Below are 45,262 nucleotides of genomic sequence, written 5' to 3'. Positions count from 1 at the left end.
TCTCGCTCAAAGTTCCCGTCTAAAAAGCCATTTCATAGGGGAACTGGAACTCAATGTGAACATCTTAACTTCTCCATTCTCAACACTGCTTAGAGCTTAACCGAGAAGTATTGGATGTGGAGCTAGAGGTTGCAACTGTTAAACCGACTATTAAGCTAAGTAAAGATTTTCTTTTCATAGTTTTGTCTGAGTTTGAATAATTAAATTACCTTAATATTACAAACGCGGGGCAGTAAAATGAACGCCTCCAAATCTCAACCAAATGTGTTGTGGTTACAAGTCTGGAGACTCGCAGCATTACAGGGTGCGATCGCCCTTTCTTGGGCTATTTACAACGCATACTTGCCTATGCACAGTTACCTCTAGCCGCTAGCCTGCTATTGTCGTCGGAGCGATCGCATTCATAGTGGCTGCTCTTGGCATCGCCGCCAGTCTCAGGTTATGCTCGCACAATCAGCCATTAGAGCAGACTAATTGCAATAATTAGCTTGAAACATCCTTAGACTGAACGTGATGAAAAAGCTTATCAGCAAAAACTTTTGTGCTGTTCCAGTGGCGATCGCTGGGATCTGCGCGGCTGGCTACACCCTTCCCGCTACGGCAGCAAATTGGAACGATTATCGTACCTGTGCTGCTAGACTACAGGCTGCTGGTATTTCTCCACAGCAAATAGGCCCCGCTTGTGCAGAAGCCCTCCATCCTAGAGAATTATCCATCTGCGTCCTTGATATCAAAAAGCGGACGACCATACTCGGTCAGGATGCTCTTTCCGCCTGCTCCCGCGTGCGCCGTCCCGCAGATTTAGCTAGCTGCGTAACTAATATCAACCGCCGCACCAAAAACCCCCCGGCGCTAGCTGTTCTTGATTACTGTCGCCGCAGTCTTCTACCTACTCGCTTTTCTGAATGCGTTATCGGTTTGAGCGGGCAAATTGATTTTTCTCCTAGCACGGCAATGGAGAGTTGTATTGCAGCGACAGATTATCCCGGAGATTTATCTCCCAGGTTTCCGTCTCCGCGATCGGGCAATTGATTGGGCAATCTTTAAAGAATGTTGATAGTTGATAAAAGTTAAAAATTAGCAGTTAGGAGTTAGCAGTTGTAGAGACGCTGTTTTCTTCAATTCAATGAATTTTGAATTATGGATTTACAATTTGGCGTTAGAAATTCATAGTTCATAGCTGATAACTCCTAACTTTCTGATGCCACGCTTACCGTAAATTTTATTTGGCTATTAACTAATAATGGTTGCCTTAGAAAAAAATTTTAACTACAAGTTAGCGAACATCCTTGTTCTGACAAATTTTTGGCTAGTAGCGCCAGTAAATGCCCAGACAGCAGCGCTAGGGGGGAATGAACCTGGTGATTTGGCGATCGCGTCGCTAAACCAAGAGCAACAGCTATATAGCTCATTCGACTTGAGCCAGTCAGCCTTAACCTCCGAAACGCTAGATCTTGAGGAGATACAAGACAAAAATCCAGCCACAAAAACTTCTGAATTAATTAAAAATTCTCTTCCTCTGGCTCAAGTTCCTAACCTACCGCCAAACGATCCGGGGATCGTAACGCCGCCTCAACCACCAACGCCGCAACAGCCAGAACTACCCCAGCCACTACCACCACCACAAGAACTACTGGCACCACCTACACCGCCTGGGGGTGAAACGCCAACGCCCCCTACCCCCGAAGTACCTTCAGGTAACGTCCCCGGAGCTACTATCACTGTTGAGCGGTTCGAGTTTACGGGCAATACTGCATTTAGCAATAAAAAATTAGCAGAAATTACCAAACCCTATACTAATCGTCCTTTAACATTCACCGAACTTTTAGAAGCTCGTTCTGCGGTAACAAAGCTGTACGTTGACAACGGTTATCAAACCTCTGGTGCATTGATTCCACCCCAAAAGCTGGAGAGGGGTGTTGTCACAATTCAGGTAATTGAGGGGAGATTGGAGGATATCAAAGTCAATGGCGTGAGGCGACTGAATCGAAATTATGTGCGATCGCGTTTGGCTATCGGCGCACGAAAACCTGTAAATGTCAATCGTTTGTTAGAATCCCTGCGCCTGCTGCAACTCGATCCCCTGATCGGTAACGTATCTGCCGAACTCTCGGCTGGGAGCCAACCGGGAACCAGCTTGCTAACCGTAGATGTACGAGAAGCTCCATCATTTAGAGGCCCGGAAGCTATCCTCAATAATAGTCGTTCCCCCAGCGTAGGTAGCTTGCGGCGCGGCTTTCAGGTAAGAGAAGGCAACTTGCTAGGGCTGGGAGATGCAGTCAACTTCAGTTACACCAACACCGATGGTAGCAATGCCATAGATGTCGGCTATACGATACCCATCAATGCACGCAACGGCACTCTCAGCTTCAACTACGGTAGAACATCGAGCAAGGTTATCGAGACTCCTTTCAACTTAATCGATATCCAAGCGGCTTCCCGTTACTATGACATTACTTATCGCCAGCCCATCGTGCAAACTCCTAGCCAAGAATTTGCGCTTGGCTTAACAGCCTCTAGGCGGGAAAGCGAAACCTCACTTTTAGAGATTCCCTTTCCACTATCAGCAGGCGCAGATGAAAACGGACGCACGCGCATTTCGGCGATCAGATTTTTTCAAGAATGGACGAAGCGGAACACTCAAGAGGTGATTGCAGCGCGATCGCAGTTCAACTTCGGTCTAGGTGCTTTTGATGCCACTATCAACAATAGCGCCCCCGACAGCCGCTTTGTGTCTTGGCGCGGACAGGCGCAGTGGGTGCGGCTCTTAGCGCGGGATACTCTTTTGTTAGTGCGCGGCGACGTGCAACTGGCTGATAGAGCGCTCATGCCTCTAGAACAATATGGTTTAGGTGGCGCGGACACCGTTCGGGGTTATCGTCAAGATGCTCTGCTTGCTGATAACGGCGCTTTGCTTACGGCAGAAGTGCGTTTGCCAATTTTAAGGATTCCAGAATCTAAAGTGCTTTTACAGGTGATACCGTTTGTCGATGTCGGTACTGCCTGGAATAGAGGTGAAGTGAAAGTAGCGCAACCTAGCACGCTGGCTTCAGTGGGTTTGGGATTGCAGATGACTTTGGGAGACAATATCAGCGCCCGTTTAGACTGGGGCATTCCTTTAGTTTCTGTTAAGTCCAACCCCAGAACGTGGCAAGAAAATGGTCTGTATTTTTCGATAATTTTTAATCCTTTTAAATAGTTCATGGTTTATGGAAAATTGGTAATAGGTAATGGGAATATAGCAATTTTTTTGTTTTGGTAAAAGATTTGTTAAATGAACCGCCAAGGACGCCAAGAACGCAAAGGAAGAGGAAAGAAAGGATTTAGAAATAAAAACATGATACTTCGCTTATTAGCCTTATGTAAATAATTGTTTACACATATAATAAAATATTGTCTAGGATAATGAAAATAGTTAATGGCAATCAATTATAAACACAATTAATTCAGTATTTAGCGTATGAAAAAAATGCAAAAACAAAATATTTTTCTTTTTGAAAATTTTGTTTACTTTTTGGCTGTGTTTTTGTGTAGTGGAGTCGCTCCAGTTTTTGCTGCAACTCCAACTCAGGAATTAGTCTTCCAAAATCCTGATTTGGTGCAACAGGGTAGAACGTTGTATGAAACAGGGCAATTTTCCTCGGCGCTAGCTGTTTGGCAGCAGGCACAGGGGGAGTTTGAGGCTAAGGGGGATGTGGTAAATAGGGCTATGGTGCTGAGTAATTTGTCACTAACTTATCAACAGTTGGGACAGTGGAAATCGGCAGAGAAAGCGATCGCATCTAGTTTGGAACTCCTCAAAAATAGCGGGACAAGCACTAAGGAATCAAAACTCGTTTTGGCCCAAGCGCTTAACACCCAAGCAAGTCTGCAACTAGCACTGCATAGCGCCGAAAAAGCTGTAGATACATGGCAGCAGGCAGCGGAGGCATACGAAAAAGCAGGCGAGCGCGTTGGTTCGCTGCGGGCTAAAATCAACCAAGCTCAAGCCTTGCGATCGCTCGGACTTTATCGCCGCTCGTTAGAAACACTGCAACAGGTAAACCAGGGTTTCTCGGCGGAACCAGACTCCCAGACTAAAGCAGCAGCAGGGCATACGCTGGGCAATGCGTTGCGGTTAGTGGGCAACGTAGACGAATCGCGCAAAGTGTTGGAGCAGAGTTTAACGATCGCGCAAAGGTTGCAATCTTCTGGGGATACCGCTAATGCTCTCTTAAGCTTGGGTAACACCAGCCGCGCCCAAAGAGATACTAAAGCAGCATTAGCATATTATCAACAAGCAGCCGCGATCGCGGCTTCTCCAACTACCAAAGCAAACAGTCTTCTAAATCAACTCAGTCTGTTAGTAGAAACCAAGCAGCAGGCAGAAGCAGTGGCATTGTGGCCGCAAATAGAAGCGCTTGTTGCTAACTTACCTGCAAGTCGCCAATCTGTAGATGCGCGGATTAATCTAGCACAAAGTCTGATGAAATTATCAGACGATCCTACATTACCTATAGATAATCTAAAATCCAAAATCCAAAATCCAAAATTGTTAGCGGCGCAATTATTAGCAACCGCTGTTGAACAAGCTAGACAACTCAAAGATCCGAGAGCCGAATCATATGCACTTGGCGGACTGGGTAACGTATACGAACAAAGCAAGCAGTGGTCGGAGGCAATTTCTCTTAGCAGCCAAGCCTTGATTTTAGCCCAGTCAATAGATGCGTCAGACATAGCATATAAATGGCAGTGGCAGATGGGGAGATTGCTGAAACTACAGGGAAAAAATAAACAAGCGATCGCTGCTTACACTCAAGCAGTCAACAGCCTCCAGTTATTACGCACCGACCTAGTTGCCATTAATTCCGACGTGCAATTCTCCTTCCGAGAAAGTGTCGAACCCGTCTACCGTCAATTAGTAAGCTTGCTTTTACAACCAGATGAAGGTTCACAACCCAGCCAGGAAAACTTAATAAAAGCTCGTCAGACTATTGAATCCCTACAATTAGCCGAACTAGACAACTTCTTTCGCGAAAATTGTTTGACCGCTAGCCCCAAACAAATTGACCAAGTGGATCGCAAAGCAGTCGCGATCTATCCAATTATTTTAGAGGATAGGTTGGAAACGATCGTCTCCCAACCTGACGCCCCCTTGCGCCACTACACGACGCCAATCTCGCGAACCGAAATAGAAAAAACCGTCGTTCAGTTGCGCCAGTTGTTAGTAACCCGCACCAATCGCAACTTTTTACCCGTCTCCCAAAAAGTATATAACTGGTTAATTAAACCAATTGAGGCAGACCTAGAAAAGTCGCAAATAAAAACCCTAGTCTTTGTCCTCGATGGGCCATTTTTGAACGTGCCGATGGCGACGCTTCACGATGGAAAACAATATCTGGTGGAAAAATATGGCATTGCCCTCACGCCTGGATTGCAACTTTTAGACCCCAAACCGTTAGCACGCCAGCCCTTAAAAGCTCTAACCGCCGGACTAACCGAAGCACGTCAAAATTTCTCTGCACTGCCCCAAGTGGCTGAGGAATTGCGAACCATTAAATCCGAGGTTCCTAGTAAGGTTTTGTTAGACCAGCAATTTACTAGCATTGCCCTGCAACAAGCAATTCAAAATACTCCCTTTCCCGTCGTTCATATTGCCACTCACGGCGAGTTTAGTTCCAAAGCTGAGGATACGTTTATTCTGACTTGGGATGGTAAAATTAATGTCAATCAGTTAGATAATTTACTGCGAAGTCGAGAAAAAAAAGGCACTGCAATTGAGTTACTCGTGCTGAGTGCTTGTAAAACGGCGAGTGGAGATAAGCGGGCGGCTTTGGGGCTGGCAGGTGTAGCAATAAAGGCAGGGGCACGCAGTACGGTAGCCAGTCTTTGGTATGTAAGTGATGAAGCGACTGCAAACCTTATGACTGGCTTCTACCGCGAATTAGGCAATACTTCTGTAACCAAAGCCGAGGCGCTGCGTCGCGCTCAACAAAGTCTATTGCAAAAGCCTGAGTATAGGCATCCGTATTTTTGGGCACCCTTTGTTATGGTGGGAAATTGGCTATGAAAAAGCAAAAACATTCTCATGATTTGTCTGGAAATGAGGGCAAAAAGAAAATATTTACTTCTTTCTTTAGCCTTTTTACTTTTTACTTTTTACCCCATTCTGGGTGCGCTTTTGCCCAAAGCATCACTTTAGATGGAACTTTGGGAACGGCGAGGCCGTTGACTGGCCCAATATACGAGATTCTCGAATCAGATGGGAAGACAGTTGGAACTAATCTATTCCATAGCTTTGGAAAGTTTAACCTCGATATAGGCGAGAGGGTAAATTTTGATAGCGCTCCGGATATTACAAATATTTTGACTCGCGTTACGGGGGGAACTCCCTCTTTTATTAATGGAAAAATTTACACGAATAGTGGTAATGTAAATCTTTTTTTGGTTAACCCTAGCGGCATTCAGTTTGGTGCAAATGCTTCTTTAGACGTAGGTTTTACAGGAGGAAAAGGCTCGTTTGTAGCTACAACATTAGATGCTTTAGTGTGGCCTGACGGGGGCAAATTTAGCGCTACGAATCCCGGCGATGGCAATAGTTTATTGACATTAGTTGGCGATCCTAGTGGATTTATTTCTACTTTAAGTTCGCCGAAACCGATTGTAACTTCAAATAGCAACTTGCAACTTTATGAGGGGTTGAATTTGCTGTTAGTTGGTGGCGATGTGAACGTAAATGGTGGAAAATTAGACGCATTAAGCGGTCGAATTGAGTTGGGAGGATTGGCTTCTCCAGGAGCGATCGCGCTAAAGGTAGATGGCGATAACTTGAGTTTAAGTTTTCCGGCTGGCGTGCAACGCTCGAATGTATCTATTACAAACGGCGCTATTGTTGATGCAACTACTAATAATGGCGGCAGCATTACTATCAACGCAGCAAATTTAAATATTTTAGGAGGAAGCAAGCTGACTGCTGGAATACTGCCAGGAGGGGGTGATATCGGTAGTAAAGGCGGAGATATTACACTGAATGCAACTGGAGCGATCGCAATACAAAATAGCTCTATTGAAAACGCTGTCGGAAAAAATGCTATTGGCGATAGCGGACAAATTAATATCCAAGCACAGTCTGTTTCCCTAAGCGAAGGTGCATTTTTCGATGCCAGTACTTCTGGACAGGGCGATGCGGGGACAGTAATTATTAATGCTAGCGATAGTGTCTCTATTGCAGGCAAAAACACTGCCATCTTCAGTAATGTGGAATTGGGAGCAACGGGCAAAGGTGGTGACATATACATCACAACGGAAACGCTTTCTTTGACAGATGGCGCACTTCTGACTGCCAGTACTGCTGGAAAGGGGGATACAGGATTCGTCATTATTGATGCGGGCGATCGCGTGTCTATATCAGGCAATAGCACTTCGATCTCCAGCATTGTCTACCCTGGAGCAACGGGAAGCGGTGGCTACATCGGCATCACCACTGGGACGCTTTCTTTGATAGATGGCGCTCAACTTGATACCAGCACTTTTGGAGAAGGGGATGCAGGATACGTCAATATAATTGCAGGCGATCGCGTATCGATATCAGGCAATGGCGCTTCGATCTCCAGCATTGTCTACCCTGGAGCAACGGGAAGCGGTGGCTACATCGGCATCACCACTGGGACGCTTTCTTTGACAGATGGCGCTCTACTTGATACCAGCACTTTTGGAAAGGGGAATGCGGGATTCGTCGATATAACTGCGGGCGATCGCGTGTCTGTAGCAGGCGAGGGCACTTCCATATACAGCAATGTGGAATTGGGAGCAACGGGAAGCGGTGGCTACATCGGCATCACCACTGGGACGCTTTCTTTGACAGATGGCGCTCAAGTCAATGCCCGCACTTATGGACAGGGAGATGCGGGATACGTCAGTATTGATGCAGGCGATCGCGTATCTATATCAGGCAATAGCACTTCGATCTTCAGTAACGTGGAATCGGAAGCAACTGGCAACGGTGGCGCCATTACCATTACCGCTGGGACGCTTTCTTTAACAGATGGCGCTCAACTCAATGCCCGCACTTATGGACAGGGAGATGCGGGGGCCATATTTATTGATACCCGCGATCGCGTGTCTGTAGCAGGCGAGGGCACTTCGATCTTCAGTAATGTGGAATCGGGAGCAACGGGCAGCGGTGGCATTATCACGATAGACACGAGGAATTTAACTATCGGCGATCGCGCTGGCATTGCTGTAGATAGCAAAGGTACAGGCAACGCAGGCAACTTACTAATTAACGCCTCCGAATCTATAAAGCTTGACAACCAAGGATTTCTCAGGGCAGGAACTACGACGGGCGAAGGCGGGAACATGATTTTAGACGCAGACAAATTCGTGCTGCTGCGGAATAACAGTTCTATTTCTGCCACATCAGGCAAGACGGGCAATGGAGGCAACATTATTATTGATTCCCCATTTGTGGTCGCTGTTCCCAAAGAAAATAGCGATATCTTCGCCAATGCAGTTGGAGGCAACGGAGGGTATATAAATCTTACAACTGATGGCGTTTATGGGCTTAAGTTCCGCGATCGCCTTACCCCCTCAAGCGACATTACTGCCCGTTCGGAGTTTGGAGTCAATGGTATTGTCGAGATCTTTACCCTTGGAGTAGATCCCAGTCAGGATTTATCTACCTTGGAAGCAACTCCTGTTGATGTCGAAGGATTGGTAGGACAAGGCTGCCAAGCCAGCAGCGATCGACCAGAAAGCAAATTTGTCGTTACCGGGAAAGGTGGTTTGCCTGCCAACCCCAACGAACCTCTAGGTGATGAAGGGGTGCTGGTGGATTTGGGCACTCCGAGAAACCAAGGGAACAGGGGAACAGGGGAGCAGGGGAGAACTTACCTCGCGCCCTCAATTCAAAATGCCAAATCCCAAATGCCAAATCGGATTGTGGAAGCTCAAGGGTGGGTAGTGAACGAGAAAGGAGAAGTTACCCTTACAGCCGCAGCACCTGCTGTTACCCCGCACCAATCTTGGCAGAAGCCCGCGAAGTGTAATACCTAATAATTCATGCTTGATGATTCATGGCAATCAGCAACGAATTATCAACTATAAATACGATCCGCAATTGCTTATGGCACTCGGCAGTTAGTTCTCGCTAGATTGAGAAAGCGATCGCGGCTGTAAGGAATGGTGACTAAATGCTGCAAGCAGAGCAGATACTGCATGAGCGCTATCAACTTAAAGAACCATTAAACAAAAATGCGGGCAGACAAACTTGGCTGGCAATTGATTTGTCTGCCAATCCGAGAGAACTGGTAATTGTTAAATTGCTGGCTTTTAGTCCCCATCTACAGTGGGACGACTTCAAGCTGTTCGAGCGCGAGGCGCAAGTCCTCAAACATCTCCAGCATCCCAGGATTCCCCGCTATCGCGATTATTTTTCCCTCGACAACGTGAGCGGTAGTGGGTTGTCGTGGTTTGGCTTGGTGCAGGAACATATTCCAGGTGCATCGCTGCAACAGATATTAGCTAGAGGCGATCGCTTCAACGAATCCCAGATACGTCACATAGCAACCTCTGTGCTGGACATTCTCATATATCTGCACGAGTTGAGTCCGCCCGTTCTCCACCGCGACATTAAGCCCAGCAATCTTATCCTCGCAGAAGATAAGCGGGTGTATTTAGTGGATTTTGGCGCAGTTCAGGATAGAGCTGGTGTTGAGGGCGTAACCTTTACGGTTGTTGGTACTTGCGGCTATGCGCCCTTAGAACAATTTTGGGGACGAACCGTACCTGCGTCAGATCTCTATGCCTTGGGTGCAACTCTGATTCACTTGTTAACTGGGAGAACGCCTGCTGACTTACCCCAACAGAATTTGCGGATTTGCTTTGCAAACAACGTGAGCGTTAGTCCTGGGTTGGTGCGTTGGATTGAGCAACTAACAGAACCCGCTCTCGAACAAAGGTTTGCCAGCGCCCGAAGCGCATTGGCGGCGCTAAAATCTGCCCAGAGATACCCGCAACGCGCTGCTGACATTGAGCCATCGTATCTTGCTGAGTTATCCAATAGTTTAGCTAATACTTCAGGGCAGGGTTTTTTGAGTAATGGAAGCGTCCCGGCTGAAATTTTGGGCTGGAATTGGGGGGCTTTTCTTTTGGCTCCGTTTTGGTCGATGTCCCATAGGGTTTGGATTGGCGCTTTATCTTTTGGCGCTTTTTTTATACCGCCGATGGGTTTCTTTGTGGCGATCATGCTGGGAGCAATGGGTAATGAATGGGCTTGGAAAACCAGACGTTGGAATAGTATTGCTGAATTTAAAGCGCTGCAAAGAGCATGGACTCAAATGGCGCTGCTGTTCTTCTTAGCACTCCCGGCGACGCTGCTGGCAGTAGCCCTTTTATTCGCTTTACTTTAAATTAGAGCGTGGGGAATAGCAACCAACGATTTTTTGTAGAAACTAAGTTTTTTTGCCTAAATCTTATTCATATCTTTTTAAGATCGTCGGGTGTGTTGCAATTAAATAATAGAGCGCGATCGCTTAACGGCAATTCCTCGACGGAATTTTGCGCCAACCAACCTTGAAAAGATCTTCCCCCACCATCAATATATTCAGTTAGCACCGCCAAACAACTGCGGCGGTAGAAACCACAAAGCGGTTCCCATCCTTTGGGGTGTCGTGCTAGAAGCGCGATCGCATCTTTTGGTGCGTTTTCCAACTCCGATGACCAATTTTGCAATATATCAACTCGAAGTTGGGGCAAATCGCAGGCGAGTAACAACGCCCACTCTGTTTGCACCTGCGCTAGCCCTTGAGAGAATCCCACGAGTGGCCCGTGAGGAGATTCTTTAACCGTTTCCCCAGGTAGAGGCTGTTCTTGAACAAGAATGCATCTGCTGGGAAGTATCTCTTGATACCTTTGTGGCCAAGGCGTGACTACATAGACTTGAGAAGCACATTGGAGAGCAACATCACAAATCTGCTGGAGTAACGGCACGCCTCGGACAGCTATCAAGGCTTTATCTCGACCCATGCGAGAACTTTGTCCACCTGCGAGGACGATGGTAGAGAGCGATCGCGTTTGGGAAGCATTCATGAACTACTTAGTAGTTAAGATAACTGTCTTGTTTGGATTATCCCATTTAACAGAAACCCCAAACTGCTGCAAATCAACCGCTTTGACATAGGCCACATTGCGGTAGTTTACTTGGCGTAACCCTGTGGCTTTAGCCGGATCGATTCCTAAAGACTTAAAGAAAACAACAGGGACGGAGGCATTACCATTAACCAAAATTCCCTGCTTTCTATAAAACTGGCCGTTAATTTTGATACTAATAACTGGGTAGGCACGCGGAGGGGGTGGAGTCAAGCCTTGCCGCCTAGCTTCCCTCTCACTCCAAGCTTGCAAACCATCAGCAAGGCCATTAGCATAATCTTTGCGCCTGCGTTGCATTAAAGCGCGATCGCTAGGATTTGTGAGAAAGCCCAACTCCATCAAAATAGACGGAATACTTATTTGACGACAGAAGCCCAAACTACCAACGCCTGTAGAAGTATCCGGTTTAACTCCACGACTGGGTAATCCAGAAACTGACTCAAGTAGCGATCGCAGTAATAATTGAGTATCGCTTTCTCGCTGCTCGTTACCCTCAGCATAGTAAGCGCTAGCACCGCGCACGTTGGTGTTACCGTATGCATCTGCGTGGATTTCTAAAGCCACATCACCGCGACGGGCGCGATCGTTGATCCAGCTAATAGTTTCTATCAGACTAAGATAATCAGGAACAGACGTGACATCGCAACCGCGCGATCGCAGTTCAGCGACAGTAGCATCCCGCACCAGCCTCATCTCTCTATCTTCCGTTGTCCCACCAGCTCCCGCACCCGGATCGCCAGCACCATGACCCGCTGAAAGAAAAATTCGTACCATTTAATTTTCTCCTTATGGTTCTACCAGCCCTGGAGGTTTTGGTCATCCACTCTTATTCAAACTATCAAATCGACAATCCGCACGACAGGGTTAATACTTTCTTTAGGACTGCCCCCACATCTCTAGTTGCAGATTTTATGACTGCTGCGATCGCGGGTATGTTGTTATAAGTTTAAAAGCAAGATGAAACTAGGTGATAAATATGCAAAGGTACATTCCACTCATAGCGCGGGTTTTCTTGACCGTTATTTTTTTTAAGTCCGCTTTTGACAAGATTACGGGCTTTGGCGGTACGCAACAGTTTATGGCTTCCAAGGGCATCCCGCAAGCGCTGACGGGTTTGTTGCTTGTCGGTGCAATTGTTGCTGAACTGGTGGGTGGACTCTCAGTGTTGTTGGGTTACAAAGCGCGTTGGGGTGCGATCGCGCTGCTCGTATTTATGATTCCAACTACGCTAATCTTTCACTCCGATTTTGGCGATCGCATGCAGGTAATTCAGTTTCTGAAAAATTTATCCCTTATTGGTGGATTGCTGATGGTGTACGCTTTTGGTGCTGGGCCAATTAGTTTAGACGAGCGAAGTACATCTAAAAATTATGATTGATTAACTTGTTTGTTTGATCAAGGCGGCGATCGCTAGCATTTTGTTGTAACTGATTGAGGAGCGATCGCGCCGTCTTGCTTACTAAAAAATTACAACTACGACGCTGATAAGAAACTTACGGTTAGTCGAATTGACGACAACTGCCAAAAAGCTTTAACGTTTCACCCGTGCGAATCGACTGACGAACCCCTCGCGACTGGTAATTAAACTAAGGTACGCGCCCATCAGCCTGGATTTACCTGTGGAAAACTCGTCAAATTCTGTGGAAAAGTCATATTACCTGTGGAAAACTACCCGCGTTTTGATTCCGATTCATAGCTAATTAGGTCGGAGCGATAAGCGGGTGGTTCGACGTGAATCATAATACGCACCGGGCGGAATTTTGCTTCTAGTTGGCTTTCGACTTCTTCGGTAATGCGGTGAGCGGCTTCTACATCATTTGCGTCTACAATTAGGTGCATTTCAATAAATACCTGACGCCCGACAACGCCTCTGGATGCAATGTCGTGGCAGTTAATTACTCCTGGGACTTGCATGACTATGGCATGAATTGCTTCTGGAGCGATCGCCATCTCATCCACCAGCCAAGGCAAATTTTCTTTTAACACTGACCAGCCACTCCAAAACACCAACAAAGCGACTGGAAAAGATAAAACTATATCGAGCCACTGTATCCCTTGCCAAACGCCAATCAACCCCAGAAGGACTGCGATCGTTACCCAAACATCGCTCATGGTGTGTGTGGCGTCTGCAATCAAAATCGGGCTGCCCACCCGTTGCCCCTCTCGCCGCTCGTAGAAGGCTATGAAAATATTAATGCCCAGCACAAGTAACAGCAACCACAGTTCTGGTGGTGATATCTTAACTGGGTCGCTGCCTTTGAGAATCCTCTCTACTGCCCCTTGCAAAATTTCAAAGCAGGCGATCCCTAAGAAAGCGGCTATTCCCAGCGCCCCCACTGCTTCAAATTTCTGGTGTCCGTAGGGGTGGTCGCGGTCGGGCGCGGGCGAGGAAAACCTGCTGGTAATCAATCCTAGTATGTTGTTGGCGCTATCTGTGACGCTATGCAAGGCATCAGCTAGCAAGCTGAGGGAACCTGTAGACGACCCTACTACTGCTTTTAACGCCATCACGAACAGGTTGAGCAGTAAGGTGATGATTAAAACCTTACGCACTGTAGAGCGGTTATCTAGGGTCATGGAATCCCCCTGGATTTACTATTAAGTTCTATGACATCTAGTCTAGAGCTTAAATAAGGATGGAAAATGTCTAAAAAGCTTTTTAAATAACGGTTTTATGTGTTTTTAATCTGAATTTATTGACAATATTTTTAATTAATAGCAGCCCGTGCAGCTTAATTTTCTAGGCGCTACCTTTCGCGAACAGACTATATCTTTTAGCATTAGTAGGATGATCTTAAGATTAATTGCTCATGTCTTCAAAACTAATGCTCAACCTGGTTGAAGGTTCTGTTGCCTGCAACTTTACTCTAGAGGCAGCCCAGAATTTACAAGAAGCGATCGCGCAATTAATGGCAAGCCTCAAGGTTGCCGCTACTAAGGGAGGCAAAACCACTCCCCAAAAACCTATGGAATATCAATACACCGGGGAAGTGTTTCTAGAGATTTTTTGCAATCCTAATATCTGGCCGAGTCCCTTTGCTGCCAAAGTTTTGATTACTCTGCGAGACGACCGCATCCGCTTGACTACAGAAGCTGAACTTACTCGCTTGATTGAAGATGTCAGTCAGTTCGTTGAACAGGCCAGCTAAACCAACCCCCTCCTTAAGGAGGATGCCATCAGCTTGATCGTTAAGCATAATACCTTCTTGGGTATTCTGACTTGCGGTAGAGTCCAGACGCAGGTCGGTTCGCTGTAATAGCTTACCTACCCCGCGTTTGTATCTGCCCGCAAATTCGGCATATTAATTCTCAAGGGCTGTCTTACCTTGATTTACCCCTGCTAGAATGAACCCTGACAATTTGATTCAGTTAGTGCAAAAAGGCTTTCGCGTTACATTAGGCGCGACGGCTTCGGCGATTGAGAGCGTGCAAGATGCTCAAAAGCGCGATCGCAATCTTGAGTTGCTCAGAACGGATTTAAATCAACTGGTTGAAGAGTTTGCAGACAAAGGAGCGGTAACGGAAGTAGAAGCCAGAACTTTCGTTGACAATATGCTCGCGCAACGCAATAACCCCCCTGCTTCCCAGACAACGGCGGATACCCCAGGGGCGACGGAAACAGTCGCACCGCCCAGCGTGCAGCTAGACCTACAGGAATTGACTGCACAAATAGCTGCAATCCGCATTGAGCTGGAAAACCTGCGGAACCCAGACTCAAATATATAGATAAGGGATTGATTAGGGTATCCTTGGAGGCGGCGCGGACGGCGCTAGCCTTCGACCCTTAGCAAGCAGTTATATTTTGTAATGCCGTCCGAGTGCCTTACAGTTGGGCGATCGCGGGTTTTAATTATATCAATCTCAACCGGATGATACATCCGTAAAATCGATTATTAAGCAAGGATCGGCAACCTAGCAGGTTATACCAGTCTTCCTTATTAATATTCAAGGTGATATAAAATGCTTTGTTTCCGCAAACAGTCTTTTTCTCAACAAGATTGATTAATCATTTTGCCATGCTTCTTGCCCGACCAAATCGCCAATGCGATCGCGGAGCAAAAAGTCACATCTTTCTAACTCGCATTCAACACATACCCACTCGCGGGCGGGAATGTATTGGCATAGCACATAGATGGGTTGCTGACGACTAACAATCCCTTGCTCTATGAGCTGGCGTGCTTCCTCTTGAAGTACGTCGATGGAGTATTGCACAGATGAGACGCTTGCCAATGTTTCAAGATTCATTGTCTCAGCCTCTAAATTAAGTACCTAGAACTTATAAACTAATATAAAACAAAATCCTGTATCGCGAACACAAAATTATTTCAGTATAGGCAGTTACAAACTATTTAATCGTATATATAGATAATGCAAAAGTCAGGGAACTTTGACATAAAAGAAATCTGTCAATATGCGGATGACAAACAAATAGCCTGAGAAGCATCACACTCAAGCGTAACCCTGTTAATTAAATATGGGTGTAGATTAATGGTTAAGAAAAATTAAAAATAGTCGCTCTTTAAGGGCTAATTGTTGAGGAACCAAACAAAACTTTAAGCGCGATCGCCTGAGCCTGTGGGGTCTGACCGTAGGAAAAGACGCAAGGTATCTCCGGCGGTAATTGCGCTACAAACTGCCCTCGAATGTAAGGACTACCATAGATCGCCAGCGCGAGTAGATTGGAGTTCTCTAACAATCTTTTAAACAAAGCCTGCGCGACAGGCGTGAGTCCAGCACTGCCTCGGAAGGGGTTGCCGCGAATGAACAGTTGTAATATTGTCGGCTGTACGGGTAAGGCAGATTTATGATAAAACACCCAGTCAGAAAGTAAAGTAGTGTGGCGGTCGAGCAGTTGGAGTTCATAACCCAAAGATCTCGGTAGAGCCACAGCAGGGGTATGTTGAGTGAGGAAGTCGCAGCCCAAGGCGTTATCTAAAACAATTAAATTGCGTAAATTGCCGCTGCGGGCAGGTAGTGGGACGGAACCGCAAACAATCTGGGCGTGTTGCAAAATATTGGCCGCGGTTGTCATTGCAGCGGGTTTAGCCAAAGAAGACGTAATATGTTCGGGAGAGCGAGAGGAAGAGCAGACTTTGAGTTTGGCTTTCCAAATGCGCTCGACAGAAGCGCGAATTCTCTCGACAGTAATGCGCCCATTTTTCACAGCCTCGCAGATGGCTTGAATAGCAGCGGGGGGATCTGTTGGCATGAGTAAAATATCAGCGCCAGCTTCTAGGGCTAAGAGTGGGGCTTCGTTTGCGCCATAGCGGTTGGCGATCGCGCCCATAACTAAGGCATCAGTAACAATCAAGCCTTCAAATGCCATCTCCTCCCGCAGCAGAGTAGTTAAAATCCGCTTGGATAAAGTTGCGGGGAATTCAGTATCCCAACTGGGAATGAGCAGGTGGGCGCTCATCACCGCGTCTGCACCAGATGCGATCGCAGCTTGAAACGGCGGGAGTTCAACATCAGCCAACCTGAAAGCTGAATGCGGCAACACGGGCAAATCTAGATGGGAATCAGTAGCCGTGTCGCCGTGTCCGGGAAAGTGCTTGGCAGTTGTTAAAACTGCATGGCGGTGCGCCCCCCGAATGAAAGCAGTAGCCAACGCAGAGACCTCAGATGGCTCTTCGCCAAACGCCCGCACGTTGATCACTGGGTTATCGGGATTGTTATTAACATCCACAACAGGAGCAAGCACCCAGTTAATGCCAATCGCTAAAGCTTCGAGGGCGGTGCTGGCGCCCATTTCTTCGGCGTAGCGGATGGCAAGAGCAGGATCTCTGCGGGCAACTGCGGCAACTGCCATCGGCGGCGGAAACCAAGTTGCACCGCTAAAGCGCTGCCCGACACCTTCTTCAATATCAGCGGCTATGAGTAGAGGAATTTTTGCCCAGCTTTGGAGTTGTTGCGTTTTCAGCGCTACTTCACCCGCACTGCCTCCAAGTAAAATAACGCCACCCACACCCAAATCTTCTACCCAGTGCTGTAGCTGTTCGGCTGGGGGTTCCCAGTCAGGATACTTGATTTGGTGGTCGAACAGGAAGCCAGACGAGCGCACCACGAACATTTGAGCAACAAGTTGTTCGAGGGAAAGGGCGTCTAAATCGGGCAGCATGGGGGTGTCATTCATAAACCTTAAAGTAAGGCGGGCTTGTTGTTTTGAGTAAGAAGAGATGATATTGCTGTGCTAGGTAAGTTAAAAGCGCGAAGCGTCTGGGCGGGGCGTATGTCCTAAAGCCTGTCAGGTTATGTAAAAGCAAGAACAGCTATGGGCTGCAAAACTTTTGGCCAGTGCGGGAGCAAATTAAATATGCAACAGCTTAATTAAAACCGCCCCTACATTTTCTAGCAAGGGCGGGTTCATAAATATTTTTCGTTTGGATTTATGGCATTCAGGTAAAATTTGCCCCCTAAAACTCAAAAGTAGTTATTCTTCTGCCCCAAGGATATCTTCTTCGTCATTCTTGTTTGGGCGATCGCTCGAAATTTGGTTTAGCAGCGACAGCACCCTGTCACCGCGTTCTAGGGAGCGATCTTCTACAAACAGCACCTCTGGAGTGCGGCGCAGGCGTACCCGCTGTCCGAGTTCTCGACGCACATAGCCAGTTGCCGCTTTTAGCCCATCCATGGTTTCGGCTCTTGCTTCTTCAGTACCATAGATGCTGACAAAGATTTTGGCGTGCTGGAGATCGCCGGAAACTTGCACATCGGTTACGCTGACCATACCAGCACCCACGCGGTCATCTTTGATGTCGTTAACCAGCATTTGGCTGATTTCGCGTTGAATTAGCGCTCCAACACGAGAAACACGACGGTCTGTAGCCATAATCATCCGCTGTCTTCAAGACAGTACGAGCAAATTTTTTCAGATACTACTAAACTGGACTCAATCCCAACATCGCCCGGAGGGTTAGGGCAACAAAGGTTATGGCGGCTAAGAGAAAGCCAACCGTAGCTATAGCTGTGGTTGGGCGCTTGAAAAAATTTTGCACTCGCTCGAAGGAATATAAGAAAATCCCCAGAGTGATGCTGATAAAGTAGCTGAAGTACCGAGAGACGTTAGTCCAAAACCCATCAAACATAATTGTCTAGTGCAGGCATTTTGCCTGAATCGCGATCGCTGCACTCTAACTGTTAGCATTTGTCAGCCAGTTCGACAAGTATAGCCTACTAGCCCTTGAATTCCTAAAAGCTCTACAGATGCCCCACTGCCTAATACTAGAGGGCGAAACGCCCCATCCACGACGCCCGGAAATATAAATGTCAACTCAGGCTACAGAAAAATTAGCGCCGCGTCCTTTTCTTAAATGGGCTGGTGGTAAAAGCAAGCTGATTGGGCAATACCTTCCCTATTTCCCCACAGATTTTAAAAATTACTATGAGCCATTCTTGGGGGGTGGCGCTGTATTTTTTCATTTACTTCCAGCAGAAGCTATTTTAATGGATATTAATCAAGAGTTGATTAATACTTATTGCTGCGTTCGAGATAATGTAGAGCTGTTGATTGAACTGTTGTCAGAACATCGCGCCAGACATAGCGGTGATTATTACTACTATTTGCGCTCTCGTACTACTGGCTCTGATATAGAAAGAGCCGCAAGGCTGATTTATCTGAATAAAACTTGTTTTAACGGTCTATATAGAGAAAATCGCTGCGGTCAATTTAATGTACCGATCGGTACATATAAAAACCCTCAAATATGTCAGCCAGATATACTCCGAAGCGCCTCGATTGCACTTAAATTTGCTAAAATAGAAACAGGACATTTTAAATCAGTTTTGGAATATGCCAAAACTAGCCAAGATTTTGTTTACTTTGACCCGCCTTACTATCCTCTAAGCCAGACAAGTAACTTCACCGCTTACAGTCGCAACTTCTTCAACGAAGAGGAGCAAATTAAACTTAGAGACATTTTTGCAGAACTGCGATCGCGTGGAGTAAAAGTTATGCTCTCTAATTCCGATTGTGGGTTTATTCGGGATCTATACAGCGGCTTCAACATTCATACAATATCAGCATCGCGCTCAATTAACTCTAAGGCGGGGAAGCGAGGCAAAATAACGGAGGTGCTGGTAACTTCTTATTAAGTATGCCCGCATAAATCAAAAAACAACCCAAAACCTCTTTAGTTGCTAAGTAAGGGGTAAAAATCTTGTGTTTAAATTGGCCAACATATTTAAAAAGTTGGTAAAAGCATTTTAATTTGCGTAAGTGAGGACAAAACTATGTGTGGAAGATTTACTCAGAGTCAGACAGCGAAGAAAATAGCCCAAGCGTTTCAGGTAGATAATGTTGCTTCGCTGACACCAAGATATAACATCGCGCCGACGCAGCCAGTAGCAACAATTTTACAGACAAAGGACGATGCAAACAGGCAGTTTAAGATGTTGCATTGGGGGTTAATTCCTAGTTGGGCAAAAGATGCAAAAATGGGGGCGCGGTTAATTAATGCCAGAGCCGAAACAGTGGCAGAAAAACCATCTTTTCGCTCTGCTTTCAAGCAGCGGCGTTGTTTGGTGTTGACTGATGGTTTTTATGAATGGCAGCAACAAGAAAAGAAGAAACAGCCGTTTTATTTCCGCGTGCGAGATGGGGAACCTTTTGCTTTTGCTGGGTTGTGGGAGCGTTGGCAAGATGCAGAGGGTGAAGAGATTCAGTCTTGCACTATTTTAACTACTGAACCGAATGAAATAATGCGCCCCATCCACGACAGAATGCCTGTGATTATTGATGCAAAAGACTACGATGTGTGGCTAGATCCCCAGGTGCAAAAGTCCGATTACGTGCAGTCTTTGTTGCGCCCTTATTTAGCAGAAGAGATGACAGTTTATGCTGTTAGCACGCTGGTGAATAAGCGAAATAATGATAGTCCTGAGTGTATCAAGCGTATTAAGGCGATGCCTGCGGCTCGTACTTCGTCCTACGCGCACTAATTACGCAACGCAGATCCGCCCAAAATTGTGGGTTTTGGGTCTGCGATCGCCAGCCAATTAGCTACCACTCTAGGAATAGCAGCGATCGCTACAGACGAAAATTTTTTTATGCTGTATATCCTTAATTATCACTAAAAATTGTTGCTTTTGATACAGTCTAATTTTAAATTTAATTACAATGGGAGTAGTACGGTCTTACCGCGCATCAATCCTGTCTGCACGAGGTTGCCTTATGTCAGAAGTTACCAGCTCGGTTACGCTTCCCAGCACTTTGCAAGAACTGGATCAAATTATTCAGAAATACCTATCGAGCGATTTAAGGGGTGAGGAACTGCTTTCACTGTGGCAAGTCATCCGCGACGCTTCGCTAAATCAGAAGTTTTCGGAGCCTGAGAACGATAAAGTGATTGTCGAACACAGCTATTAAGTTAAGCAATCGCGCGATCGCGCCCTTCAGCGTTGCGCTAAGCAAATCGCACCCAGTTATTTAGGGAAAGTGCGTAGCAAAGCGGCTGCGCTAGCAGCATCGCGTAGCGGCGGTTAGATATCGGGGCGATTGCAAACATCGCCCCTTCGGTATTTTGAGCAGGTTTGGCAGGAGCGGTAGTGAAGCTCGGCTAACGCTCTTGCCTTGATTTAATTATTATTGTTGATTGTCTTTATTTATTATTCTTGTCATCGCTGTACTTGTTGGTTAGGCAGTAGATGGCAACAATGTGGAGTGGCGAATAATTTGTATATATGCAAATTGCCTAACTTAACTGCATGGTGCGATCGCCAGCATCAACTTAGGTTGACGAAAAATTAAGTTTTACGAATATATCTTTAGAGAGATTTGCTCTGCTAGGGGCTTTATTTTCAGACTTTCGAGGGATTTAGTTACTGCCTTTAATTAAGAAAATAAGTATACAGCAAGACAGATTATAGAACCGAGTTCGTAATTATATCCAAGTTCGGTTCAACGCTTCTGTCAGGGCGATTTGCAAATTTAGCGCCAGCCAAATGCTACCCAAGTACAACAATCTCATTGGCAGAGATTGCTTGGCTAAAAAACTTGGCGATCGCGCATCCATACGATCGGCAAATCGCGGCCTCTCATTTGTGTTGATTTAAGCATTGAAGAGGAAGATCTCATGTTTTACAATGCGTTATTTACGCTGGAATTGTCCAGCAAGCAATTCTGGATGGCACAATTTCCAGAAAGCCAGATAAATCCAGAAGAAGCAGCACTTATCTTTTCTGGCCCGCAATTTTTTGTAGCCTTAGTCGCGGGCGTGGTGATGGCTTTCGCCTTTCAACTACTACTAACCAACTTATCAATTGCCGCCGGAATTTCAGCCGGAGATGATGTATTAGAAGCTGATGTTGATGATGACGATGAGTCTGTCACCTGGGGCAAGAAAGTTCGCAAAATTGAAGCAAAAGTCGGGCTTTGGACTATATTTACAGTCAACATAGCCTTGTCCATCGCTTGTTTTCTAGCCGTAAAACTTAGCCTAATTAGCAGTCCAGGATTAGGCGCAATTATTGGCGTAACGATCTGGTCAGCCTTCTTCTTGTTGCTAGCGTGGGCGGGTTCTAATGCAGTAGGTTCGTTCATTGGTTCGGCAATCAAAACCGCCACTTCAGGTATGCAAGGTGTTATGGCTACAGCTGGCGCAGCCCTTGGCGCTAATGCTGCAAATGCCCAAATTGTTAATACCGTAGAGGCATCGGTCGCCGCAGTTCGTCGCGAATTGACTTCTGGTTTAGACCCCAGCAGCATTCGGGATACAGTAGAGGACTATGTAGGCAATTTGCAACTGCCGAAATTAGACCTAAAAGATATTCGCGGTAACTTTGAAAAGTTACTCAACGAGCCAGATGTAAAAGCTCTCGCTGGCAGCGATATTCTCAGCAACATTAACCGTCAAACTTTTGTTGATTTAGTTAGCCGCCGCACAGATTTCTCGAAACAAGATATCGATCGTGTTGTCGATCAACTAGAAGGCGCGTGGAAGCAAGTAGTTAATAAGCAACCGCAGCAAGTAATGGCTGAAGGGCGCGATAATGTAGACGCTGCTCAACCACAAGAAATCATCGCTAGCTTAGGCAAGCAGCTAGATGAAACAAGGGGAGAATCCGGCGAACGCGACAAGCAGCCTGGACTGATGGAACGGGCAATGCAGTACGGTACTACTGCCTTGGTGGGATCGGCGCTGAAGAATGTAAATCTCTCAGATGTAGATGTTGAAAAAGTTTCCGGTCAGCTGAAACAACTGGGCAGTAAAGTTGTCGAGAATTTGCCTTCGCTACAGTCTAACCCCATTTTGTCAGATGTAGAAAATTACCTGCAAAATTCGCAACCTTGGCACTTGAACCGCGAAACTATCAAGCAGGAATTCAAAGATGTTATCTACGATCCTGAAGCTGCACCAGGCTTCGTTCGACCGCTATTAGAGCAAGTGAATCGCGATTCTTTCGTGCAATTGCTTAACAAGCGGGGTGATTTTTCTGAAGAGCGGGTGAATGAAATTGCCGATCAGTTAGAAGGTATTCGCACAGAGATTTTGGAAACTGTCGGTGGTGCAGAATCTCAAGAAAAATCGCAAGATTTACGCAGCCGAATTGAAAATTACTTGCGTTCGACTGGGAAAGAGGAACTCAATCCAGAAGGGATCGAGCGCGATTTTAAAACACTTTTGGAAGATCGGGAAGCTGGGTTTGAAGCCTTGCGCGATCGCATATCTCAATTTGACCGCGATAGCTTGGTGCAAGTGCTAGGACAGCGCGAAGACTTTAGCCCAGAAGAAGCAGATCAACTGATTGGTAAGCTAGAGGAAACCCGCGATCGCGTCTTGTCGCAGGCTCAGGAACTCCAAGAACAAGCCAAATCCAAAACACAAGAACTGCGGCAAAAAGTAGAAGCTTATCTGCGCGATACCAACAAAGAAGAACTGAATCCCGAAGGTATTAAGCGCGATTTTCAAACCCTCATAGACGATCCTCAAGCCGGATTAACAGTGTTGCGCGATCGCCTATCTCAAGTAGATCGCGATACCTTAGTGCAACTGCTAACTGCACGCGGCGATTTGAGTGAGGAACAGATTAATCAAACAATCTCTCAGATTGAATCAGTCCGCGATAACATCATGCAAGCGCCGCAACAAGTTGCGGATAAAGCTAAGGAACAGTACGAAAAAGTTACGACGACAATTGGTGAGTATCTGCGGAATACCAACCTGGAAGAACTCAATCCAGAAGGCATTCAGCGCGATTTCGCTAAACTATTTGACGACCCCAAAGAAGGCGCGTTGGCGCTAAGACAGCGGCTCTCTCAAGTAGATCGCGAAACTTTGGTGAAACTGTTAAGTCAACGCCAAGACTTGAGCGAAGAACAAGTCAATAAGATTGTCGATTCCGTCCAGGAGAATATTAGCAGCGTTATCAAAGCACCCCGCCGCTTGGCAAGTCGTGCTAAAGATAAGGTACAGGATTTGCAAGCAAATCTGGAAAGCTATTTGCGGAATACAAACAAAGAAGAACTCAATCCAGACGCCATCAAACGCGATCTGCAATTGTTGTTCAAAGATCCGCGAGCTGGGTTTGGTAGTTTGGGCGATCGCCTGAAGCAATTCGATCGTTCTACTTTGGTATCGTTCCTATCGCAACGTGAAGATATCAGCGAAGAGGAAGCCAATCACATTGCAGATCAAATAGAATCTGTTCGCAACCAATTAGTTGAACAAGTTGAGAACGTTAAGAACCGCGTTAAATCGGTGAATGATAGCATTAATGCTACCATTGAAAACTACCTCAACTCGCTTGAGCGTCCCGAACTCAACTATGAAGGTATCAAGCGCGACTTCCGCAAACTGTTTGACGATCCCCAAGCAGGAGGCGAGGCATTAAAAGAGCGTCTGAGCCATTTCGATCGCGATACTTTAGTCGCCGTTCTCAGTTCTCGCAAGGATATTTCTGAAGCTGATGCTAACCGCATCATCGACCAAATTGAAGCGGCGCGTGATAGCGTGATGAACCGAGCAGAACGCCTCCAAGAGCAAGCTAAACAACGCATCAAAGATATCAAGCGCAACGCTAAGAAGCAAGCCGAAGAAACTCGCAAATCTGCTGCTACAGCTGCGTGGTGGATATTTGGGACGGCTTTGACATCTGTTGCAGCTTCTGCGATCGCAGGTGCAATAGCTGTATCTGGAATAAGCGGGATAACTGGAGGGTTCTAGGTTTAAGAACGTTCTAATTAATCTCTTCTAAAAATAGGCTGGCTTAGAGCCAGCCTATTTTTTTGGCTAACCGCGCCAAAGATACCATACCTGCGATCGCCGTCCACCCCTCGCGGTTCGCGTAAAGCTGTATATTTTTGTCATCGTCAGCAATTTAGAGGAAGATTTTAAATGTCATCGTCACCAAAAATAGTTGTTGTGACTAATGGAAAAGGTGGAGTTGGGAAAACCACAACAGCTATGGGATTATCGGCTATATTTTCACAAAAATACAAAGTTTTAGCTGTAGATGCAGATAGTCAAGGTAGTTTGTCTTGGTGGGCTTCGCGGGGTGAAATGCCCTTCGATCTAGCTAAAGAGACAGATCCAAAACTTTTAGGTCGTTTACGCAAGATAGAAGGTTACGATTTAGTAGTGGTAGATACGCCTCCGGCGCTCCGATCCGAAGCATTAGCGGCGGTAGTGGCGATCGCTGATTATCTGGTTTTGCCCACGCCATGTGCGCCGATGGATCTGGCTGTCCTCATTGAGACAGTACGCGAAGCCGTCACCCCCGTAGGAACCCCCCATCGGGTGCTTCTGACTAAGGTTGATTCGCGGAGTCTGGGGGAAGCACTGGAGGCGCAAAACACGCTCATGGAGTTAGGAATACCCGCCTGTCATGCGTTTATTCGTGCCTACAAAGCCCACGAACGAGCGGCTCTTGATGGTGTTCCCGTTACTCATATGCGAGGTAAGAATGCGCGGGAGGCTGAGGCAGACTACCGCCGCGTGGCTGATGAATTACAGCGTGATTGGAGGCAATAATGGCTAAAAAACGTATCTCAGACTTAATACACCAAGAAGCACAAAACTTACCAGATTCAGATGGTACGCCTGTTATAGAAGTCGTCGCCCAGGAAGTTCTAGAAGAAGATGCTGAACCAGCTAACGAATTACCAATAAATGCAACCGAAAAACCTACTGCTAGTAGCAAAAGCCCCACTAAGGCTGAGTTAGAAGCAACTGTAACGGAGTTGAAAGCTGCCCTCGAACAAGGAAGCCAAAAGGAAAGCTTGTTACAGCAACAAATTGCAGACTTGCGCTCGGAGTTGGATGAGCAAAAAACTTTTGTAAAGAAGCTTCAGAAAGAGCTTGAGCAAGCAAAACCTCTCAAGGCAGAGCTTGAGCAAGTAAAAAAAGCAGCCGTGCAACTTGCAGAAGCTAACTCTAAGCTCATTGCAGAAGCCAATGGTGCCAAAGAAGCCTATGGTGCCAAAGAAGCCAATGCTGCCAAAGAAGCCAATGCTGTGAAAAAAGAAAGGTCAGACATCCAACCATCAGGGTACAGGAAATCACCGGGGAAATTGCCAAATTACGCTCCACCTCTCCCTAAAGAGCCTGTTGATTTTGCCACTAATACTTGGTTGCTTGACTAAATTTTCTTCGCGATCGCTCCCCGATAATGCAAAAAAGGTAACTTTATGGAAACATTTTTATTAAAACAAAGTGTTTCCATAAAGTAATTAAAAGCGTAGAGGCGAAATACGCGATCGCGCACAAAAAAACTCCCCCGGACTATCCGAGGGAGTTTTTCTTTCTAGTTCCCAGCCGTAAGCCCAGAAAACCGCCTCCAGAGAGCGTTGCACAATAGCCCTATGATTTCTCATCAGGGTCTGTTCAGGGGGCGCTTGTCGCCCCCTGAACTTGGGTGTTCAAAGGTTTTGGCGCTTTAGCGCCAAGCAAAAAATCGTCTGCTTATTGACAACAGACTTTAAATAGAGAAAAAACTATCAAGTTGTGATAAAAAGGAACGGTCTCGCTATGAATACAAGACCAGAGCAAAAATGTTGCCATCATTTTATCAAAAATACCTGGAAAAATATCTCAAGCCAGCGCAATTAATTACCTTAAAAATGCTGGTATGGTTGTTACAATCCCAGAAAACGGTACGAATAGAAAGATTGGCAGCTAATCTGCCATTACCCATATTAGAAAATAGTCGTCGCCGTCATGTTCAACGTTTTTTATCTTTGGGTTCATTAAGTATACTGGCGCTATGGTTTCCCTTAGTTAGAGAGATTATTGAGCGTCAAATCAAAGCCGGAACTCAACTAATTATCGCACTGGATAGAACCCAATGGCAATCAAATAATGTTTTAATGGTTAGCGCCGTTCATCAAAAAAGAGCTTTTCCCATATTTTGGACATTGCTAGACAAAAAGGGAGCCTGCAACCTGGCAGAGCAAAAACAAGTATTACGTCCGGTAATTCGGCTATTAAACAAATATCAATTAGTCATCGTAGGAGATAGAGAGTTTCACAGCATCGAACTAGCACAATGGTTGCAACGCCAGCACGTTAGCTTTGTACAAGTCAAAAATGTGACACAACTTTTCGAGAAAAAAGGCAAAAGTTTCAACCGTTAAGCAGTATTCCTATTCAACCAGGCATTCGGATATTTTACCCCCATATTAGTTTAACTCAAAAGAAAGGCTTTAATCGTTTTAATTTGGCTGCTTATTGGAAGCGGAAGTATAAAGGTAAGCAAGAAAAAGAGCCTTGGTATTTGTTAACTAACCTAACAGATTTAAAAAGTGCTATTCATATCTATAAACAACGTTATGGCTATTAAGCAATGTTCAAGGATTGTAAAACTGGAGGATATAATCTCGAAGATTCCCAAGCTTCGCCTGCTCGATTAATTAATTTAATACTTTTAATAGCTTTAGCAATGACGAGCGCATGGTTGCAAGGCAAAAGAACTCAACTACAGGGACAACATCAATATGTTTGTCGTCAAAAAGAAAAAGATAGAACCCGACGAAGACATAGTAGCTTTTGGATTGGTTTATATGGAGAAACTTGGTTAGTTGCTTTCCAGTCCTGTCAGTTATGGGTAGAGGAAATGCTCAGTCTTATTGCCAATAAAAAGTCATTTTATCAACGAGGTTTGAGAGCTATAAACCTTATAGAACAGCCGCTCTAGCGGCTTGGTCGCCCCCTGAACTGTTTAGCAATGACACCAGCATCGGGTTCCAGTTGTGCTTGAAGTTTATAAACCCGTTGGGAGTCCTCAGCCTCAGAACAGGAATTAGCCTCAGATTCAGAGAAAAATGGCGCTATCTGAATCTGTGTTAAATTGTGATATCCCTTTTCTGTCACTCTCCGGAGAAGCAATCGCCAGAAGCCTTGTCAACCAATCAATACAAGCTATCCTATTAGAAAAACTTGGCGGCTGTATTTGTTGTTAGAAAAAAATCTGGCGATCGCTTCGTATACAAAGGCTCTAGAGTTCAGAAATGGCAAATGTTTTCGGAGAGTGACATAAGAGGGATAGGAGCTATTTGGTATTTTATCCATGAATATAACGGTAGTTTATCTAGAGAATGAAAAACTTGATTAGCATTACTATGCAGGACTACCCCCTAGCGCGATCGCGCTAGGAAGCCAAAGGTTTAAACGCACACGTTCGCCGCACTTATATTAATCTGCTGGCAAACAAGCGTCTCTGCCCTTTGGGCATAATTCCTTAATACCCTACAGCAGCCCCATCTCCGCGTGGATCGGCACCACCAAATTTAATATTAGTTGCTGGCTCGATAAGAATTGCACCTGCGTGTCCCATTGTATCCGTATAACCCTCCATTACCTTGACTGGATGGCCTCTTTCAATTAATTTTTTGATTACAGCGGGCGGCACTCGCCCTTCAATTTTGAGGTCATTAGATGAGGCTCCCCAAGTACGACCTTGCAGCCAGCGCGGTGCTTCAATCGCATCTTGGACACTAAATCCGAAGTCTACAATCCGAGTTACAAGGGCAGCTTGGGTTTGTGGCTGTCCTTCTCCCCCCATTGTTCCGTAGACCAAATAGGGTTTCCCATCCTGAAATAGCATTGCCGGATTCAAAGTATGAAAGGTTCGCTTGCGGGGTTCTAAATGGTTAACGTGCTTTGGATCTAGAGAAAAGAAACTCCCTCGATTTTGTAGCAGAACTCCCGTATTTGCAGCAACAATTCCCGAGCCATAGTCATGGTATATGCTTTGAATTAAAGATACAGCATTGCCATCTTTATCAACCACTCCCAGCCAGACAGTATCTCCTTTTGGGTCGAGTAGTTTAGCTTCTTTAACAGCAACTCTCATATTGATGCGTGCCGCTAAATCGCTACCATGCTCTTTGGACAGAAGCGTATTCAAAGGAATATTAACGAAGGCTGGGTCGCTGAGATACTTATCTCTGTCCGCGAAAGCGAGTTTTGTTGCTTCTACTAACGTATGGTAGTAATCTACTGTTCCTTCCCCCATCTTCTTCAAGTCAAAATTGTTGAGGATGTTGAGAATCGACAGAGAAGCCATTCCCTGTGTATTGGGTGGAAAATTGTAGGCTTTGTATTTACGGTAGTCTGCTGAAATCGGCTTAACCCAATCAGCCGTGTGTGAGGCAAAGTCTTCTAGAGTTAGAATACCTCCGTTAGCTTCTAAGTCTTTGATGATATTTTCAGCGATTTCACCCTTGTAAAATTCAGCAGCCCCTTTTTCAGAAATTGCCTTCAGGGTTTTAGCAAGCTGTGGCTGTTTAAAGACTTCACCAGCTTTGTAAGACTCACCATTTGACTTGAGATAGGTCTGCTTGAAGCCTTGGAAGCGTTGAATATTGCGGAATTCTTTGTCCTTCTCATCAATATTCGTTTTAGTCCAATACTCCTGACTAGGAGTTACGGGAAAGCCATTTTCTCCATAGCTAACGGCAGAATCAAGCAGCTTACTCCAAGGTAGATTATTACCCATAGTTTGTTGAGCATATTTATAGGCTTCTCCCCAACCAGAAATCGCTCCAGGTACGGTATTTGCTGCCAAATAACCTCTAGAGGGAATTTTTGTATAACCTTTAGCTTTATAAAAGTCAATTGTTGCCTTTTCACCGGCTCTACCGCTGGCATTTAAGGCTTTCAATTCGCGAGTTTTAGAATTATAAATTAACCAAAAATTATCTCCTCCAATACTATTCATATGCGGGTAAACTACTGCCAATGTTGATGCAGCCGCAATCGCAGCATCTACAGCATTTCCACCCTGCCTGAGTATGTCTAAAGCGGCTTGAGAAGCTAAGTAGTGAGGTGTCGTTACCATGCCATTCATAGACATAGTAGTTGGTCGATTAGCAGCGTTCGCTACATTAATTTTTGTAAAACTTAATACAGTTACTAAAGCAGGAGCAAAAATGGTTGAAAAACTGAATGCACCTGTCAATGCAATAATCGTCACTTTTTTCTTAGTCAGATACATACAGAAGCCCCTTTAGCCATATTCTATCCGTCTATGGCTCACATTATTAAGGCATTTCGTTATAAAATTAGTAGTGAAATTTACAACTGTAGGCAATATACCGTTTTTAATTTACCACCCACACCATCGGGCTGTAACAAGTTTTAATCATCGAAATGTCTGAAAACTCGCAGTTTGAAGGGATCCGGCATCACTAGCAGCTCTTGTAGTAGCGTGTCTAAGCATAAATTAAGTTATTAAATATTTAGCTACCAGCCTTGTGAGTAAAGCAAACAAATACAAAGTGTATTTGAGTGAATAGCAAGGTCAAAACTTTAAATAAATTAGCCTTAATAGTAAAGCTCCAGGCAAAAAAATTCTACCTACTCATTAGTACACCGGGGTTTAGCTTATCAAGGATTAAAGCAACTGGAACAAGGAAGAAAAGATTTTGAGGAACCCATTCAAATTCAATCTCAAAGGTATCGAAGTTGGGGTGGTAAAAGCATTGGTTATATGAATAAAAACGATATGAAGAAGCAAGCCGGTTTTCATTAGGGTTTAAAGTATGGCAGCTAAATTTCAGCAATAGCTGCTAACTAAATTACTTAACCTTTTTAAAGTATCAGTTAAAGCTTATCAATGCTATCAAGGCATTAAAAGTAATCCCCAAAATGCTTGCTTCTGGGATACTGGGAAGAAAATCAGCGTGTAGCCTACCCCATGGCTCCCGAATCCATCATTCAACTCACAAATAATCTAAAATCTCTTTTCAATACAAAATTAGATACGCTTACCCTGGTTACTACAAACAATCTTCCACCAACGTTCAACATCAGGATTCTGCACTCGAATTTCATATTACTTCATCGTCGGCATTCCTTATAGCTATTGGGCTTGAGCCTTCCGTTGCCCTCTTTTGTCAGTCAACTAGGTTCAGTCCATGCAATCAACCGCCCCTAGCATCTTCAATGTGGATTTCTGAGCGGCTGTCAAACCAGCCACATCAGTAATATTCATCCGTTCATAGGGTCTAGGAATCCGTATTGTTTTGATACATACATCCATATAATTTTGAGAGTTTTGAGGTTGTCTTCTGCCAATTGTCCTTTTGTGCGGTGTCAACCAAAGCTGATACTTACTCTCTGTTGGCATCATCCAAAGGGGAACTTGAAGAATCGGGTTTTCGGAAGAGATAGACGTACTCATCCAAGTGGTGTGGTACGCCCTAGGCGTAACTGAGGTTGAGGAGTGAGACAAGGATATCCCAGAAGAGTCCGGCTTGACCTTCCATAGCTTAATCGTTTCATCTTGACTACAGCTTGCCAGAATTTTGGCATCAGGACTGTAAGCGAGGAACCGCACCCATTTATCATGCCCGTGCAAAATTTGGCAGTTTGGCAAAGACGAGATATTCCAAAGTTTTACTAACCCATCCACACCGCTACTGGCAAAGGTTTGCTCCTCGGGGTCGAAAGCAACTGACAACACTGGCCCTGCGTGCGCCTGTAATGTGTAGTAACATTCTCCGGTGTTGGTCTGCCAAAGCTTAATCGTGCCATCTGCACTACCACTAACCAGAATTTGTCGATCGGGACTAATGGCACAAGCGCGTATCCAACTCCTATGCCCCTGCAAGGTGTTGATACAGTAACCTGTCTCCACATCCCATAGCTTGATTGTTTGGTCTTGGCTACCACTGGCGAGGAGCTTCCCATCCGGACTCAAGCTAATCGACCAGATGCCACCGCGATGTCCTTGCAAGGTTTTACGGCATTCACCTGTACAAATATCCCAAACTTTGATCGTGCCGTCGAGACTCCCACTCAAAAGGGTTTGGCCATCAGGACTAAAGAGGACGGAAAAAACCGCGTCCTTATGTCCTATCAGCGTTTTCAGACGTTGCCCGCTTAGAATATCCCATAATTGGATCGTTTGATCTTCACTGCCACTGGCAAGAAGTTGACTATTGGGGCTAAATGTTACAGACCAAATCCAACTGCTGTGTGCAAAGAATTCTCTAATACATTTCCCTGTCTTGCTATTCCAAAACCTAATTACACCATCTTGACTCCCACTCGCGAGAGTAGTCCCTTGAGGACTGAACGCGACCGACCACACTCCATTACTATGTCCTTGTATGGTTTTTAGACAGAGGTTAGTACGCGTCTCCCATAACCGCACGGATTGGTCTTCACTGCCACTGGCTAATAAATAATCAGACGCGCCTAAAGTCGCTACCGCTTTGCTAACAGGGCTAAAGGCGACCGATGAAACCCAACTCGTATGCCCAAGAAGCACTCTCAGGCATTCACCCGTATGCTGGTTCCAAAGACGGATAGAATGGTCATCACTACCACTGGCGAGGGTTTTTCCATCCGGACTAAAGGCAACGCTTCGGATTGGCTGGGAGTGTCCGCGTAAAGATTTGAGGCATTTCCCACTGCTAGCCTCCCACAATTTTACGGTGCGATCGCTGCTGCTACTGGCGAGGGTTTTCCCATCCGGACTGAAAGCGACTGACCAAACTCGGTCGCTGTGTTCCTCTAGAATCCTCAAACATTCACCCTGATGAATGTCCCACAATCTTACCGTACCGTCATAACTGCCGCTGGCAAGGAGGTATTCCGATTTTGGATTTTGGATTTTGGATTTTGGATTTGGAGAGAAAAGATTTTTCTGTGTTCTTCTTGCAGAGTATTGCGGAGCAAAGGCAACAGAGCGAACTTCGTCCGTGTGTCCTGGCAAAATCTGGAAAAGTTGACCCGTTTTAATATCCCAAACCCTTACCCAACGGTCTTCGCTGCCACTGGCGAGGAGACGACCATCGGGACTAAAGGCTAGGGAAAATACGCGATCACTATATCCTTGGAACTGCTTGATGCATTCCCCAGTTTGCACATCCCAAAGGTTAACCGTTCGGTTAGCACTGCTAGCGAGAAAACGACCATCAGGACTAAACGCAACAGACCAAACCCAGCCTTCATCTACTTTGCAATTTAACAGTTGTTTGCCCGTCTCAACTTGCCACACATGAATTTCATGATTCACATCCCCAGTTGCCAATAGCTGACCATTGGGACTAAAGGCAACCGATAAGATTTGACTAAGCGTATCTGTAAATACTGACTTCGCTAGATTCGCGTGAGCAAAATTAACCTGATGAAGATTGACTCGCTCCAGGTAAGCTTGCCAAACCGTAAGATAGGAAAAATCCCAACCGCTTAGATCGGAGGAAAGTTGGCAAAGAAGGTTCAAAACATTCCCGCCAATATAGCCTGTTTCCTGGGACGATTTGCTTCGCACTTCTGAGAGAATTTGCCGGAATTGGTCTTCCAGTTGCTCCTTACTGCTGGAATTGAGTAACTTGTCTGCAACGGGTTTGAGAATGAGACGAATTTGGGTTTCTCGAATATAGTCTTTGGTTTGAGCTTTCATCAGCGGATGAGTTTTGAACAGGCAAAGCCCCGATTCCTGTATGGGCAACCCATGCGTCGCTCCTACAAATCTCCTAAGTTCTGAACAAACCCGTTCAATCAATCGGTCAGTCATATACTCCATGACGACAGGTTGTAGGGTGAAACAATTTCGGTTCTGTTCAATTAGGGTAGGTGTAGCCTTATCGAGCAAACAGCGCCTTTCTAAAGACGATAATGCTTCGAGTAAATTGGCGAGTGATACTTGAGGGACAAAATCTGATCGTAATTCTGACAACCTTACAGGTTCTCGGTTAATTGCCAACCAATACATCACCTGTTGCTCTAAATTCGATAAGCGCTCGATTTGGTGGGCTAATAAATCTCGAACATCTCCAAAAACTAAAGTACCCTGTTGCAAACATTCGAGGAAATTGGCGATACTGCCCTCAAAGAAATCCTTGATTGCACAAGCGACCATTTTCAAAGCGAGAGGATTACCTGCATAATGTTCAACTAACACCCTCCATTCCTCAACTGAACCAGCAAAATCGCCCTTGACGCTGAAAATATTCTGTACGGCACTCTTGCACAACCCAGTTAATCGCATTGAGCGAATGGGTAAAGAATTCCCTTCGAGCGCAGCAATTTCTTTAGGTTTTTCTCGACTGGTCAGCATCAGAGTACTTTGATGGTCAGTTTCCCCCAAACATTTCAATAACTGACCATAGCCTTCATACCCAGCTAGATAACTTCCACTGCGATCGCCAGGTTGCATGATAGTCTCGACATTATCAAAGACGAGCAAACAACGATGTTGACGTAAGCAGTCCAACAAATACAAAATACGACCATTGAGAGTATCGGGTAGTGTCGTATCCTGTTTGATTGCTAAGAATTGAATTAAATCTGCTAGGAGTTCCTGAAGGGGTGGCGCATTGCGAAGACTGCGCCAAATGACACACTCAAACTCATCCTGAATTTGTTTGGCTAACTTCACAGATAAAGAGGTTTTGCCAATGCCACCCATACCAAACAAACCAATCAGTCGGCAGTCATCTTGAATAATCCACTGTTCCAGGGTTACCAGTTCTTCACGCCGTCCGTAAAACACGCATACATCTGGAGCATCTCCCCAATCCCTGCGATTTTGGATTTTAGATTTTGGATTTTGGATTAGGTGTTGTTGGTTTTTGGTTATTCTTAACCCCTGTAAGGGAGAGTCAGGATTCGCCCCTACGACTCTTAACTCCTGACCTTTTTCCCTCGCTTTTCGCTGCAAAACCAGTTGAACATTACTTTTAGTGACCTTTTCTCCAAATGCTTTGGAGAGTAATTGCCATAACTGGGAACCCGTCTGCTTAACATAACCCAACTCATAGCCAGAGGTTTTCGCGATCGCTTGATAAGACTGCTCTTCCCAAGCATGACGAAATACCGTCAGTTGCAGTTTGCTTAAACGGTCTTCACTTAAAGCTTGCTCAACAATTGTCAGTGCTTGTTCAGGATTCATGGCTCAAAAAGCCCAGTTAAACGATCTGGCAGCAGATAAACACATCACGATTTCGTTTCACTCACTTCTTAACACCAACCAACACAAGCCAAAACCCTATGCTGAAAAGGTTTCTGTAATGGGTAGGATCGGATACTACAGTTTTTTAAATTTGTCCACTGTCAATTTAGTGACATTCTGCGAACTTTCCTCGCACCTTTTTCGCACCTTTTAGAACCCTAGAACTGCTTCCATCCTGTTAATCTCTGTTTAACGCAAGAACTGACCGAAACCACAGTCAAGCGTTAGTGAGGAGGGCAAAAATGGCGATGCCGCTACACCTCTACATCCTTTCGCAAGGGGAATCATAACGAGTGAGTATTAGTAAGTCTTTTCACTTATCCCGTCGTCAAGTTGTTCGTGGACTTTTAGCCACCACAGCCTTTGGGGTGGCCTCGAAATTTGGGACGGGTTGCAGTTCATCAACCGGAAGTCAAGCCAGTTCGGGTGGCGCAGGTAAGCCGATTGTGATGGGATTCATTTACGTGGGACCCAAAGATGATTATGGCTATAACCAAGCCCACGCCGAGGGGAAAGCTGGGGTTTCCAAATTAACCTGGGTCAAAAGCGTAGAGCAAGCCAATGTTCCGGAAACGACAGACGTACAAGAAGCGATGCGGAACATGATCGAACAAGATGGAGCTACGGTTATATTTCCCACCTCTTTCGGCTACTTTGACCCCCATGTCCTAAAACTTGCCCAAGAATACCCGGAGGTTCAATTTGTCCACTGCGGTGGGCTGTATCAAGAAGGGAAACACCCGAAAAATGTTGGTAGTTACTTTGGTTTCATTGATGAGGCTGAGTATCTAGCTGGCATTGTTGCCGCCAAAGCTTCCAAGAGTAGCAAATTAGGGTTCATTGCTGCCAAACCCATTCCCCAGGTACTCCGTAATATCAACAGCTTTACTTTGGGGGCACGCAGCGTTAACCCAAAAGTTTCTACTCAGGTCATCTTCACAGGAGATTGGTCGTTGCCTGTTAAAGAGGCAGAAGCGGCTAATAGTATGGCTGACCAAGGGGTCGATGTAATCACCTGTCATGTAGACAGTCCCAAAGTGATTGTTGAAACCGCTGAAAAACGCGGCATTTCTACGACTGGCTACCACGCCAATCAAGCCGTGCTAGCACCTAAAGGATATCTTACGGGTGCAGAGTGGGATTGGACGAATGTTTATTCTAAATATGCGGAAATGATTCGCGCTGGCAAAACCTTGATGAATGGAGGCATTCCACACTTAGTTCGTGGGGGTTTTAAGGAGGGATTTTTGAAGTTGTCCGCCTATGGGCCAGCCGTCAATGATGAGACGAAAAAACTGGCTGATGCAGCGAAAGCCAAGTTTATAGACGGCAGCATGGTGGTTTACAAAGGGGGACTGCAAGATAACGCAGGCAAAGTCATTATTCCAGTTGGCAAGGATTTAAAACAGCAGGATAGCGAACTAGAAAAGATGAATTGGTTGGTTGCAGGCGTAGTTGGAAAAGTGGGTAGTTAGTCATTAGTCATGGATCATTCGTTTGTTGTCCATAACTATGCTCATAGAGTCACAAGTTTATGATGTTTAATAGTTCTAGGTGGCGTAAAACATTAGAATCGATTTGCATCCCGATCGCCGCTCTCCTTTTTTCCTTGATACTCTTTGGAATTTTCTGTGCTTTGGCGGGGGCAAATCCCTTTGCGGTTTATGCTTCGATTTATAAGGCCGCGTTTGGCAATTGGCGATCGTTTCAGAACACGCTGATTCGGGCAGCTCCCTTGATGTTAACGGCTTTATGTACAGCACTCCCTGCCCGCTTGGGTTTGATCATCATTGGTAACGAGGGTGCACTGGTTGTGGGTGGCATCGGGGCTGTAGCGGCAGGATTAGCTCTGCAAGGCGCACCCCCTACCGTTGTGCAAATCGGGATGGCACTGGCAGGAATCATCTGTGGTGGTGTGTGGATTGGCGCAGTAGGAGCGTTACGTCATTACCGGGGCGTGAACGAAACCATTAGTAGTTTGTTGTTGAATTATATTGCGATCGCGCTGCTGAACCATCTGGTGAGCGGACCGATGAAAGACCCCACGTCTCTCAATAAGCCCTCCACCTACCCCATTCCTGATGTTGATATGCTGGGGAAAATTCCCGGTACCCGCGTTCACTACGGTTTGATTTATGGGTTGATTGCCTGTGTGATTGCCTACTTCCTGATCCAGCGCACAACCTTTGGCTTCGCCGCACGTACCGCTGGGGGCAATATTCGAGCCGCTCGAATTGCTGGACTTCCTGTCGGTAAGCTAACCATGGCAATTTGTTTCCTTGCTGGCTCTTGTGCGGGATTAGCAGGCATGGTGGAAGTTGCCGCCGTGCAGGGTCGAGCCAATGAATCTCTCAATGCTAACTATGGCTACAGCGGTATTTTAGTGGCGTTTATTGCCCGACATAACCCGCTTGCTGCCACCCTAGTTGCAGTTTTAGTCGGCGGTATCCTTGCCAGTGGCGGTATCTTGCAGCGGGTGCACAACCTACCAGATGCCACTGTTCTCGTGTTTCAAGGGTTGGTTTTCTTAGTCGTTATGTATAGTGAATCGCTCTACGGACGTTTTCCCATCTTCAAAGAGCGGTCAGAAGTTATTGGCTCTCCAGCAACAGCAACCGTCTAAATGGGTTGAACGTTGGAATGTTGAACGTTGAAAAGTTCTAACTAGTAATACCAATTGGGTTTGAGTTCGATACTTATTTTCTAATTGCTCCTCCCAAAACATCGGGGGGCTGGGGGGATTCCAAATGTGACATTGGAAAAGCCAATTGGTATAGCTTGCTAACCTTCAACCTGCAAAACTGCAACTATATTCACAGACAAAAAGGAGGAATTTAATGGCAACAGAAGCATTGGGCTGGTTGGGAGTTCCTTTAGCGATCGCAGCAGGAACTATGCGCGGGGGTACGCCGTTTCTGTTTGTCAGCTTGGGAGAATGCCTGACGGAAAAAAGCGGCAAAATCAACTTGGGATTGGAAGGAACGTTGCTCATGGGAGCCATGACTGCCTATGCAGTTTCTTACCTGACGGGTTCGCCTTGGTTGGGGGTGATCGCGGCTGGATTGTCTGGGATGGTTTTGGGTTTCATTCATGCTTGGCTCACTCAGCAACCCAGAGTTAACGATGTTGCTGTTGGCATTGCCATGATTATCTTTGGAAGTGGTCTTGCCTTTTTCTTAGGGAAGCCCTTTATCCAACCCAAAGCCCCAGCATTACCGACCTTAGATTTGGGGGGTTGGAGTAGTCTCCCGGCGCTACAATCTGCTTTGAAAATCAGTCCACTTTTCCTACTCGGTGTTGCCCTTGCACCGTTAATGATGTGGTTTTTCAAATCAACTCGTTGGGGTCTGTTTATCCGTGCCGTTGGTGATAGCCCCGATGCGGCTAGAGCGATGGGAGTTTCTATCAAAAAAGTGCGGATGCTGTGCATTATTGGCGGAAGCTTTTTAGCTGGAATTGGGGGTGCTTCCCTATCTCTCTACTATCCCGGTATCTGGAGCGAACGTATCTCCAGTGGTCAAGGACTGATGGCTGTTGCCCTCGTAATTTTCGCCCACTGGCAACCGATGCAGTGTCTGTATGCCTCCTTATTATTTGGTGGAGCACAATCACTTGGTCCCGCGTTGCAATCTGTGGGTATCACTCAGGGTTATTACCTATTTAATGCTGCGCCCTATGTTTTAACACTGTTAATCATGATTATTACCTGCTCTCCTAAACGCACTGTAAGCGGCGCACCAGGGGCTTTGGGGGCTAGTAATTAAATTCAAAATTTAAACAAAATTTTGAATTCACAGTGGTGTACTACTAGAAATTAACAATTTCGATGCCAGAAACTTTAAATCTTGCAGTGAATGGGACGTTGATGCGAGGCTTGGAACTAAACGGCAATCTGTTAATAGTTGGAGCAACATTTGTACGAGAAGCGACGACAGAACCCATCTATCGCTTGTGGTCGATTAATGACCGCTATCCAGCCATGTTGCGAGTTCGAGAAGGGGGAGTTGCGATCGCCGTTGAAGTTTGGGCAGTCCCTACCGCGAGTCTTGGCACAATTTTGCTACAAGAACCAGCCGGATTGTGCATCGGTAAAGTCCGTCTTAGTGATGGTGAAGTCGTTCTGGGAGTTTTAGGCGAACCCATTTGCTGCGAAAACAAGTCCGAAATTACTCAATGGGGCGGTTGGCGTGCCTACATGGAAGCGCTGAACAACCGCGTATCCAGTACTTAGGGAGGTTAAAACATGGGACATTTTGTTGATGCTGACCCCTATCCCTATCCTTATAACGGGGATTTGCGTCCAGAAAATACGGTGCTGCTGATTATCGATATGCAAATTGATTTCTGTGGTATTGGTGGCTATGTGGACAAGATGGGATATGACTTATCTTTAACTCGTGCTCCGATTGAACCCATTCGCAAAGTCCTGGCAGCAGCACGGGAGAAGGGATTCCATGTGATGCATACCCGTGAGGGACATCGCCCCGATTTATCTGATTTACCAGAAAATAAGCAATGGCGATCGCGTCAGCTTGGAGCAGGGATTGGCGACCCCGGCCCTTGTGGCAAGATTTTGGTACGAGGTGAGCGAGGGTGGGAAATTATCCCGGAACTCGCTCCCCTACCTGGAGAAGCCATTATCGATAAGCCCGGAAAAGGGTCATTTTATGCTACAGACCTCGATTTGTTGCTCAAACGCAAGGGTATTCAGAACATCATCCTGACTGGGGTGACTACGGATGTCTGCGTTCATACGACCATGCGGGATGCGAATGACCGAGGGTATGAGTGTTTGATGCTATCTGATTGTACGGCGGCAACGGATTATGGCAATTACTTGGCGGCACTGAAGATGATCAAAATGCAAGGGGGGGTGTTTGGCGCTGTTGCTGATTCTGCGGCGTTTATTGAAGCGATTCAAGGGGAGAGTATGGAATCCAACCAACAGAAGGTCGAGTGTTCTGTTTCGTCTCTTTAGCAAGGTCTTTTTTTAACCAACCACAGAGGCACGGAGGGCACAGAGGAGGTAATACAAATTTATGAAATGCTTGCTACAAATACTATTCTTGCTCCCCCCTTAATAAGCCGGAGCTTTAGTGAGGAGGTTGGGGGGGTCAATGTGTAGCGCACTAAAAGTGAAATGGTGTAAGAGGGAGAATTTATCTTCTTTTCTGTAATTTCTGATTTCTAATTCCTGACTCCTAATTTTATGAGTACTGCAACAGCAAGAACTACTGTCGAGCTAACGAAGCCACCTGAACTGGAGGTGGTAAAGATGACTAAGCAATTTGGTACTTTTACGGCTCTGGATAATGTTTCACTGCATCTGAAACCGGGAACGTTTCATGCTTTGCTGGGTGAGAATGGAGCGGGTAAAAGTACTCTGGTTAAGTGCATCATGGGTTTCCATACACCCACTTCTGGCGAAGTTCTGATTGATAAACAAACTCGGAATATTGAAAGTCCCCGTGATGCTCATAAGTACGGTATCGGCATGGTTTACCAGCACTTTACTTCGGTGCCTGCTATGACTGTTGCTGAAAATTTGGTGCTTTCTCAGTTTGAGAGTCCCAATTTAATTAATTGGAAAGAGGAGTATGTTCGCTTACGAGCCTTCATGCAAACTGCGCCTTTTCAAGTTCCACTGGACATCCCCATTGCTCAATTAGCGGCTGGACAGAAGCAGAAGCTAGAAATACTCAAGCAGATCTATCTTAAAGTCCGCATTCTAATATTAGATGAACCTACATCTGTGCTAACTCCTCAAGAAGCGGATGAAGTCTTAGGATTACTGCGTGAGGAAGTTACGGCGGGAAAGTTAAGTGTATTAATCATTAGCCACAAATTCCGCGAAGTGATGGCATTTTGCGATGAAATTACTGTATTGCGTAAGGGCAAGTTTGCAGGTCACGGATTGGTAAAAAATCTCACTGTCTCAGACATGGCTGAGATGATGATGGGTGAGAGGCGCGAACCGCAACGGGTGGAAAAAACAGCACTTCTCAACCCCAAACCCGTGCTTCAGGTGCAGAACCTTCACGCTGACAAAGAGAATGGCGTTGAAGCCATTAATGATATAAACCTGACGGTAAACAGTGGCGAAATTGTAGGAATTGCTGGGATTTCCGGCAATGGACAGAGGGAACTGGTGGAAGTCTTAGCCGGACAACGTCCTGCTACGTCTGGGCAAGTGTGGGTTAATGGAGAAGTTTATACCGCAACACGAGCCGAGATGTATCGGCATCAAGTTTTCTCGCTACCGGAAGAACCCCTCCGCAATGCCTGCGTACCTCACATGAGTGTGGCAGAAAACCTTGCCTTGCGGACGTTTGACCGTCCTCCCCAAGCGAAAGGGGGCGTGTTACTCGTCTTCAAGGCGATGCGACAGATGGCTCAAGGTTTGATTAACACGTTCAAGATTAAAACGCCCTCACCCGACACACCCATCGGCAATCTTTCTGGGGGAAATGTGCAACGTGCGGTGTTGGCGCGGGAATTATCGGGCGATCGCATTAATCTCCTGATTGCGGCGAATCCCTGCTTTGGTTTGGATTTTGCGGCTGTGGAGTATATTCATGGGTCTATTGTTGAGTCACGAAACCGAGGTGTAGCGGTACTGCTGGTGAGTGAAGACTTGGATGAACTCTTAAAACTGGCTGACCGGATTTTGGTGATGAGTGAAGGGCGCTTTGTTTACGAAAGTGCCATCGCAGATGCTGACTTTGCCACGATTGGTCAACGCATGGCAGGACACTAATGCAACGAGTTTTAATCCTCAAAGACTTACTCGACATCGCTACACGACAGGATGAGCTGTCTTGGGAACCGTTTCATCCTGGAGTTGATATCTATCGACTTTATAAAGATGGCGAGGGAGGGGCAGCCGCGCTACTTCGCTACAAGCCAGGGGCAAGTGTTCCGATGCACGTTCATACGGGTTTTGAACACATCTTTGTCCTGTCGGGTTCACAAACCGATGAGAATGGCGAACACCAAGCTGGAACTCTGGTGATTAACCCACCGAACACTCACCATAACGTGATTAGTCAAGCAGGCTGTATCGTTCTTGCCATTTGGGAAAAACCTGTCTTGCTTCGGAACAAGAGTTGATATCGATCAATCAATGTTGGGTTCAGTAATACCAATTTCCTCAATGCTGACTACAGATACTTTTCTTGCTCCCCCCGCGTTTCTAACGTCCCCCTGAGTAAGGGGAATTAGGGGGGGAGGAGGTCGAAGTGTAGCGTCTGAAAAGGAAATTGGGATAACTCCAACCCAACCTACAACTGAATTCTGGGCGGGCACAGGGGCACCGCCCCTACTCCTGACTCCTACCTATTTTCTCCAATGGTTTTAATCTCTGCTCAACCTTACGATTACGAACTTCCTGCTAATGGAGGGTTAGCGCTGCTGATTATCGATATGCAGCGAGACTTTTTAGAATCAGGGGGCTTTGGTGATGCTTTGGGTAATGATGTGACGCGACTCAGAGCCATTGTCCCGACTCTCAAGCAGTTGTTGGAAGCCTTTCGAGCTGATAAACTTCCAATTTTTCACACCATTGAAGGACATCAACCGGACTTATCCGATTGTCCGCCATCGAAGCGGCATCGGGGACGGGGTGAGTTAAAAATTGGTGATGTTGGCCCGATGGGACGGATTTTAGTCCTCGGTGAATCGGGAAATGCGATTATTCCTGAACTGCAACCCCTCCCGAATGAGACAGTGATTACCAAACCCGGAAAGGGTGCATTCTACAACACCAACCTGGAGTCTCTTCTGCACGAACAGGGAATTACTCACCTACTGGTTACGGGGGTAACGACTGAAGTTTGCGTTCAAACCACTATGCGAGAGGCAAACGACCGAGGATTTGAATGTCTATTAGTTGAAGATGCCACCGAAAGTTACTTTCCAGAATTTAAACAATCCACGCTAGACATGATTGTTGCTCAAGCCGGCATTGTGGGTTGGACGGCATCAACGGCAAACGTTCTCCAAGCGCTGGAAAAGTGGAAGTCTTAGGCTTTATCTCAAACGCTTGATCTTAGAGCTTGTCATTAGATGATGACAACAAGAATAGTGCTTTTGATAACTGGTGCCTAACATTACATCTACCTTATGGCAGATTTGTTAGACTCCTGTCTTTATTTTCAAAAAATAGGTGTGAGGAATAATGATGAAGGATGCAAATACCCAGAAAGCTAGGGTTTCTGCTTCAGCAACGTTCTGGATGTCTCTGTTAGTTTCGAGTGTGATGGTTCACGGTTTACCCTTGCAGGCGAGGGCTAATCAGGTTCCCAGCAAGGAAGCGATCGCAAAAGTACCCCCGTCACCATTTTCATTAGAGACTCCCACTGATGTTCCCTCCTTGGCTGTAACTGACCAAGCCCCCCCTGAAGTTAAGTTCCAGGATAATAGCTCAAGTCCTCTTGGGTGGACTGGAATCGATGTAGAGTCAGGATTTAGTCCTCTTGAGAGGACTTGCTCTATGAGCCAGAGAATTAATTCTCTGGCGGATGAACGGCTAAATGCAGAATGTGAGGTTAATAAAGTCACCTCTATCGCTGAGTTGACATCGCACACCAGAGAAATTAATCCCAATCTAGTCCAAGACACCGTCTCAATACCTCCTCCAACAATATCTCAGGCCAATCCTGTCGAATCATTCGCTGAGATACCGACATTAGAGGTTCCGTCTGTAGCTGAACTCTCTTCAGGGGACGGAGACGGCGATCCGAACACTCCTATGTCACAAGTCAGCAACGTGACGCAACTAAGGGATGTTTCACCCGGAGACTGGGCATTTGAGGCGTTGCGATCGCTGGTTGAACGCTATGGTTGTATTGCTGGCTACCCAGACGGCACCTTCCGGGGTAATCGTTCAAGCAGCCGTTATGAATTTGCAGCAGGTTTAAACGCCTGTCTTCAACAAATTGAGCGCATCATTACAACTGGTGGAGACGGGTTCGTGACTCGCCAGGATTTAGAAACCTTGCAACGACTGACAGAGGATTTTAAAACTGAACTGGCTAGCTTGGGGACACGGGTTGATAAGTTAGACGGTCGTGTGGCCTTTTTAGAAGACCATCAGTTTTCTGCGACGACTAAGCTGAGTGGTCTAGCGTGGTTTGACATGACTGGAGCCACTGCTGGTCGTAATGTCAAAGTGGAGGCAATCAATGCAGCCTCTCCTGATGTTAGATTCGCTGGACGAGGAGCAGATGGTAGACCCTTGGTTCAGGAGGTGGAGAACCCAAACATTACCATGAGTGGTCTAACCTGGTTAACCTTCAACACCTCCTTTACGGGCAAAGATCTATTGGTAACTCAGTTGGCGGCGGGTAATGGCCTATCTCCCGCTAACCAGTTCGCTTCGGCAGGGCTTTTCAATACCTTTGGTACTCCGTTTCTCGATCAGACGGCTGGACCCAATAACGGGTTTGCTGAGGTAGTTATCCATGATTTGTTCTACCAATTTCCTGTTAGTAAACAAGTGCAGTTGGTTGTTGGCCCCCGCGTGAACTGGCATCGTTTTTTTGATAACAACGCCTTTACCTTCTTCCTAACAGGTGGTAGCACTTTCAACTCTAATGGCACTACTGTTCATGACCCAATCGATCGTGGTTCTGGAGTGGTTGCCCTAATTAATCTCAGCAAACAGTTCGATTTGCACGTAGGTTATCTGGGTGAGAATAATGAATTTTTACCGGCTGCTTTTGGATTTAACACTTCATCTAACCCAAGTAAGGGCTTATTTAGTGGTACCAACACCATCACGGCTGAGTTAACTTACAAACCGAGTTCAACAGCGAATATCAGACTGATCTATTCTCATAACACCCTCGATAACAATGGTGGCGTGGTGAGCGCAGAACCCATTTATGGGGTGGCGGATGATGGTCAAGGGGGGCGAATTAAACCTGCCACGGTGAATGCTTTTGGAGTCAACTTTGACTGGCTAATTACTTCCAAATTTGGTATCTTCGGGCGTTATTCCTATGCCAGCACAGAGATCGATCCATCCACACCTGGGCGAGCGGGAGGTAACATTAATTCTCAATCGTTCCAGTTTGGGCTAGGCTTCCCTGATTTAGGTAAGCAGGGGGCACTGGCAACCCTATCATTTTTAGTGCCTTTTGATGTTTTAAGTGGTCGTCGGTTCTTGGTTGCTGGCGGTGGAGATGGTGGTACTCAGTACGAATTTGAGCTTACTTACCACTACCCTATAACCAATAATATTGCGCTCGTTCCGGCCTTTTATCTGATTGGGAATGCGAACAATTTCGACAGTAATCCAACCATTTACGTGGGGAATTTACGCACTCAATTTAGTTTCTGATTACTAATCATATTGATTGTAATGTTTTTCTAAATGCTTGATACACATCCAGGAATTAGTATTAGCTATAAAAAGCAACTTGAAGCAATACTTCTTGGTTAATAAAAACAGGGGATTGGATTTTGCGATCGCAAAATCCAATCCATTGTTCAATCTTTTTTAAATTGTTTATAGCACTTGTCATACTTAGAGTTTTGTGTACTCTAGTGTACTCTAGGTTAATTAACGGGACTTAAACGAAAATCGAAAAGCAATAAGAGTATAATCCAGGCAGGGCAGATATCAATACTTCTCGGTTAAGCTCTAAGCAGTGTTGAGAATGGAGAAGTTAAGATGTTCACATTGAGTTCCAGTTCCCCTATGAAATGGCTTTTTAGACGGGAACTTTGAGCGAGA

Annotated in this window: 39 protein-coding genes; 27 read left to right on the top strand and 12 right to left on the bottom strand. The window is 45.9% G+C overall.

Annotated elements, in window-relative coordinates:
- The first annotated feature begins 269 nt into the window (after window positions 1-269).
- The 6 genes from H6F77_RS01830 to H6F77_RS01805 all read left to right on the top strand — a co-directional run bounded on the left by H6F77_RS01830 (window position 270) and on the right by H6F77_RS01805 (window position 10,388).
- A complete protein-coding gene (locus tag H6F77_RS01830) occupies window positions 270-407 on the top strand; it encodes a hypothetical protein (RefSeq protein WP_190484781.1) in 138 nt (45 codons plus the stop codon).
- Between the two features lie 106 nt (window positions 408-513).
- Window positions 514-1,032 carry a hypothetical protein gene (locus H6F77_RS01825; RefSeq protein ID WP_190484780.1) on the top strand — a complete coding sequence of 173 codons (519 nt, stop codon included), beginning with the start codon at window positions 514-516 and terminating at the stop codon, window positions 1,030-1,032.
- Between the two features lie 211 nt (window positions 1,033-1,243).
- On the top strand, window positions 1,244-3,199 hold the full coding sequence (locus H6F77_RS01820) for a ShlB/FhaC/HecB family hemolysin secretion/activation protein (protein ID WP_190484778.1): 1,956 nt from the start codon (window positions 1,244-1,246) through the stop codon (window positions 3,197-3,199).
- Window positions 3,200-3,460: 261 nt separating this feature from the next.
- Window positions 3,461-6,049 carry a CHAT domain-containing protein gene (locus tag H6F77_RS01815; RefSeq protein WP_242021832.1) on the top strand — a complete coding sequence of 863 codons (2,589 nt, stop codon included), beginning with the start codon at window positions 3,461-3,463 and terminating at the stop codon, window positions 6,047-6,049.
- Window positions 6,046-9,033 carry a two-partner secretion domain-containing protein gene (locus H6F77_RS01810; protein WP_190484776.1) on the top strand — a complete coding sequence of 996 codons (2,988 nt, stop codon included), beginning with the start codon at window positions 6,046-6,048 and terminating at the stop codon, window positions 9,031-9,033. Before H6F77_RS01815 ends, H6F77_RS01810 begins: the two co-directional genes overlap by 4 nt.
- A 137-nt stretch (window positions 9,034-9,170) precedes the next feature.
- Window positions 9,171-10,388 carry a serine/threonine protein kinase gene (locus H6F77_RS01805; RefSeq protein ID WP_190484774.1) on the top strand — a complete coding sequence of 406 codons (1,218 nt, stop codon included), beginning with the start codon at window positions 9,171-9,173 and terminating at the stop codon, window positions 10,386-10,388.
- A gap of 67 nt (window positions 10,389-10,455) precedes the next feature.
- Here the strand turns inward: H6F77_RS01805 and H6F77_RS01800 are convergent, their stop codons facing one another.
- Complete coding sequence (locus H6F77_RS01800) at window positions 10,456-11,067, bottom strand: molybdenum cofactor guanylyltransferase (RefSeq protein ID WP_190484772.1); 612 nt, start codon at window positions 11,065-11,067, stop codon at window positions 10,456-10,458.
- Window positions 11,068-11,070: 3 nt separating this feature from the next.
- Window positions 11,071-11,901 (bottom strand): N-acetylmuramoyl-L-alanine amidase, encoded by an 831-nt coding sequence (locus tag H6F77_RS01795; protein ID WP_190484770.1) that lies wholly within the window; start codon window positions 11,899-11,901, stop codon window positions 11,071-11,073.
- 14 nt (window positions 11,902-11,915) lie between these two features.
- On the opposite strand from H6F77_RS01795, the gene H6F77_RS01790 reads away from it, so the two are divergent.
- Together H6F77_RS01790 and H6F77_RS01785 are read left to right on the top strand one after the other, a co-directional pair.
- Complete coding sequence (locus H6F77_RS01790; protein WP_190484768.1) at window positions 11,916-12,071, top strand: hypothetical protein; 156 nt, start codon at window positions 11,916-11,918, stop codon at window positions 12,069-12,071.
- A gap of 32 nt (window positions 12,072-12,103) precedes the next feature.
- Window positions 12,104-12,505, top strand: a complete 402-nt coding sequence (locus tag H6F77_RS01785; protein ID WP_190484766.1) for a DoxX family protein — start codon at window positions 12,104-12,106, stop codon at window positions 12,503-12,505.
- A gap of 290 nt (window positions 12,506-12,795) precedes the next feature.
- On the opposite strand, the gene cdf31 is transcribed toward H6F77_RS01785, so the two are convergent.
- A complete protein-coding gene (gene cdf31, locus H6F77_RS01780; protein WP_190484765.1) occupies window positions 12,796-13,704 on the bottom strand; it encodes a CDF family zinc efflux transporter Cdf31 in 909 nt (302 codons plus the stop codon).
- Between the two features lie 233 nt (window positions 13,705-13,937).
- Here cdf31 and H6F77_RS01775 point away from each other — a divergent pair, with 233 nt between their 5' ends.
- Window positions 13,938-14,276, top strand: coding sequence for a hypothetical protein (locus H6F77_RS01775; protein WP_190484763.1), 339 nt, complete (start codon window positions 13,938-13,940; stop codon window positions 14,274-14,276).
- Between the two features lie 196 nt (window positions 14,277-14,472).
- Window positions 14,473-14,853, top strand: coding sequence for a hypothetical protein (locus H6F77_RS01770; protein ID WP_190484762.1), 381 nt, complete (start codon window positions 14,473-14,475; stop codon window positions 14,851-14,853).
- Window positions 14,854-15,129: 276 nt separating this feature from the next.
- Here H6F77_RS01770 and H6F77_RS01765 read toward each other — a convergent pair whose 3' ends face one another.
- The 4 genes from H6F77_RS01765 to H6F77_RS01750 form a co-directional block, all read right to left on the bottom strand.
- Window positions 15,130-15,372 (bottom strand): DUF4327 family protein, encoded by a 243-nt coding sequence (locus H6F77_RS01765; RefSeq protein ID WP_190484760.1) that lies wholly within the window; start codon window positions 15,370-15,372, stop codon window positions 15,130-15,132.
- A 274-nt stretch (window positions 15,373-15,646) separates the two neighbouring features.
- The gene (locus tag H6F77_RS01760) at window positions 15,647-17,260 is read right to left on the bottom strand and encodes a glycoside hydrolase family 3 N-terminal domain-containing protein (protein WP_199321133.1); all 1,614 of its coding nucleotides are present in this window, start codon (window positions 17,258-17,260) and stop codon (window positions 15,647-15,649) included.
- 297 nt (window positions 17,261-17,557) lie between these two features.
- Window positions 17,558-17,956: a 30S ribosome-binding factor RbfA gene (rbfA, locus tag H6F77_RS01755; RefSeq protein WP_190484758.1), complete on the bottom strand. Its 399-nt coding sequence runs from the start codon at window positions 17,954-17,956 to the stop codon at window positions 17,558-17,560.
- Window positions 17,957-18,005: 49 nt separating this feature from the next.
- Entirely contained in the window at window positions 18,006-18,212 is a 207-nt protein-coding gene (locus H6F77_RS01750; RefSeq protein WP_190484756.1) for a DUF751 family protein, read from the bottom strand.
- A gap of 178 nt (window positions 18,213-18,390) precedes the next feature.
- On the opposite strand from H6F77_RS01750, the gene H6F77_RS01745 reads away from it, so the two are divergent.
- The 6 genes from H6F77_RS01745 (at window position 18,391) to H6F77_RS01720 (ending at window position 25,705) form a co-directional block, all read left to right on the top strand.
- Window positions 18,391-19,218, top strand: a complete 828-nt coding sequence (locus tag H6F77_RS01745) for a DNA adenine methylase (protein ID WP_190484754.1) — start codon at window positions 18,391-18,393, stop codon at window positions 19,216-19,218.
- 138 nt (window positions 19,219-19,356) lie between these two features.
- Window positions 19,357-20,064 carry an SOS response-associated peptidase gene (locus H6F77_RS01740; protein ID WP_190484752.1) on the top strand — a complete coding sequence of 236 codons (708 nt, stop codon included), beginning with the start codon at window positions 19,357-19,359 and terminating at the stop codon, window positions 20,062-20,064.
- A 232-nt stretch (window positions 20,065-20,296) separates the two neighbouring features.
- Window positions 20,297-20,491 carry a hypothetical protein gene (locus H6F77_RS01735; RefSeq protein WP_190484750.1) on the top strand — a complete coding sequence of 65 codons (195 nt, stop codon included), beginning with the start codon at window positions 20,297-20,299 and terminating at the stop codon, window positions 20,489-20,491.
- A 706-nt stretch (window positions 20,492-21,197) separates the two neighbouring features.
- A complete protein-coding gene (locus tag H6F77_RS01730; RefSeq protein WP_190484749.1) occupies window positions 21,198-24,287 on the top strand; it encodes an MFS transporter in 3,090 nt (1,029 codons plus the stop codon).
- A gap of 171 nt (window positions 24,288-24,458) precedes the next feature.
- On the top strand, window positions 24,459-25,094 hold the full coding sequence (locus H6F77_RS01725) for a ParA family protein (RefSeq protein ID WP_190484748.1): 636 nt from the start codon (window positions 24,459-24,461) through the stop codon (window positions 25,092-25,094).
- Window positions 25,094-25,705 (top strand): coiled-coil domain-containing protein, encoded by a 612-nt coding sequence (locus H6F77_RS01720; protein ID WP_190484746.1) that lies wholly within the window; start codon window positions 25,094-25,096, stop codon window positions 25,703-25,705. The genes H6F77_RS01725 and H6F77_RS01720 overlap by 1 nt, the downstream gene beginning before the upstream one ends.
- A gap of 87 nt (window positions 25,706-25,792) precedes the next feature.
- Here the strand turns inward: H6F77_RS01720 and H6F77_RS01715 are convergent, their stop codons facing one another.
- Entirely contained in the window at window positions 25,793-25,936 is a 144-nt protein-coding gene (locus H6F77_RS01715) for a hypothetical protein (RefSeq protein ID WP_190484744.1), read from the bottom strand.
- 177 nt (window positions 25,937-26,113) lie between these two features.
- Here H6F77_RS01715 and H6F77_RS27330 point away from each other — a divergent pair, with 177 nt between their 5' ends.
- Window positions 26,114-26,695 carry a hypothetical protein gene (locus tag H6F77_RS27330; protein WP_199321132.1) on the top strand — a complete coding sequence of 194 codons (582 nt, stop codon included), beginning with the start codon at window positions 26,114-26,116 and terminating at the stop codon, window positions 26,693-26,695.
- Between the two features lie 209 nt (window positions 26,696-26,904).
- Entirely contained in the window at window positions 26,905-27,255 is a 351-nt protein-coding gene (locus H6F77_RS27325) for a hypothetical protein (RefSeq protein ID WP_199321131.1), read from the top strand.
- On the opposite strand, the gene H6F77_RS01705 is transcribed toward H6F77_RS27325, so the two are convergent.
- The 3 genes from H6F77_RS01705 to H6F77_RS01695 all read right to left on the bottom strand — a co-directional run bounded on the left by H6F77_RS01705 (window position 27,252) and on the right by H6F77_RS01695 (window position 34,464).
- Window positions 27,252-27,431 (bottom strand): hypothetical protein, encoded by a 180-nt coding sequence (locus H6F77_RS01705; protein ID WP_190484742.1) that lies wholly within the window; start codon window positions 27,429-27,431, stop codon window positions 27,252-27,254. The two genes, H6F77_RS27325 and H6F77_RS01705, sit on opposite strands and share 4 nt — an antisense overlap.
- A 367-nt stretch (window positions 27,432-27,798) precedes the next feature.
- Window positions 27,799-29,556, bottom strand: coding sequence for a gamma-glutamyltransferase (gene ggt, locus H6F77_RS01700; protein ID WP_190484740.1), 1,758 nt, complete (start codon window positions 29,554-29,556; stop codon window positions 27,799-27,801).
- A gap of 915 nt (window positions 29,557-30,471) precedes the next feature.
- Window positions 30,472-34,464 (bottom strand): WD40 domain-containing protein, encoded by a 3,993-nt coding sequence (locus H6F77_RS01695; protein ID WP_190484737.1) that lies wholly within the window; start codon window positions 34,462-34,464, stop codon window positions 30,472-30,474.
- Between the two features lie 353 nt (window positions 34,465-34,817).
- On the opposite strand from H6F77_RS01695, the gene H6F77_RS01690 reads away from it, so the two are divergent.
- From H6F77_RS01690 to H6F77_RS01660, 7 genes are all read left to right on the top strand, one after another.
- Window positions 34,818-35,999 (top strand): BMP family ABC transporter substrate-binding protein, encoded by a 1,182-nt coding sequence (locus tag H6F77_RS01690; protein WP_190484735.1) that lies wholly within the window; start codon window positions 34,818-34,820, stop codon window positions 35,997-35,999.
- Window positions 36,000-36,058: 59 nt separating this feature from the next.
- Window positions 36,059-37,147 (top strand): ABC transporter permease, encoded by a 1,089-nt coding sequence (locus H6F77_RS01685; protein WP_242021830.1) that lies wholly within the window; start codon window positions 36,059-36,061, stop codon window positions 37,145-37,147.
- Between the two features lie 214 nt (window positions 37,148-37,361).
- Window positions 37,362-38,288: an ABC transporter permease gene (locus tag H6F77_RS01680; protein ID WP_190484733.1), complete on the top strand. Its 927-nt coding sequence runs from the start codon at window positions 37,362-37,364 to the stop codon at window positions 38,286-38,288.
- A gap of 62 nt (window positions 38,289-38,350) precedes the next feature.
- Window positions 38,351-38,755 carry an allophanate hydrolase-related protein gene (locus tag H6F77_RS01675; protein WP_190484732.1) on the top strand — a complete coding sequence of 135 codons (405 nt, stop codon included), beginning with the start codon at window positions 38,351-38,353 and terminating at the stop codon, window positions 38,753-38,755.
- A 12-nt stretch (window positions 38,756-38,767) separates the two neighbouring features.
- Window positions 38,768-39,502 carry a biuret amidohydrolase gene (gene biuH, locus H6F77_RS01670; RefSeq protein ID WP_190484730.1) on the top strand — a complete coding sequence of 245 codons (735 nt, stop codon included), beginning with the start codon at window positions 38,768-38,770 and terminating at the stop codon, window positions 39,500-39,502.
- Between the two features lie 297 nt (window positions 39,503-39,799).
- Window positions 39,800-41,281 (top strand): ABC transporter ATP-binding protein, encoded by a 1,482-nt coding sequence (locus H6F77_RS01665; RefSeq protein WP_242021829.1) that lies wholly within the window; start codon window positions 39,800-39,802, stop codon window positions 41,279-41,281.
- On the top strand, window positions 41,281-41,634 hold the full coding sequence (locus H6F77_RS01660; protein ID WP_190484727.1) for a cupin domain-containing protein: 354 nt from the start codon (window positions 41,281-41,283) through the stop codon (window positions 41,632-41,634). The genes H6F77_RS01665 and H6F77_RS01660 overlap by 1 nt, the downstream gene beginning before the upstream one ends.
- A 6-nt stretch (window positions 41,635-41,640) precedes the next feature.
- On the opposite strand, the gene H6F77_RS01655 is transcribed toward H6F77_RS01660, so the two are convergent.
- Entirely contained in the window at window positions 41,641-41,829 is a 189-nt protein-coding gene (locus H6F77_RS01655; RefSeq protein WP_190484725.1) for a hypothetical protein, read from the bottom strand.
- Window positions 41,830-41,871: 42 nt separating this feature from the next.
- On the opposite strand from H6F77_RS01655, the gene H6F77_RS01650 reads away from it, so the two are divergent.
- Window positions 41,872-42,549 carry a cysteine hydrolase family protein gene (locus tag H6F77_RS01650; protein ID WP_190484723.1) on the top strand — a complete coding sequence of 226 codons (678 nt, stop codon included), beginning with the start codon at window positions 41,872-41,874 and terminating at the stop codon, window positions 42,547-42,549.
- Window positions 42,550-42,700: 151 nt separating this feature from the next.
- The gene (locus H6F77_RS01645) at window positions 42,701-44,866 is read left to right on the top strand and encodes an iron uptake porin (protein ID WP_242021827.1); all 2,166 of its coding nucleotides are present in this window, start codon (window positions 42,701-42,703) and stop codon (window positions 44,864-44,866) included.
- The last annotated feature ends 396 nt before the right edge of the window (window positions 44,867-45,262 follow it).

This window comes from Microcoleus sp. FACHB-831 (assembly GCF_014695585.1).
Taxonomy (GTDB): Bacteria; Cyanobacteriota; Cyanobacteriia; order Cyanobacteriales; family FACHB-T130; genus FACHB-831.
This window is presented reverse-complemented; position numbering and strand designations above follow the sequence as displayed.

What these genes read in the sequence shown, in the direction of transcription:
- H6F77_RS01735 (WP_190484750.1), top strand. Translation starts at nt 20,297, where the DNA reads ATGTCAGAAGTTACCAGCTCGGTTACGCTTCCCAGCACTTTGCAAGAA.
- H6F77_RS01680 (WP_190484733.1), top strand. Translation starts at nt 37,362, where the DNA reads ATGGCAACAGAAGCATTGGGCTGGTTGGGAGTTCCTTTAGCGATCGCA.
- H6F77_RS01760 (WP_199321133.1), bottom strand. Translation starts at nt 17,260, where the DNA reads ATGAATGACACCCCCATGCTGCCCGATTTAGACGCCCTTTCCCTCGAA.
- H6F77_RS27325 (WP_199321131.1), top strand. Translation starts at nt 26,905, where the DNA reads ATGTTCAAGGATTGTAAAACTGGAGGATATAATCTCGAAGATTCCCAA.
- H6F77_RS01795 (WP_190484770.1), bottom strand. Translation starts at nt 11,901, where the DNA reads ATGGTACGAATTTTTCTTTCAGCGGGTCATGGTGCTGGCGATCCGGGT.
- H6F77_RS01715 (WP_190484744.1), bottom strand. Translation starts at nt 25,936, where the DNA reads ATGAGAAATCATAGGGCTATTGTGCAACGCTCTCTGGAGGCGGTTTTC.
- H6F77_RS01660 (WP_190484727.1), top strand. Translation starts at nt 41,281, where the DNA reads ATGCAACGAGTTTTAATCCTCAAAGACTTACTCGACATCGCTACACGA.
- H6F77_RS01740 (WP_190484752.1), top strand. Translation starts at nt 19,357, where the DNA reads ATGTGTGGAAGATTTACTCAGAGTCAGACAGCGAAGAAAATAGCCCAA.
- H6F77_RS01810 (WP_190484776.1), top strand. Translation starts at nt 6,046, where the DNA reads ATGAAAAAGCAAAAACATTCTCATGATTTGTCTGGAAATGAGGGCAAA.
- H6F77_RS01765 (WP_190484760.1), bottom strand. Translation starts at nt 15,372, where the DNA reads ATGAATCTTGAAACATTGGCAAGCGTCTCATCTGTGCAATACTCCATC.
- H6F77_RS01745 (WP_190484754.1), top strand. Translation starts at nt 18,391, where the DNA reads ATGTCAACTCAGGCTACAGAAAAATTAGCGCCGCGTCCTTTTCTTAAA.
- H6F77_RS01720 (WP_190484746.1), top strand. Translation starts at nt 25,094, where the DNA reads ATGGCTAAAAAACGTATCTCAGACTTAATACACCAAGAAGCACAAAAC.
- H6F77_RS01790 (WP_190484768.1), top strand. Translation starts at nt 11,916, where the DNA reads ATGGTTCTACCAGCCCTGGAGGTTTTGGTCATCCACTCTTATTCAAAC.
- H6F77_RS01650 (WP_190484723.1), top strand. Translation starts at nt 41,872, where the DNA reads ATGGTTTTAATCTCTGCTCAACCTTACGATTACGAACTTCCTGCTAAT.
- rbfA (WP_190484758.1), bottom strand. Translation starts at nt 17,956, where the DNA reads ATGGCTACAGACCGTCGTGTTTCTCGTGTTGGAGCGCTAATTCAACGC.
- H6F77_RS01805 (WP_190484774.1), top strand. Translation starts at nt 9,171, where the DNA reads ATGCTGCAAGCAGAGCAGATACTGCATGAGCGCTATCAACTTAAAGAA.
- H6F77_RS01675 (WP_190484732.1), top strand. Translation starts at nt 38,351, where the DNA reads ATGCCAGAAACTTTAAATCTTGCAGTGAATGGGACGTTGATGCGAGGC.
- H6F77_RS01665 (WP_242021829.1), top strand. Translation starts at nt 39,800, where the DNA reads ATGACTAAGCAATTTGGTACTTTTACGGCTCTGGATAATGTTTCACTG.
- cdf31 (WP_190484765.1), bottom strand. Translation starts at nt 13,704, where the DNA reads ATGACCCTAGATAACCGCTCTACAGTGCGTAAGGTTTTAATCATCACC.
- ggt (WP_190484740.1), bottom strand. Translation starts at nt 29,556, where the DNA reads ATGTATCTGACTAAGAAAAAAGTGACGATTATTGCATTGACAGGTGCA.
- H6F77_RS01770 (WP_190484762.1), top strand. Translation starts at nt 14,473, where the DNA reads ATGAACCCTGACAATTTGATTCAGTTAGTGCAAAAAGGCTTTCGCGTT.
- H6F77_RS01825 (WP_190484780.1), top strand. Translation starts at nt 514, where the DNA reads ATGAAAAAGCTTATCAGCAAAAACTTTTGTGCTGTTCCAGTGGCGATC.
- H6F77_RS01645 (WP_242021827.1), top strand. Translation starts at nt 42,701, where the DNA reads ATGATGAAGGATGCAAATACCCAGAAAGCTAGGGTTTCTGCTTCAGCA.
- H6F77_RS01815 (WP_242021832.1), top strand. Translation starts at nt 3,461, where the DNA reads ATGAAAAAAATGCAAAAACAAAATATTTTTCTTTTTGAAAATTTTGTT.
- biuH (WP_190484730.1), top strand. Translation starts at nt 38,768, where the DNA reads ATGGGACATTTTGTTGATGCTGACCCCTATCCCTATCCTTATAACGGG.
- H6F77_RS01785 (WP_190484766.1), top strand. Translation starts at nt 12,104, where the DNA reads ATGCAAAGGTACATTCCACTCATAGCGCGGGTTTTCTTGACCGTTATT.
- H6F77_RS01775 (WP_190484763.1), top strand. Translation starts at nt 13,938, where the DNA reads ATGTCTTCAAAACTAATGCTCAACCTGGTTGAAGGTTCTGTTGCCTGC.
- H6F77_RS01695 (WP_190484737.1), bottom strand. Translation starts at nt 34,464, where the DNA reads ATGAATCCTGAACAAGCACTGACAATTGTTGAGCAAGCTTTAAGTGAA.
- H6F77_RS01685 (WP_242021830.1), top strand. Translation starts at nt 36,059, where the DNA reads ATGATGTTTAATAGTTCTAGGTGGCGTAAAACATTAGAATCGATTTGC.
- H6F77_RS01725 (WP_190484748.1), top strand. Translation starts at nt 24,459, where the DNA reads ATGTCATCGTCACCAAAAATAGTTGTTGTGACTAATGGAAAAGGTGGA.
- H6F77_RS01820 (WP_190484778.1), top strand. Translation starts at nt 1,244, where the DNA reads ATGGTTGCCTTAGAAAAAAATTTTAACTACAAGTTAGCGAACATCCTT.
- H6F77_RS01750 (WP_190484756.1), bottom strand. Translation starts at nt 18,212, where the DNA reads ATGTTTGATGGGTTTTGGACTAACGTCTCTCGGTACTTCAGCTACTTT.
- H6F77_RS27330 (WP_199321132.1), top strand. Translation starts at nt 26,114, where the DNA reads ATGTTGCCATCATTTTATCAAAAATACCTGGAAAAATATCTCAAGCCA.
- H6F77_RS01730 (WP_190484749.1), top strand. Translation starts at nt 21,198, where the DNA reads ATGTTTTACAATGCGTTATTTACGCTGGAATTGTCCAGCAAGCAATTC.
- H6F77_RS01800 (WP_190484772.1), bottom strand. Translation starts at nt 11,067, where the DNA reads ATGAATGCTTCCCAAACGCGATCGCTCTCTACCATCGTCCTCGCAGGT.